This window comes from Rhizobium binae (assembly GCF_017357225.1).
In the GTDB taxonomy this organism is placed as follows: domain Bacteria; phylum Pseudomonadota; class Alphaproteobacteria; order Rhizobiales; family Rhizobiaceae; genus Rhizobium; species Rhizobium binae.
The window spans coordinates 2,923,911-2,978,930 of record NZ_CP071604.1; the positions used below are offsets into that span (position 1 = coordinate 2,923,911).

At 62.7% G+C, this 55,020-nt stretch carries 55 protein-coding genes and 3 pseudogenes (2 of these 58 running past the window's edge); 27 read left to right on the forward strand and 31 right to left on the reverse strand.

Annotated features, from left to right (window positions below; translation table 11 throughout):
• From J2J99_RS14435 to J2J99_RS14440, 3 genes and pseudogenes are all read left to right on the forward strand, one after another.
• On the forward strand, positions 1–1,086 hold the 3' portion of the coding sequence (locus J2J99_RS14435; RefSeq protein ID WP_168300050.1) for a branched-chain amino acid aminotransferase. It extends 15 nt beyond the left edge of the window; 1,086 of the gene's 1,101 nt are visible here — the last part of the coding sequence; its start codon lies off the left edge, out of view; the stop codon is at positions 1,084–1,086.
• A 71-nt stretch (positions 1,087–1,157) separates the two neighbouring features.
• A pseudogene (locus tag J2J99_RS34030) lies at positions 1,158–1,326 on the forward strand (type II toxin-antitoxin system RelE/ParE family toxin); the annotation flags it as partial.
• Positions 1,316–1,903 (forward strand): class I SAM-dependent methyltransferase, encoded by a 588-nt coding sequence (locus J2J99_RS14440; RefSeq protein ID WP_168300049.1) that lies wholly within the window; start codon positions 1,316–1,318, stop codon positions 1,901–1,903. The pseudogene J2J99_RS34030 and the gene J2J99_RS14440, both read left to right, overlap by 11 nt.
• Before the next feature lie 48 nt (positions 1,904–1,951).
• Here J2J99_RS14440 and ilvC read toward each other — a convergent pair whose 3' ends face one another.
• Together ilvC and J2J99_RS14450 are read right to left on the reverse strand one after the other, a co-directional pair.
• Positions 1,952–2,971: a ketol-acid reductoisomerase gene (gene ilvC / locus J2J99_RS14445; RefSeq protein ID WP_025416570.1), complete on the reverse strand. Its 1,020-nt coding sequence runs from the start codon at positions 2,969–2,971 to the stop codon at positions 1,952–1,954.
• A 50-nt stretch (positions 2,972–3,021) separates the two neighbouring features.
• Positions 3,022–3,687, reverse strand: coding sequence for a TetR/AcrR family transcriptional regulator (locus tag J2J99_RS14450; RefSeq protein ID WP_038689891.1), 666 nt, complete (start codon positions 3,685–3,687; stop codon positions 3,022–3,024).
• A 172-nt stretch (positions 3,688–3,859) separates the two neighbouring features.
• Between J2J99_RS14450 and J2J99_RS14455 the strand changes: the two genes are divergently transcribed.
• A complete protein-coding gene (locus J2J99_RS14455; RefSeq protein ID WP_168300048.1) occupies positions 3,860–4,318 on the forward strand; it encodes a hypothetical protein in 459 nt (152 codons plus the stop codon).
• A 14-nt stretch (positions 4,319–4,332) separates the two neighbouring features.
• Here J2J99_RS14455 and J2J99_RS14460 read toward each other — a convergent pair whose 3' ends face one another.
• The 6 genes from J2J99_RS14460 to J2J99_RS14485 form a co-directional block, all read right to left on the reverse strand.
• The gene (locus tag J2J99_RS14460; protein WP_168300325.1) at positions 4,333–5,964 is read right to left on the reverse strand and encodes an FGGY-family carbohydrate kinase; all 1,632 of its coding nucleotides are present in this window, start codon (positions 5,962–5,964) and stop codon (positions 4,333–4,335) included.
• Between the two features lie 144 nt (positions 5,965–6,108).
• Positions 6,109–6,822, reverse strand: a complete 714-nt coding sequence (locus J2J99_RS14465) for an HAD family hydrolase (RefSeq protein WP_168300047.1) — start codon at positions 6,820–6,822, stop codon at positions 6,109–6,111.
• Between the two features lie 3 nt (positions 6,823–6,825).
• Positions 6,826–7,554 carry a glycerophosphodiester phosphodiesterase family protein gene (locus J2J99_RS14470; RefSeq protein ID WP_168300046.1) on the reverse strand — a complete coding sequence of 243 codons (729 nt, stop codon included), beginning with the start codon at positions 7,552–7,554 and terminating at the stop codon, positions 6,826–6,828.
• Between the two features lie 28 nt (positions 7,555–7,582).
• Positions 7,583–8,503 (reverse strand): ABC transporter permease subunit, encoded by a 921-nt coding sequence (locus tag J2J99_RS14475; RefSeq protein ID WP_168300033.1) that lies wholly within the window; start codon positions 8,501–8,503, stop codon positions 7,583–7,585.
• 2 nt (positions 8,504–8,505) lie between these two features.
• Complete coding sequence (locus J2J99_RS14480) at positions 8,506–9,471, reverse strand: ABC transporter permease subunit (RefSeq protein ID WP_205919067.1); 966 nt, start codon at positions 9,469–9,471, stop codon at positions 8,506–8,508.
• 13 nt (positions 9,472–9,484) lie between these two features.
• The gene (locus tag J2J99_RS14485) at positions 9,485–10,843 is read right to left on the reverse strand and encodes an extracellular solute-binding protein (protein WP_168300022.1); all 1,359 of its coding nucleotides are present in this window, start codon (positions 10,841–10,843) and stop codon (positions 9,485–9,487) included.
• A 150-nt stretch (positions 10,844–10,993) separates the two neighbouring features.
• Between J2J99_RS14485 and J2J99_RS14490 the strand changes: the two genes are divergently transcribed.
• Positions 10,994–12,028: a sn-glycerol-3-phosphate import ATP-binding protein UgpC gene (locus J2J99_RS14490; protein ID WP_168300020.1), complete on the forward strand. Its 1,035-nt coding sequence runs from the start codon at positions 10,994–10,996 to the stop codon at positions 12,026–12,028.
• 83 nt (positions 12,029–12,111) lie between these two features.
• A complete protein-coding gene (locus J2J99_RS14495; RefSeq protein ID WP_168300006.1) occupies positions 12,112–13,116 on the forward strand; it encodes a sugar-binding transcriptional regulator in 1,005 nt (334 codons plus the stop codon).
• Here J2J99_RS14495 and J2J99_RS14500 read toward each other — a convergent pair.
• From J2J99_RS14500 to J2J99_RS14510, 3 genes are all read right to left on the reverse strand, one after another.
• Entirely contained in the window at positions 13,111–14,793 is a 1,683-nt protein-coding gene (locus tag J2J99_RS14500) for a hypothetical protein (protein ID WP_168300322.1), read from the reverse strand. The two genes, J2J99_RS14495 and J2J99_RS14500, sit on opposite strands and share 6 nt — an antisense overlap.
• A complete protein-coding gene (locus J2J99_RS14505) occupies positions 14,793–15,848 on the reverse strand; it encodes a glycosyltransferase family 2 protein (RefSeq protein WP_168299991.1) in 1,056 nt (351 codons plus the stop codon). The genes J2J99_RS14500 and J2J99_RS14505 overlap by 1 nt, the downstream gene beginning before the upstream one ends.
• Before the next feature lie 105 nt (positions 15,849–15,953).
• On the reverse strand, positions 15,954–16,862 hold the full coding sequence (locus J2J99_RS14510; protein WP_168299989.1) for an AraC family transcriptional regulator: 909 nt from the start codon (positions 16,860–16,862) through the stop codon (positions 15,954–15,956).
• Positions 16,863–17,064: 202 nt separating this feature from the next.
• Between J2J99_RS14510 and J2J99_RS14515 the strand changes: the two genes are divergently transcribed.
• On the forward strand, positions 17,065–18,111 hold the full coding sequence (locus J2J99_RS14515; protein WP_168299974.1) for an NAD(P)-dependent alcohol dehydrogenase: 1,047 nt from the start codon (positions 17,065–17,067) through the stop codon (positions 18,109–18,111).
• Between the two features lie 109 nt (positions 18,112–18,220).
• Here J2J99_RS14515 and J2J99_RS14520 read toward each other — a convergent pair whose 3' ends face one another.
• The 5 genes and pseudogenes from J2J99_RS14520 to J2J99_RS14540 form a co-directional block, all read right to left on the reverse strand.
• Positions 18,221–18,874: a LysE family translocator gene (locus J2J99_RS14520; RefSeq protein ID WP_168299957.1), complete on the reverse strand. Its 654-nt coding sequence runs from the start codon at positions 18,872–18,874 to the stop codon at positions 18,221–18,223.
• A 66-nt stretch (positions 18,875–18,940) separates the two neighbouring features.
• Positions 18,941–20,887: pseudogene (locus J2J99_RS14525) on the reverse strand (GTP-binding protein).
• A gap of 550 nt (positions 20,888–21,437) precedes the next feature.
• Positions 21,438–22,703, reverse strand: coding sequence for an NAD(P)/FAD-dependent oxidoreductase (locus tag J2J99_RS14530; protein WP_168301805.1), 1,266 nt, complete (start codon positions 22,701–22,703; stop codon positions 21,438–21,440).
• 176 nt (positions 22,704–22,879) lie between these two features.
• Positions 22,880–23,383, reverse strand: coding sequence for a BA14K family protein (locus J2J99_RS14535; protein WP_168301806.1), 504 nt, complete (start codon positions 23,381–23,383; stop codon positions 22,880–22,882).
• Positions 23,384–23,994: 611 nt separating this feature from the next.
• Positions 23,995–24,459 carry an Lrp/AsnC family transcriptional regulator gene (locus tag J2J99_RS14540; protein WP_168301807.1) on the reverse strand — a complete coding sequence of 155 codons (465 nt, stop codon included), beginning with the start codon at positions 24,457–24,459 and terminating at the stop codon, positions 23,995–23,997.
• 155 nt (positions 24,460–24,614) lie between these two features.
• Between J2J99_RS14540 and J2J99_RS14545 the strand changes: the two genes are divergently transcribed.
• From J2J99_RS14545 to J2J99_RS14560, 4 genes are all read left to right on the forward strand, one after another.
• Positions 24,615–25,334: an aspartate/glutamate racemase family protein gene (locus J2J99_RS14545; RefSeq protein ID WP_168301808.1), complete on the forward strand. Its 720-nt coding sequence runs from the start codon at positions 24,615–24,617 to the stop codon at positions 25,332–25,334.
• Positions 25,335–25,567: 233 nt separating this feature from the next.
• A complete protein-coding gene (locus J2J99_RS14550; protein WP_168301809.1) occupies positions 25,568–26,485 on the forward strand; it encodes a bifunctional helix-turn-helix transcriptional regulator/GNAT family N-acetyltransferase in 918 nt (305 codons plus the stop codon).
• Positions 26,486–26,546: 61 nt separating this feature from the next.
• Positions 26,547–27,164 carry a TetR/AcrR family transcriptional regulator gene (locus J2J99_RS14555; protein WP_168301810.1) on the forward strand — a complete coding sequence of 206 codons (618 nt, stop codon included), beginning with the start codon at positions 26,547–26,549 and terminating at the stop codon, positions 27,162–27,164.
• A gap of 137 nt (positions 27,165–27,301) precedes the next feature.
• Entirely contained in the window at positions 27,302–28,510 is a 1,209-nt protein-coding gene (locus tag J2J99_RS14560) for an MFS transporter (protein WP_168301811.1), read from the forward strand.
• 54 nt (positions 28,511–28,564) lie between these two features.
• Here J2J99_RS14560 and J2J99_RS14565 read toward each other — a convergent pair whose 3' ends face one another.
• Positions 28,565–28,732: a hypothetical protein gene (locus tag J2J99_RS14565; RefSeq protein ID WP_205919231.1), complete on the reverse strand. Its 168-nt coding sequence runs from the start codon at positions 28,730–28,732 to the stop codon at positions 28,565–28,567.
• On the opposite strand from J2J99_RS14565, the pseudogene J2J99_RS34035 reads away from it, so the two are divergent.
• Positions 28,658–28,848, forward strand: a pseudogene (locus tag J2J99_RS34035) (DUF6429 family protein). The gene J2J99_RS14565 and the pseudogene J2J99_RS34035 sit on opposite strands and share 75 nt — an antisense overlap.
• Before the next feature lie 13 nt (positions 28,849–28,861).
• Here the strand turns inward: J2J99_RS34035 and J2J99_RS14570 are convergent.
• Positions 28,862–29,278 carry a winged helix-turn-helix transcriptional regulator gene (locus J2J99_RS14570; RefSeq protein WP_168301812.1) on the reverse strand — a complete coding sequence of 139 codons (417 nt, stop codon included), beginning with the start codon at positions 29,276–29,278 and terminating at the stop codon, positions 28,862–28,864.
• Positions 29,279–29,401: 123 nt separating this feature from the next.
• Between J2J99_RS14570 and J2J99_RS14575 the strand changes: the two genes are divergently transcribed.
• Positions 29,402–30,310, forward strand: a complete 909-nt coding sequence (locus tag J2J99_RS14575) for an SDR family oxidoreductase (RefSeq protein ID WP_168301813.1) — start codon at positions 29,402–29,404, stop codon at positions 30,308–30,310.
• Between the two features lie 204 nt (positions 30,311–30,514).
• Here the strand turns inward: J2J99_RS14575 and J2J99_RS14580 are convergent, their stop codons facing one another.
• The gene (locus J2J99_RS14580; protein ID WP_168301814.1) at positions 30,515–31,267 is read right to left on the reverse strand and encodes a pyridoxine 5'-phosphate synthase; all 753 of its coding nucleotides are present in this window, start codon (positions 31,265–31,267) and stop codon (positions 30,515–30,517) included.
• Between the two features lie 449 nt (positions 31,268–31,716).
• On the opposite strand from J2J99_RS14580, the gene J2J99_RS14585 reads away from it, so the two are divergent.
• Positions 31,717–32,409, forward strand: coding sequence for a MerR family transcriptional regulator (locus tag J2J99_RS14585; protein ID WP_168301837.1), 693 nt, complete (start codon positions 31,717–31,719; stop codon positions 32,407–32,409).
• Positions 32,410–32,461: 52 nt separating this feature from the next.
• On the opposite strand, the gene J2J99_RS14590 is transcribed toward J2J99_RS14585, so the two are convergent.
• Together J2J99_RS14590 and J2J99_RS14595 are read right to left on the reverse strand one after the other, a co-directional pair.
• Positions 32,462–33,589, reverse strand: coding sequence for an ATP-dependent DNA helicase (locus tag J2J99_RS14590; RefSeq protein WP_168301815.1), 1,128 nt, complete (start codon positions 33,587–33,589; stop codon positions 32,462–32,464).
• A gap of 70 nt (positions 33,590–33,659) precedes the next feature.
• The gene (locus J2J99_RS14595) at positions 33,660–34,586 is read right to left on the reverse strand and encodes a LysR family transcriptional regulator (RefSeq protein WP_168301816.1); all 927 of its coding nucleotides are present in this window, start codon (positions 34,584–34,586) and stop codon (positions 33,660–33,662) included.
• Positions 34,587–34,717: 131 nt separating this feature from the next.
• Here J2J99_RS14595 and J2J99_RS14600 point away from each other — a divergent pair, with 131 nt between their 5' ends.
• The 4 genes from J2J99_RS14600 to J2J99_RS14615 all read left to right on the forward strand — a co-directional run bounded on the left by J2J99_RS14600 (position 34,718) and on the right by J2J99_RS14615 (position 38,068).
• On the forward strand, positions 34,718–35,197 hold the full coding sequence (locus J2J99_RS14600) for a carboxymuconolactone decarboxylase family protein (RefSeq protein WP_168301817.1): 480 nt from the start codon (positions 34,718–34,720) through the stop codon (positions 35,195–35,197).
• Between the two features lie 68 nt (positions 35,198–35,265).
• The gene (locus tag J2J99_RS14605; protein WP_168301818.1) at positions 35,266–36,021 is read left to right on the forward strand and encodes an SDR family oxidoreductase; all 756 of its coding nucleotides are present in this window, start codon (positions 35,266–35,268) and stop codon (positions 36,019–36,021) included.
• A gap of 54 nt (positions 36,022–36,075) precedes the next feature.
• Positions 36,076–36,492 (forward strand): cupin domain-containing protein, encoded by a 417-nt coding sequence (locus J2J99_RS14610; RefSeq protein ID WP_168301819.1) that lies wholly within the window; start codon positions 36,076–36,078, stop codon positions 36,490–36,492.
• A 94-nt stretch (positions 36,493–36,586) separates the two neighbouring features.
• Positions 36,587–38,068 carry a mechanosensitive ion channel family protein gene (locus J2J99_RS14615; protein ID WP_168301820.1) on the forward strand — a complete coding sequence of 494 codons (1,482 nt, stop codon included), beginning with the start codon at positions 36,587–36,589 and terminating at the stop codon, positions 38,066–38,068.
• Here the strand turns inward: J2J99_RS14615 and J2J99_RS14620 are convergent, their stop codons facing one another.
• Entirely contained in the window at positions 38,069–38,557 is a 489-nt protein-coding gene (locus tag J2J99_RS14620; RefSeq protein WP_168301821.1) for an RrF2 family transcriptional regulator, read from the reverse strand. It abuts the gene before it with no gap.
• Between the two features lie 214 nt (positions 38,558–38,771).
• Between J2J99_RS14620 and J2J99_RS14625 the strand changes: the two genes are divergently transcribed.
• From J2J99_RS14625 to J2J99_RS14635, 3 genes are read left to right on the forward strand one after another with little or no spacing between them, the layout of a single operon-like run.
• A complete protein-coding gene (locus J2J99_RS14625; RefSeq protein WP_168301822.1) occupies positions 38,772–39,152 on the forward strand; it encodes a COG4315 family predicted lipoprotein in 381 nt (126 codons plus the stop codon).
• A gap of 25 nt (positions 39,153–39,177) precedes the next feature.
• Positions 39,178–39,693: an RNA polymerase sigma factor gene (locus J2J99_RS14630; protein ID WP_168301823.1), complete on the forward strand. Its 516-nt coding sequence runs from the start codon at positions 39,178–39,180 to the stop codon at positions 39,691–39,693.
• On the forward strand, positions 39,690–40,472 hold the full coding sequence (locus J2J99_RS14635; RefSeq protein WP_168301824.1) for an anti-sigma factor family protein: 783 nt from the start codon (positions 39,690–39,692) through the stop codon (positions 40,470–40,472). Before J2J99_RS14630 ends, J2J99_RS14635 begins: the two co-directional genes overlap by 4 nt.
• A gap of 3 nt (positions 40,473–40,475) precedes the next feature.
• On the opposite strand, the gene J2J99_RS14640 is transcribed toward J2J99_RS14635, so the two are convergent.
• The 3 genes from J2J99_RS14640 to nthA are packed head-to-tail and all read right to left on the reverse strand — an operon-like array spanning position 40,476 to position 42,137.
• Positions 40,476–40,847, reverse strand: a complete 372-nt coding sequence (locus J2J99_RS14640) for a nitrile hydratase accessory protein (RefSeq protein ID WP_168301825.1) — start codon at positions 40,845–40,847, stop codon at positions 40,476–40,478.
• On the reverse strand, positions 40,834–41,493 hold the full coding sequence (gene nthB / locus J2J99_RS14645) for a nitrile hydratase subunit beta (protein ID WP_168301826.1): 660 nt from the start codon (positions 41,491–41,493) through the stop codon (positions 40,834–40,836). The genes J2J99_RS14640 and nthB overlap by 14 nt, the downstream gene beginning before the upstream one ends.
• A complete protein-coding gene (gene nthA / locus J2J99_RS14650; RefSeq protein ID WP_207600928.1) occupies positions 41,490–42,137 on the reverse strand; it encodes a nitrile hydratase subunit alpha in 648 nt (215 codons plus the stop codon). Before nthA ends, nthB begins: the two co-directional genes overlap by 4 nt.
• 189 nt (positions 42,138–42,326) lie before the next feature.
• Here nthA and J2J99_RS14655 point away from each other — a divergent pair, with 189 nt between their 5' ends.
• Positions 42,327–43,595, forward strand: a complete 1,269-nt coding sequence (locus J2J99_RS14655; protein WP_168301827.1) for an SDR family oxidoreductase — start codon at positions 42,327–42,329, stop codon at positions 43,593–43,595.
• A complete protein-coding gene (locus J2J99_RS14660; RefSeq protein WP_168301828.1) occupies positions 43,595–44,065 on the forward strand; it encodes a DUF2269 family protein in 471 nt (156 codons plus the stop codon). Before J2J99_RS14655 ends, J2J99_RS14660 begins: the two co-directional genes overlap by 1 nt.
• On the opposite strand, the gene J2J99_RS14665 is transcribed toward J2J99_RS14660, so the two are convergent.
• Entirely contained in the window at positions 44,057–44,650 is a 594-nt protein-coding gene (locus J2J99_RS14665) for a LysE family translocator (RefSeq protein WP_168301829.1), read from the reverse strand. The genes J2J99_RS14660 and J2J99_RS14665 overlap by 9 nt on opposite strands.
• Before the next feature lie 152 nt (positions 44,651–44,802).
• Here J2J99_RS14665 and J2J99_RS14670 point away from each other — a divergent pair, with 152 nt between their 5' ends.
• Positions 44,803–45,651, forward strand: coding sequence for an aldo/keto reductase (locus J2J99_RS14670; RefSeq protein ID WP_168301830.1), 849 nt, complete (start codon positions 44,803–44,805; stop codon positions 45,649–45,651).
• Positions 45,652–45,828: 177 nt separating this feature from the next.
• On the opposite strand, the gene ilvN is transcribed toward J2J99_RS14670, so the two are convergent.
• Together ilvN and J2J99_RS14680 are read right to left on the reverse strand one after the other, a co-directional pair.
• Positions 45,829–46,401, reverse strand: a complete 573-nt coding sequence (gene ilvN, locus J2J99_RS14675) for an acetolactate synthase small subunit (RefSeq protein ID WP_168301831.1) — start codon at positions 46,399–46,401, stop codon at positions 45,829–45,831.
• A 22-nt stretch (positions 46,402–46,423) separates the two neighbouring features.
• Entirely contained in the window at positions 46,424–48,214 is a 1,791-nt protein-coding gene (locus J2J99_RS14680; RefSeq protein ID WP_168301832.1) for an acetolactate synthase 3 large subunit, read from the reverse strand.
• Between the two features lie 322 nt (positions 48,215–48,536).
• Between J2J99_RS14680 and J2J99_RS14685 the strand changes: the two genes are divergently transcribed.
• Positions 48,537–50,576: an ATP-binding protein gene (locus J2J99_RS14685; protein WP_168301833.1), complete on the forward strand. Its 2,040-nt coding sequence runs from the start codon at positions 48,537–48,539 to the stop codon at positions 50,574–50,576.
• Here J2J99_RS14685 and J2J99_RS14690 read toward each other — a convergent pair.
• Positions 50,573–51,487 carry a dihydrodipicolinate synthase family protein gene (locus J2J99_RS14690; protein WP_168301834.1) on the reverse strand — a complete coding sequence of 305 codons (915 nt, stop codon included), beginning with the start codon at positions 51,485–51,487 and terminating at the stop codon, positions 50,573–50,575. The genes J2J99_RS14685 and J2J99_RS14690 overlap by 4 nt on opposite strands.
• Positions 51,488–51,507: 20 nt before the next feature.
• Positions 51,508–52,122 (reverse strand): LysE family translocator, encoded by a 615-nt coding sequence (locus tag J2J99_RS14695; protein ID WP_168301839.1) that lies wholly within the window; start codon positions 52,120–52,122, stop codon positions 51,508–51,510.
• Between the two features lie 95 nt (positions 52,123–52,217).
• Between J2J99_RS14695 and pdxR the strand changes: the two genes are divergently transcribed.
• The gene (gene pdxR, locus J2J99_RS14700) at positions 52,218–53,693 is read left to right on the forward strand and encodes a MocR-like pyridoxine biosynthesis transcription factor PdxR (RefSeq protein WP_205919235.1); all 1,476 of its coding nucleotides are present in this window, start codon (positions 52,218–52,220) and stop codon (positions 53,691–53,693) included.
• Positions 53,694–53,725: 32 nt separating this feature from the next.
• On the opposite strand, the gene miaA is transcribed toward pdxR, so the two are convergent.
• Positions 53,726–54,622, reverse strand: a complete 897-nt coding sequence (gene miaA, locus J2J99_RS14705) for a tRNA (adenosine(37)-N6)-dimethylallyltransferase MiaA (RefSeq protein WP_205919234.1) — start codon at positions 54,620–54,622, stop codon at positions 53,726–53,728.
• On the opposite strand from miaA, the gene serB reads away from it, so the two are divergent.
• A protein-coding gene (serB, locus tag J2J99_RS14710) for a phosphoserine phosphatase SerB (protein ID WP_168301836.1) crosses the window boundary here: on the forward strand, positions 54,621–55,020 show its 5' portion. 491 nt of this gene lie beyond the right edge of the window; 400 of the gene's 891 nt are visible here — the first part of the coding sequence; it begins with the start codon at positions 54,621–54,623; its stop codon lies off the right edge, out of view. The genes miaA and serB overlap by 2 nt on opposite strands.

Consider the following 55,020-nt stretch of genomic DNA (forward strand, 5'->3'; position numbering starts at 1 on the left):
GCCTCTCCTGAAATCAAAATCGAACTTCACAAGTCTCCCGTCCCGGACGCCGATCGTATCCAGGCACTGGAGACGCCCGGCTTCGGCAAGCTCTTCACGGATCATATGGTCCTGGCACGATGGACGGCCGACAAGGGCTGGCACGATGCGAAGGTTACACCCAGGCGACCCCTGGAGCTCGACCCTGCGAGTGCCGTGCTGCACTACGCCCAGGAAATCTTCGAAGGCATGAAAGCCTATAAGGCGGACGATGGTCGAATTCTGCTCTTTCGGCCTGAAGAGAACGCACGCCGCTTCGCGCAGTCGGCGACCCGTATGGCGATGCCTCCCGTGCCTGAGGAACTCTTCCTGAAGGCGGTCGAAGAACTGGTCCGCGTCGACAAGGCCTGGATACCCTCCGGCGACGCCAGCCTCTATCTTCGCCCCTTCATGTTCGCCAACGAGGCGTTTCTCGGCGTTCGTCCGGCTCAGGAATATGTCTTCTGCATCATCGCCTCTCCAGTCGGCGCGTACTTCAAGGGTGGCGCGAAGGCCGTCTCCCTTTGGGTCGAGACCGAGTACACCCGTGCAGCCGCCGGCGGCACCGGTGCCGCAAAATGCGGCGGAAACTACGCAGCCAGCCTCGTGGCGCAAGCCGAGGCGTCGAAGAAGGGTTGCGATCAGGTCGTCTTCCTGGATGCCGCAGAGCATCGCTGGGTCGAAGAACTCGGCGGCATGAATGTCTTTTTCGTGATGAACGATGGATCGGTGGTAACCCCGCCGCTTGGCGGCACGATCCTGCCGGGCATCACCCGGGCCTCCGTGATCGTGCTCGCCGAAGAGAGGGGCTTGCGCGTCGAGCAGCGCCCCTACTCGTTCGCGGAATGGCAAGATGACGCCGCCAGCGGCAGGCTTGTCGAAGCGTTCGCTTGCGGCACTGCCGCCGTCCTGGCGGGCATCGGCCTGGTCCGACACGCCGGCGGCGAATTTCTGGTCGGAGACGGACAGACTGGCAAGTTGACCAGCGAATTGCGCCAGCAGCTCGTCAGTCTGCAGAAGGGCGTAACGAACGATGAGCACGGCTGGACGCGCCTCGTCCCGGCCTGAACTCGGACGTTCCACGCGGACCGCGGCGCCAACACCGGCATGGTGCCGCCGCTCTCCGCCTCGCCCGAACGTGCGGCGAACTCGGCACCGGTCCAGCGCCGCCGCCTTCACGTGCGCCATGTCGCTTTGTACCGCGAAATACGCATCCTCATCATCGATATCCTCGGCGCCGACCGGCTTTCGAAAAGACACCTTCAATCCAACCGACGTTCGGGATCGGCCAATCCGCATGCACCGTGACAGCACCTCCGCCTTCTACGACGAAAATGCCGAGATTTATGCAAATCGGCCGCGCAGCCTGCCAAAGCAACAGCTCGATGCCTTCCTCGCGCGGCTCGCACCAGGTGCCGCAATCCTCGAACTCGGCTGCGGTGGCGGGCAGGACAGCGCCTACATGCTGTCGCAGGGCTTCGACGTGACGCCTACCGACGGCTCCGCCGAGCTTGCAAGACAGGCGGAAATGCTGATCGGCAGGCCGGTCAGGGTCATGCTGTTCCAGCAGCTCGACGCCGAAAGCGCCTACGACGGCGTCTGGGCGCATGCGAGCCTCCTCCATGTTCCGAGATCCGAGCTCGCCGACGTTTTCGCCCGCATCCGCGCTGCCCTCAGGACCAGCGGCCGCCTCCATGCAAGCTTCAAGGCAGGCGAAGCCGAAGGCCATGACGACCTCGGGCGCTACTACAATTACCCCTCCGCGGCCTGGCTGTCGGCGCTTTTGTCTGAAGGCGGCTGGCGCGACATCGCCATCGCCGAACACGACGGCGGCGGCTATGACGGCAAGCCGACGCGGTGGATTACGGTGAGCGCGCAAAGGTAAAGGCCGGAGCTCTCGCCCCGGCTCTCGATTCCGATAGTCCGAAATCGCTTAGTTCACGCTCTTGTCGACCAGCTTGTTCTTGCCGATCCAGGGCATCATGCCGCGCAGCTTGGCGCCGACTTCCTCGATCTGGTGGCTGTCGTTGTTGCGGCGGATGCCCTTGAAGCGGGCCGCACCGGAACGGTATTCCTGCATCCACTCGGAGGTGAACTTGCCGGTCTGGATGTCCTTGAGGACGCGCTTCATCTCGGCCTTGGTTTCTTCGGTGATGATGCGCGGGCCCGTGACGTATTCGCCCCACTCGGCCGTGTTGGAGATCGAGTAGTTCATGTTGGCGATGCCGCCTTCATAGATCAGGTCGACGATCAGCTTCACTTCGTGCAGGCATTCGAAATAGGCCATTTCCGGCGCGTAACCGGCTTCTGTGAGCGTTTCGAAACCGGCGCGGATGAGCTCGACGAGACCGCCGCAGAGAACGACCTGCTCGCCGAAGAGGTCGGTTTCGCACTCTTCGCGGAAGTTGGTTTCGATGATGCCAGAACGGCCGCCGCCGACGCCGCAGGCGTAGGAGAGAGCGAGTTCAAGCGCATTGCCGGAAGCGTTCTGGTGAACGGCAACGAGGCAGGGAACGCCGCCGCCCTTCTGGTATTCGCCGCGAACCGTGTGGCCCGGGCCCTTCGGCGCGATCATGACGACGTCGACCGACGCCTTCGGCTCGATCAGGCCGAAATGAACGTTGAGGCCGTGAGCGAAGGCGATGGCTGCGCCGTCACGAATGTTCGCAGCGATGTCGGCCTTGTAGATGTCGGCCTGCAACTCGTCCGGGGTCGCCATCATCATCAGGTCGGCCCAGCCGGCAGCTTCGGCAACCGTCATGACCTTGAAGCCGTCGGCTTCGGCCTTCTTGACGGTCGGCGAACCGGCCTTGAGAGCGATGACGAGGTTCTGGGCGCCGCTGTCCTTGAGGTTCAGCGCATGGGCGCGGCCCTGCGAGCCGTAGCCGATGACGGCGACCTTCTTGGCCTTGATGAGGTTGAGATCGGCATCACGATCGTAATAGACGCGCATTTGAAGTTCCTTCCCTTGTGCTTGTCCTGTTGACTGTCATTAAGGCGAGATCAGCCGAGAGCCGGCATCTCCGCCAGTACCTTTTCCGTGCCGTAGAGCCGAAGGAAGGCGGTCACCGCCTTCTCCGCCTGGCGCGCGGTATCCTTGAGGCCGGGCTCGCCGAGCAGCATGCGCACATGCAGATCGGAGACGACAAGGCCGTAAAGTGTATGATAGGCCTCGTCGGCATCGGCAAAGCGCAGGAGTCCTGCCCTCTTTCCGGCATCGATCAGCGCCATGGCGCGCCGGTCGATCTGGCGGCGGCCGCGCTCGAGCAACAACTTGCCGAGCTTCGAGCCGTCGCGATGAGACTGGCCGATAGCCAGTCGGTTCAGCGCCAGCGAGACGTCACCGGCCAGCACCTCGAGCAGGTCGCGCGCGAAGATGACGACATGGTCGTGCAGGCTCGCCGCCGTCAACCGCTCGCCGTTGCGCTCGAAGGTCCGCACCTTGCTCGCCTGATAGGCGATCATCGCCGAGAGCAGACCGTCGCGGTCGCCGAACCACTTGTAGAGGCTTTCCTTGGAGCAATTGGCGGCGCGCGCCACCCCCGAGGTCGTCAGCGCCTTCTCGCCGCCATCGACGAGCAACCGAAGCGCCTGCTCCAGAACGGCGTTCTGGCGCGGCGAAAATTCGCTCGGCTCTGCAGTATCGACAGACACGGTTACGGCTCCCATGTACGTACCGTACGGTACGGTTCGCGAGCTTTATGCGGCAAAGCGATCGGGCCGTCAAGCCGGGCCCGGCAGATTTTTATACGGGAAAGCCGGGCCCGGCACCAGAATTGGATAGGCGGACACTGATGGCGATTGCATAATGCTGTCGAACGTCATTTGCCGGGAGCCTTTCATGTCGCGTCTATCTGCTGCCCTTCTCCTGGCCGGAGCGATGCTCCTGGCAACGGCGTCCTTCGCCGACCGCGCCGTCGCGCAGTCGGATAGTGAGGTCTATGACCGCATCGAGCAATTGCACGGCGATGCCGCGGGCCTCGATCGGCCGCTGCGCCAGCTCGTTGTGGCGATGCGCTCCGGCGACGCCGAGACCATTGCCGGCCTTGCCGAATATCCGCTGACCGTGAAGGCGAACGGCGAGACCTATGATGTCGAGAACGCCGAGGATTTCATCGAGGATTTCGACGATCTGGTGACGCCGGAAACCCGCCGCGCCGTCGGGCGCCAGCAATATCAGGATCTCTTCGTCAGCAGCGAGGGCGTCATGCTCGCAAACGGCGCCGTCTGGATGGGCGCGGTCTGCGACGACAACGCCTGCGACGAGAGCCATTGGGCGATCATCGCCATCAACAATTAGTCTCTGCAGCCATGTCAGCCATCGCTGCGAAGCTTGCGCGCCAGCGTCTGCAGCTCCTTGAAGGCTTCGTAACGCTTGCGGTGGAGATCGGAAATCTCGCCCTCAGACGACTGAAAGCGTTTTTCCACCCTGGTGAGTTCGCCCATCGCCGCGCGCACATCGGCAAATTGGCGGCCGGCGACGGCCCCGAGAATGGCCGCGCCGAGCAGCACCGGCTCTTCAGCCTTCGTGGCGACCACCGGCTTGCCGCTCGCATCGGCAAGCACCTGGCGGACGAAATCGTGCTGGCCGGCGCCGCCGCTGATGACGATGTTTTCGACGCTGACGCCCGCCTCGGCCTGCGTTTCGATGATCTGCCTGAGGCCGTAGCCGATGCCGCAAAGCCCGGCGATGTAGAGCGAGACCAGGCTGTCGAGATCCCGCTCCATGCCGAGACCGGCGATAACAGCCCGGGCATGCGGATCGGCAAAGGGCGCTCGGTTGCCGAGGAACTCGGGAACGACATGCAGCCCGGCCGCCAGCTTGACGGCATTGGAGGCACGGCCCGCCTTGCCGGCGGCCATGTCGGCAAGCAGGACCGGCAGCGTTGTGCTCGCGCTCGTCGCAAGCTCCCTGGCCTCGCCGGCGGCCGGATGGAAGGAGAGGAGATGGTCGATCGCCGCGCCGGCGGCACTTTGACCACCCTCGTTCAGCCAGAGGCCCGGCACCATCGCCGAATAGTAAGGTCCCCAGACGCCGGAAACGAAAGACGGTTCCGCCGTCGACGTCATCGTGCAGGAGGACGTCCCGAAAACATAGGCAAGATTGGCCTGCGGATCCGCGCCGACGGTGCCGACGCCGCCGGCATGGGCATCGATCAGCCCAGCCGCGACGGCCGTTCCCGGCACCAAGCCGAGCTCTTCCGCCGCTGCAGCCGTCAGTCCCTGGCCAAGCGCCGAACCCGGCTCGACGATCGACGTGCCGATGCGGGCAAAACCTTCGTCTGCCAGCACGCCGAGGCCGATCTGATGGAAATAGCTGCTTTCCCAGCGCTTTTCATGGGCGAGATAGGTCCACTTGCAGGTGACGGTGCAGGTCGAACGCGAGAGGTCGCCGGTCGCCCGCCAGGTCAGGAAATCCGCAAGATCGAAGAATTGCCAGGCGGCGTCGAACACCTGGGGCCGGTTTTCCCTGAGCCAGAGAAGCTTGGGCGTTTCCATCTCGGGCGAAATGCGGCCGCCGACATAGCGCAGCACATCATGCCCGAACCCATTGATGCGCTCCGCCTGCGGGACGGCTCGGTGGTCCATCCACACGATGATGTCCCGGTCCGGATCTTCCGAAGGTCCGATGGGCAGCGGCTTGCCGCCTTCGCCGAGGACGACGAGCGAGCAGGTGGCGTCGAAGCCGAGCCCGACCACCGAAGCCGGATCGACACCGGCGGCGGCAACCGCCTCGCGCACGGCCGCGCAAACGGCACGCCAAATCTCGCCGCTCGATTGTTCGACAATAGAACCGGCTTCATGAAACAGGCTGATATTGCGCTTGGCGGAGGCAAGCATGCTGCCGGCCATATCAAACAGGCCGGCGCGGGCGCTGCCGGTGCCGACATCGACGCCGATGACATATCTGGCATCCGCTTCCGGGGTGTGGAATGTGTCGCTCATGGTCTCTCGCTTCAGATCGCCTGCGATCGGGTTGATCGGCAGCCGGATTTGGAACTCTGTGCCTGGAAAGATCGCCTCCAGGGAGGCTGACATTACGCAGTCGCGGCGCCATGGCAAGGAGGCCAACACGCTGGCCAGACGCCGTCACAGCCCTCCTCCGACATTCTCGAGAATGACGGTGAGTTCCCTTGCACCTGTCGCGACGGCGGCCGCTCCGGCGGCATCGAGCACCGCACGGCGGCCGGGCCTCGGATCGGCCGGATCGACGAAACCGATGGCCGTCATGCCTGCGGCAATTGCCGCCGCCACGCCATGGACGCTGTCGTCGATCATGACGCATTTGCCCGGGCGGGCCCGAAAACGCTCGGCGCAATGCAGCAGCAGGTCGGGCGCCGGTTTCGGACGCGAGACGGCTTCGGCGCTGAACACGCCCTCCTCGAAGGCGCTCCAGAGATCGAGCTTGCCCAGGCTGTTGCGCAATCGCTGCATCGTGCTGTTCGAGGCGACGCATTTCGGACGGTCGAGGCTGTTGACAACCTCGGCAATGCCAGCAATCGGCGTCAGCGAACGGGCGAACTCCTCGAACAGATGACGATGCCACTGCTCGAACAGCGCGGCGACATCAGCGATGCCGTATTCGCGCCGGCACATCTCAGCGATGACGCTTTCCGAATTGCCGGTGAATTTGACATGGGCCTCCGCCGCGCTGATCGCAATGCCGGCGCCTTGCAGCGTTTCCGCGAGCGTACGGCTGGCGATCGGCTCGCTGTCGATCAGCACGCCATCGCAATCGAAGATCACGAGGTCGATGCTGTCAATGGCTCGCGTGCCGGGAGGGTCGATGCGGCTATCGAGCATCCCTCACCTCCGCGCCTGCAAGGCGAGATCCGGCCGGTCCGTGGTGATCTGACGGATCGGTTTGGCAAGCCAGTATTCGAGATCACTCATATCGTTCGGAACCCAGGCGCCAAGCCGGTCGAGCGGCACAAGCCGGGTAATCTCGTCCCACTGCGCCTGAAGCAGCGACTTCTCGACGGCGATGATATCCGAGCATTGCTTCATCAGGTTGAGGCCGCTCGCAAGGCCGAGACCTTCGGCCGACTTGGCGTCGAAGGACGACAGGGTGCGAATTCCGGGAGCAGCCTTGCGAATATCGGCAAGCACGTCGGGATGAAAGCTCGTCAGGATCGCGCACTCAGCAAGACCAAGCCGCTCGACGGCGGCAAATGCCCTAGCGGTTAGCCCCTCGTAAGGCGTCCCATCGGCGTGGTTCTTCAGTTCGATATGAAGCTCGAGCGACGTATCCTTGAAGACGGCAAGCACCTCTTCCAGCGTCGGGATCGCCTCTCCGTCGCTGTCCTTGAGGCGGATTTCACGATGTTTTCCGGTTCCCAGATCGGCGACCGGCCCCTGTGCATCCGTGGTGCGTTCGAGCGTCGGGTCGTGAATGACGAGCATTTCGCCAGACTGCGTCAGGTGGATGTCGAATTCCACGCCGTCGACCGGCATCTGTGCAAGTTTTCGAAAGCCCGAAAGACTGTTTTCAGGCCAGAGATTGCGGCCACCGCGGTGGCCGATGATATGCACCATCGTCTGAATATCCTTGAGATGTTTCGCGTTACTTTCCGGAGTCCACCAGCCCCTTGGTGAACCAGCGTTGCATGAAGAGAATGACGGCCGCAGGCGGCAGCATGACGAGCAGCGCAGCGCTCATCGCAATGTTCCAGGCAGGCGTGGAATCGGAGACCGGAACGAGCTGCTTCAGCCCGAGGACCGCCGTCCCCATCTCCTTGTCGGTGGTGAAGAGCAGCGGCCACAAATACTGGTTCCAGCCATAGATAAACAGGATGATCGACAGCGCCGCGATATTGGCACTCGACAGCGGCAGCAGGATATCTTTGAAGAATTTCAGCGGGCCGGCGCCGTCGAGCTTGGCCGCCTCGCAAAGCTCGTCTGGAACTGTGAGGAAGAACTGCCGGAACAGGAAGGTTGCCGAGGCGGAGGCGATCAGCGGCAGGATCAGGCCGGCATAGCTGTTGACCATGTTCCACTTCAACGAGGCTTCGATGCTGTACCCCGTCAGCCGTTCGACCACATCGGAAAGACCGATCGTGCCGGCCAGCCAGCGGATCGGCCCGGCGGCATCGGCGACCGCCTCATAGGTCGGGATGATGCGGACCTCGACCGGAAGCATCAGCGACACGAAGATCAGCCAGAACGCCATCATGCGGAAGGGAAAACGGAAATAGGTGACGCCGAATGCGGCGATCAGCGAGATCGCCAGCTTGCCGACGACGATGCCGGCGGTGACGATGATCGAATTCAGGAACAGCTGGGAGAACTCGCCCTGCTGCCAGGCGGCAGCCAGGTTTTCGAAGAAATGCGAGCCCGGCAAGACCGGGAACGGCGCCTGCTGAACCTCCTGCAAGGTAAGCGAGCCGGCGACGAAGGCGAAATAGAGCGGCAGGCAGACGAAGACCGCGCCGATCAGCAATACGGCGTGGCAGAAGATCGAAAGACCGAGATGGCGTTCGGGCATGGCTACACCTGGTAATTGACCTTGCGCTCGAGCGCGCGAAATTGAACGATGGTGAACAGGATGGCGATCAGCATCAGCAACACGGATTGCGCGGCCGACGAGCCGAGGTCGAGCTGCACGAAACCGTCCTGATAGACCTTGTAGACCAGGCTGTTCGTCGCCCCGGCCGGACCGCCGCGGGTAACCGCGTCGATGATGCCGAAGGTTTCGAACAGGCCGTAGACGAAGTTCATCACCACGAGGAAGAAGATCGTTGGCGAGATCAAGGGAAGCGAAATGGTGAAGAAGCGCCGCACGGGCCTTGCGCCGTCGAGCTTTGCCGCCTCCAGCAGCGAGGCAGGCACGGCCAGCAATGCGGCGACGAGAAAGATGTAGTCGTAGCAGACATTCTTCCAGACAGAGGCGATCGTCACCAGAAGCTGCGCATCCAAAGGCCGCCGGTTCGGATCCCATTCGAAGCCGAACCCGTGCAGAAGCTGCGCGATCGGCCCCACCGCCGGATTGAACAGGAAGGCCCAGATCACGCCCGATATGACAGGCGCGATCGCATAGGGAAGCAGGATGATGCTCTTGTAGATCCCTCTGCCCCTGATCACGAAATCGGTCGCGAAGGCAAAGAGTCCCGCAAGCAGAAGCGTTGCGGCGTTCTGTGCAACGGTGAACCAGAGCGTGAAGAGCGCGCTGCTGCGATATTCCGGGCTGGCGAAGAGATTGTAGAAGTTTTCGAGCCCGACGAAAATCTCGGTGCCGCCGAAGGGATCGACCTGAACGAAGGCCAGCGACAGCGCCTTGTAGGAGGGGATGAAAAAGAAGAATAGCAGGATCAGCAGCTGCGGCGCGACCAGACCGAAGGCAAGCCACGGCCTCTCGAAATGGGCGGACTTCAACCCGGCCTCCGCAGGCCGCCCGATGGAGCGGCCCCTCGACAGAAGATCCGGGATGCGAAGGCGCCGGACAGCGCCTTCCATCTTTCCCATGGTTCTACTTTGCTGCATGAAGCTGCTCATACTGGCGAAGGATCTGGTTTCCGCGGGCCGCCGCTGCATCCAGCGCCTGCTGCGGGGTCTTCTGACCGGTCCAGACGCCCTGGATCTCTTCCACCAGAAGCGCCATCGATTGATTGTGATTGCCGAAGCGGAAACCGCGCGAATTGTCGGTCGGCATGCCGCGCGTGAGCTGGAGAATGGCGATTTCGCGGGTCGGGTGATCCTTGAAATAGCCCTCGGACTTGGCCTTTTCATAGGCGGCGTTCGTCACCGGCACATAGCCAGTCTGCTTGCTCCACCAGACCTGCGTCTTAGGCGAGGCGAGGAAGTTCAGAAAGGCGGCAGCACCGGCATATTCTTCCTCCGACTTGCCTTTCAGGACCCAGAGCGCGCCGCCGCCGATGGTGCTGTTCTTCGGCTCGATGCCTTCCTCATGCGGCAGGAAGGTTGCGCTCCAATTGAATTTCGCACCGCTTTCGACGGCAGCATGCGCCGCGGTGGAAGCCACATAGGTCGAGCAGGTGCCCGAGGTGAAGAGCTGGTCGGGCGAGAGGCCCTGCCCGGCGATCTGCAGGATGCCGGCGTCAAGCCATGTCTTGAGGCGCGTTACCTGGCCGACCACCAGCGGGCTCTTGTTGAAGATGAATTCGGTGTCCAGGCCGCCGAAGCCATTCGCCTTGGTGCCGTAAGGCTGGTCCTGGATCGCCGCGTAATTCTCGATCAGGCTCCAGTAAAAGTCGTTCGCAAGCGCCATCTGGCACTTCGAAACGCCCTTCTCCTTGATGGCGCGCAGCTGCTTGTCGAGCTCCTGCCAGGTCTCGCCCGGCTTGTCGAAACCGGCTGCCTTGAAGTGATCGGCATTGTACCAGAAGATCGGCGTCGAGCTGTTGAAGGGCATCGCCGCCGGCTTGCCGTCGACCAGATAGAAGCCCGCGACCGGCGCAACGAAATCGTTCCAGTCGATCTTGTAGCCTTCCTTCTCCATCAACTCCGGCACCGGAATGATGGCGCCGGAATTGTACATGGTCAGGAAACCCCGCTCGGCGGCCTGGATCAGGACCGGCTGCTGGTGGACGCGGTAGGCGGCCACCATCGCCGCCATCGTTTCTTCGTAATTACCTTTGCCGATGCCGACGACCTCGTATTTGTCTTGCGAGGCGTTGAAATCCGCAATCAGCTTGTTGGTGATCTCGGCAAGACGCCCGCCTGCCGCGTTCCACCATTCGACCTTGACGCGATCGGCTGCGCTGGCGTCACCCGCAGCTGCCAATCCGAACGTCACCAGTGCTGCACCCGCCGCGAACGAGCGGATCGTCCGCCGCAAACGGGCGCCTATCGAAGACTTTCTCATCATTTCGTTTTCCTCTCCATTGCCGTTGTTCGCCGACCGAGGCGTCTGCGCCGGTCAACCCCTCCCAGAGTGGCGATAAAACAAGGTTGGGGTCACTTGTTACAAATGTCAATAGCGTGTTACAAATGTATGACGACGGCGAAGGAGGATGCGATGGCAGCGATCGAACTGATCGATCTGAAGAAGAATTACGGAGCGGTTCCCGCGGTAAAGGGGATCAATCTCAGCGTCGCCGACGGCGAAATGATCGTGCTGATCGGGCCTTCGGGATGCGGGAAATCGACCTTGCTACGGATGATTGCCGGCCTTGAAGCCATAAGTTCCGGGCACTTGAGGATCGCTGGAAACGACGTCGGCCATGTAGATCCGGCCGATCGCAACATCGCCATGGTCTTCCAGAATTACGCGCTCTATCCCCACATGACGGTTCGCCAAAATCTCGAATACGGCCTTAAGAATCGCCGCGTGCCGCGCGGCGAGATCGACCGGCGGATCGCCAACGCCGCCGGCATTCTGGAGATCGGCGAATTCCTGGAGCGGCGCCCGCGCCAGCTTTCCGGCGGCCAGCGACAGCGCGTCGCCATGGGCCGCGCCATCGTTCGCGATCCCGCCGCCTTCCTGTTCGACGAGCCCTTGTCCAATCTCGATGCCAAGCTTCGCGTGCAGATGCGCGTCGAAATCCGCAGGCTGCAGCGGCAGCTGAAGACGACGAGCCTCTACGTCACGCACGACCAGCTCGAAGCCATGACGCTGGCCGACCGGCTGGTCGTCATGAACGGCGGCCGGATCGAGCAGATCGGCACGCCGATCGAGGTCTATCGCCGCCCCGAAACCGTCTTCGTTGCCGGCTTCATCGGTTCTCCGCCGATGAACCTGATTGAACTCGATGAGCTCGGCCCCTGTGACCTCCCGCTGCCGAGGGATACGGATCTCATCGGCATCAGGCCGGGTGCGGTCGATCTCGGCGTCGGATCGGCGCACGATCTCCGGTTCGACGCGCACGTCGAATTGATCGAGACCGTCGGCGACGAGAACAACGTGCATCTGCGCATCGACGGCAGCGATAGGCGCATCGTGGTGAGCGTCCCCACCGATCGGCACCTGCAGGAGGGCGAGCGCATTTCCTGTCATGTGCAACGGGATGATCTGCATCCCTTCAACCGGGCGACGGGGCGGCGAACCGATTGACCCGGTTGACTTCCGGTCCCCGCGATTGACAAGCGCCGGGGATTTGAGATCCATGGCGTCGAAGCGGAGGCGCAGTTTATCACATGTCACAGAACAGAAGTGCTTCTCTTGCGCCCGTAGCGCTGCCCGACGAGCAGATGCAGGTGCGCGTCGTCTGGCTCTATTACATGGAGGGACGGACGCAGGGCGAGATTGCCGAAGCGCTGTCGACCAACCGGCTTCGCGTCAACAAGATCATCGCCGAGGCGCGCCGCTCCGGCCTCGTGACGATCACGCTCAATTCCCGGCTGACGTCCTGCGTCGCCCTGGAGCAGCAGCTGGCGGCGGAGTTCTCGCTCAATCGCGCAATCATTGTTCCGACGCCGGAGGATGCGGAACTCATCCCCGTCCTGCTCGGCCAGGCGGCAGCCGATTATCTCGTGCAATTGCTGAACGGCGGCAACATCCGCGGCGTCGGTGTCGGCTGGGGAGCGACGCTTCGCGAAATGGTGCGTCACATGCCGTCGCTGAGAAGGCCTGATCTCTGCGTCAATTCGGTCATGGGCGGGCTGACGCATGGCATCGAGATCAATACGTTCGACATTGCGAGCGATCTCGCCCGCCAGCTCACTGCCGAATGCGCCTATCTGGCAGCGCCGATCTATGCCGGCAGCCCGGAGTCGCGCACCGCGATCATCAACCAGGACGTTTTTGAAACGGCGTTTCGCCAAATCGAGGCCAATGACGTCATCGTGCTCAGCATCGGCGACATGACCGAACGCTCGCTGCTGATGCGCTACGGCCTGCCGAGCAACATCAATATCGAGGAGCTGGTCGCAGCCGGCGCCTGCGGCGATGTTCTCGGCCAATTCGTCGACAAGACAGGGCGGCCGATCGAACATGCGATCAACAGATGCGCGATCGCCCCCGAACTCGAAGCCCTTCGCGCCATTCCGAACGTCATCTTCGCCTCTGGCGGCCTGAACAAGGCGCAGGCTATCGCAGCCGTGCTGCTGTCCGGTCTGGGCAATGTGCTGATCTGCGATGAGGACACGGCCCGCCAGGCGCGACAGCTAGCGCTCGATCTCCGGGCAAGCAGCGGTTCATAGGGCCGCCGCGCAACCGGCGGGAGCGGAGGGAGGTTCTGCCGGCGCCGCCTTGTCGATCGCGTAGAGCTTCGCGAAGCCGGCATTCTCGATCAGCGTCAGGCCGGCCGGCATCAAGTCGCCGACATAACGGTCGGGAATATCACCATTGGCGACGAGGATGAAATCGAAACGCCTGCGCCAGTCAGAGAGATAAGGCGCATAGGCTTTGTAAACCTGCATCATCTCAGGGCAGGAAAGCACGCCGATCGACACGAGATTGCCCTCGGGAACCGCGATCTCCGACCAGGGCGGCAGAACGGTGAGCGGCTGCTTGCCTTTGGCCGTGAACAGTGTCGGCACGAAAGCATGCGAGAAGGGCACGGCGAGAGTCGGCAGGTGCCGGAAGGTGTCCAGCCCCCAGGCAAAATGCCGGTTGGAGTGGGCAAAATCGCCGACGATCTCAGGCTCGTGTCCCAGGGGCAGGACGGCCGCGCCGGCCGATACCTTTTTGAGCACGGCCTCGACGGCAGCGACGTCTTTTTGCGCCAGCCACCAGTTCCAGCCGATCCAGCCGGTCCGGCCGAAAACTGCGAGATTGACGACAAGCGCCAGCAACAGCGCCTGACGGCGCTTCAGATTGGCGAAGGGGCTCACCATCGCCATGGCGACGAGCGCCGCCATAATAGGAAAGCGCCAGCTGATCCAGCCGGTGCCGAGCATGTGGAGCGGGGCGACGCAGGAGAGAAGCAGGAGCCCGCAGGCGGCAACGGCAAGGCCCGCATGCATGCGGATGTCGCCGGCGCGTATAGCGCGCGTGCAGATGAGGATCAGCGGCAGAACCAGCAGGACATCCACGACCGGGACATAGGTGGTGATGGCGGAAAGCAGGTTCATGATGACCGGGATGACGCCATCGTTCCAGACCAGGCCAAGGCCATCGCCGCCGGCATTCGGCAAAGCGGCGGTGCGCAGATAGAGCGCGAGCGGCGGCAGAGCGCAGGCGCCGATCGCCAGCGCCAAACGGCCGGCGAGCCTGGTCAGCCACGCCTTCGATCGCAGGACGTCGAAGCGCCAGGAAAATTCGAGGCCGCAGACAACAGCCATATAGAAGCCGAGCGCGAAAATGTGCATCACCGTCAAGAGCAGCGCGGCGGCAAGCCGCCAGCCAAACAGCAGGGCGGGGTTGCGGCGCTGCAGCCGGAGGTCGGCGCAGGCGAAGAACAGGGCCATGCCGAGGCCGATCTGGAAGTTGATGAAGCCGCCGATCATCGTGGCGCACCAGCCAAGCGACAGCATGGCGATCTGCCAATAGTGCCGGCCGCCGAACAGCGCCCGATGCAGACTGATCGCTCCAAGCGGCGGCAGCACGATCGCCAGGAAAAGCAAGGCCCGCGCCAGCCTGTCTGCGCCGACAAACGGCCCTAGCCAGGTCGCCAGAAGATCGATCCCGACATTGGTGAAGGTGCGCTTCCAATCGAGCGCGTAGATCTCGGGAAACGGCTGCTCGCGAATGCCGCCTGAAAGGAGCCAGATGCGGGCATAATGATTGGCGTAATCGAGCGCTGGCGGAAAGCGGAACAGTGCAATGAGGGCCGCGACCAAAACAACGAAAGCAATGATCGCAACCGTGGAATCCTGCCTGGCGGTCACATCCTCAGGCCCGCCCGCCGCATGAACAGGTGCAGCAATCCGGTCCATCATTTGGTCCGGCTGTTCATTTTCGTACGCGGTTGGCTCGAGGCAAAGGCCGCATCCAGCGCGGAGCGCTTATCGTCGGCGCTCATTTCCGAGAAAGCGGTCGGCAGTTCGGCCTGTTCGCCACCGCGCAGGATCGTTTCGATCATGAACATCGGCCGCTTCTTGCTCTCCTGCACGAGGCGGCCGAGATATTCGCCGATGATGCCGATGCAGATCAGCTGAATGGCGCTGAAGGTGCTGACGGCGGCCATGATCGACGACCAACCGGTGACCGTCTCGCCCTGCAGCCAGCGCACGAAGGTAAAGACGAGCAAGGCCATCGCGACACCGGCGCTGATCATGCCGAGCCAGGTGGCGATACGCAGCGGCGTGGTTGAAAAGCTGGTGATCGCATCGAGCGCGAAGTTGATCATCTTGCGCAGCGGATATTTCGTCGTGCCGGCAAAGCGGGCGTCACGCTCATAGGGGAGAGCGACCTGCCTGCCGCCGATCCAGCTGACCATGCCGCGGATGAACCGATCGCGCTCCGGCATCGCCAGCAGGATATCGACGACCCGCCGGCGCATCAGCCGGAAATCGCCGGTATCGCGCGGAATAGTCACCGAAGCGACCCTGGAGAGAGCGCTATAGAAAAGCGACGCGGAAGCGAGCTTGAACCAGGTTTCGCCCTCGCGGCGCGTACGCTGGCCGTAGACGACATCGGCGCCGCGCTCCATGATCGGCATCATCATCAACAGCAGCTCGGGCGGGTCCTGAAGATCGGCGTCGATCAAAAGCACGCGCTCGCCCCGCGACGCCGAAAGACCGGCCGTCGACGCCAGTTGGTGGCCATGATTGCGCAGGAGACGGACGCCGAGCACCTGCGGCACTTTTGCCGCCAGATCCGAAATGATCTCCCAGGTGCCGTCCGACGAGCCGTCATCGACGAGAATGAGCTCGAAGGCGTCGCCGGCGACGCTCTGCGCAGCGGCGGCGGCGCGGCGGCAGAATTCGCGCAACCCCTCTTCCTCGTTATGACAAGGCGCGACGATGGAAAGTAACGGTGCTTGCGTCATGCGGAGGGCGGTGCCTGCTTGTTTGATGGCGCCAGCCTAGCCGGGAAAGGTCAAACATCCTTTAATGGCTGGCCGGCAGCCGCGCCGACGCCGGCGCCCTCAGCACTATTCCGCCGCGATGATCTCGCGCACGGCGTCGACATCGCGGGCCGGCGACGCGCCGTAGAGGCGGCTATATTCGCGGCTGAATTGCGACGGGCTCTGATAACCGACGCGGTGGCCGGCAGTGCCCGCGTCCAGCCGCTCGACGAGCATCAGCCGGCGCGCCTCGTGCAGGCGAAGCTGCTTCTGGTACTGGACGGGCGTCATCGCCGTCACCGACTTGAAATGGTGATGGAAGGACGACACGCTCATATTGACGCGCTCGGCAAGGTCTTCGATGCGTAGCGGCCGTGCGAAATTCTCCTTCAGCCAGGCAACAGCGCGCGCGATCCGGTTGCTGTGGCTGTCTGCCGTCGCGATGTTGATCAGCCGCGCGCCGTGCGGCCCGGTCAGCACCCGATAAAGGATTTCCTGCTCGATCAGCGGCGCCATGGCGGGAATATCGCCTGGACGATCGAGCAAGCGCAGCAAGCGGACGGCGGCATCCATGAGCTCCGGCGGCGCGACGTTCACCACCATCCCGCGCTGCCCATCGGTATGGGCGGCCGGGCGCGGAACGTCGATGCGGCTGAGCAACTCCAGCAGTTTCTCGCAATCGATTGCCAGCCCCAAACAGAGATGCGGAACCTCCGGGCTCGCCTCCGTGACCCGCCAGGCGACCGGCAGGTCGAGCGAGGTCAGGAGATAATCGCCGGTCCCGTAGCTGATCTGCTCCGTCCCAAGCTGCAGGCTCTTGGCGCCCTGCAGCACGAAGGCGAAACAGGGCCGATAACTGCTGTGCAAGGGATCGCTCGGCTTGGACCGGCGGCTGACATGAAGATTGCCGATGGCAGTCGAGAACTCGCCGTCGCCGGGCGCAAAGCGCATCGCGATGTCGACGATTTCCTGATAGGGGCTGAAGGGTAAAGTCATGCGGCAACTCTTTCTGTCAACTGTCTGAGCCGGCGATACCGTCTCTATCTAGAGTGCCTCGGTCGTTTCGCAAACAGATGGGGGCCTCACTTTTGCAGGATCGTGCAAAAAGCTGAGAGGATCGCTCTAACCCTCTTCCGCCGTTCCGGGCAATAGTCCGCCATCCCGCTCAACCCCTCCCCAAACGAAAAGGAAGGTTCCCATGCCTATTGCAAGAGGCTACGCCGCCACCGACGCTTCCAAGCCGCTGACGCCTTTCACCTTCGAGCGCCGCGACCCCAGGCCAGATGATGTCGTCATCGACATCAAGTTTGCCGGTATCTGCCATTCAGACATCCACACCGTCCGCAACGAGTGGAAGAACGCCGTCTATCCGATCGTTCCCGGCCATGAGATCGCCGGCATCGTTTCCGCCGTCGGCTCCGCTGTCACCAAGTTCAAGGTCGGCGACCGCGTCGGCGTCGGCTGCTTCGTCGATTCCTGCATCGGCTGCGCCGAGCGCGACCTCGATCGCGAACAGTACATGCCTGGTCTCAGCGGCACCTATAATGACTTCGAAGCCGACGGCAAGACACGCACCCAAGGTGGCTATTCCGACTCGATCGTCGTCAAGGAGGGCTACGTCATGTCCATCCCTGACAACCTTCCACTCGACGCCTCCGCGCCGCTGCTCTGCGCCGGCATCACGCTCTATTCGCCGCTGCGTCACTGGAATGCCGGTCCCGGCAAGAAGGTCGCGATCGTCGGCATGGGCGGCCTCGGCCACATGGGCGTCAAGCTGGGCTCGGCTATGGGCGCGGATATCACTGTTCTCTCCCAGAGCCTTTCCAAGAAGGAAGACGGGCTAAAGCTCGGCGCCAAGGAATATTACGCCACCAACGACCCGGAAACCTTCACCAAGCTCGCCGCCACGTTCGATCTCATCATCTGCACCGTCAGCGCCGAGATCGACTGGAACGCCTATCTCGGCCTCTTGAAGGTGGACGGTTCCTTCGTTGTCGTCGGCGCGCCTGAGAATCCGATCCCGGTGCATGCCTTCTCGATCATTCCGGGCCGCAAGAGCATCTCCGGCTCGATGATCGGCTCGATCAAGGAAACCCAGGAAATGCTCGATTTCTGCGGCGAGCACAACATCGTCTCCGAGATCGAGAAGATCAACATCGACCAGGTCAACGAAGCCTATGAGCGCGTCCTGAAAAGCGACGTCCGCTACCGCTTCGTCATCGACATCGCCTCGCTGGCGGCCTGAAGAAACAAGAGGCGGCTCGAAAGAGCTGCGCCGATGTGACATGCCGGCAGCCGCCGAAATCGTAGAAAGCTACACTTCGGCGGCTGTTTTGCCTTTCGGAAGATGACTGCTACCGGGCCGCTCGGGCATCTCCGGAAAATGCGAGCCGGAGACCGAGGAGGATCATAACGATCCCGGCGAACCTCTCCTGCCATGCGATCAGCATCGGACGGCGAGAGAGCCAGCCCCCGAGCGTGCCCGCGCCGACTGCGACGGAGCTGAGGATGACGAAGTTCGAAAGCTTCGTCACCGTCCCGAGAACAAGAAGCTGCACGGCCACCGGCCAGGAGCTCTCAGGGTTCACGAATTGCGGAAGGAAGGCAAAGAGAAAGACGAGCGCCTTCGGATTGGTGAGATTGTTGATCGTGCCCTCGCGAAGCGCTGCCGCAGTCGAGATTGACTGCGCCGCCGCCCCCGCGCCGCCGCCATGCCGGTCTGCCCGGCAAATCAGCTTGGCGCCCAGCCAGACCAGATAGGCGGCACCCGCCCAGCGCAGAATGTCGAAAGCGAGCGGCGAGGTTTGAAGCAACGAGGCAACGCCTAGGATCAGCAGCGAGATTTGGATCGCCCCGGCAAGGAGCGTGATGCCGATTGCATTTAGTAGAGCAGTACGCCGCCCCTGCCCGACACCTCGCCCGATGACGAGCATCATGTCGGGCCCGGGCGACAACTGAATGGCCAGAACGGCGACATAAAAGGCGAGAAACGTATCGATATCAGGCATGGAAGCCTCCGATCTCTGGAATGATAATAGCCGGGGAAGACCCATGTTCCCCGACCGAGCGCGACTTTAGATACTCCCGCGCAGGCGCAGCAGATATTCGACACCGTTGAACGGATCAGGCCCCGAGCGTCGGCCCAAGCGCGGCGGACCGGCCGCCTGGGCGTAATGATCGAAAGCGGTCTCCATGGTTCCCGCCCCGCTCGTGAGCCCCGGCAATTGCTGCTGGATGCTCCGCACCATCTGAGACGCCATGGTGCCTTCCAGCCGGGCGACGCCATCGGCGATCACCGAATCTGTGATCGCCGCGGCCGATTTCGCAAGCAAGGTCAGCACGCCGCCCAAACTTTCCGCCGGCGCTTCGAGATGAAAGCGGTCGACCGGTTCGCAGAGGACGGTCTGCGCCTCCGATAGCGCCGTCGCCAGTACCCACGGCGTCAGATGCCGGAAATCGGCGGCAGTGCTTGCCGGCGAACTGTGCCGTGCCGCCGTCATCGCCACGTGGCAATCGATAACCTGCCAGCCGAAAATCCCTTGCTTCAGCGTCTCGAACACGGTTTCCTCGACCGCCCGATAGAAGGCCGCGGGCATCTGGCCGACATCCACCTCGAGCGCAAAGCTATTGCCCGCCCCGGGAGGACGCGGTTGGACTCGCAGGCCGACGGTGGCGAGAAACGGATTGGGCTCCTTGAAGAGGATCTGCAGGCCGCTGCCGATCCCCACCGGCTTTTCGACCAGGAGGACAGTGCTTTCCTCGAAGCTGGCCTCGAGGCCGAAATCCGTCAGCAGCGTTGATTGGATGACCTCCTTCTGCACCTCGCCATAGAGCGAAACGAAGACCTCGTCCGTCTCCTCGTTGCGGCGCAGATTGATCAACGGGTCCTGCTCGGCCATCTGGTTCAGCGCCAGCCACAGCGCCGCCTTGTCGGAAAGGCGGGGGGCAAGCACGCGGGTTTCGAGCGTCGGCGGTGCAAAGTGAGGCTGCCTGCCTATAAGCCGATCGCCGGCCACCGCATCACCGATCCGCCCGCCGGTCAAGCCGCTGACGCGCGCGATCTGCCCGGCGCGGAGGCTCTCGGCGCCATGAACCCGTCCCTCCTCGAACAGGTGGATCGCGGTCACTCGTTCCGGGCCTTTCGGCAGATCCAGATATTGTCGAAGCCGGACCGTGCCCGAGGCGAGGCAGAGATAGCAGAGCTTTTCCCCGCCCCAGCCGCGCTCGATCTTGAAGATCTTGCCGGCGACCGGACCTTCCGGGTCTGGGTGCCGCGCGGGCAAGACCGTCGCAATGGCCGAAGCCAGGGCCGATACACCGACGCCGGTCATCGCGGCGCCCGCGAAGACGGGATGGAGGAGGCCGCGTGCCACCTGATAGGCCAGAGAGCGCCCGAGCCTTTCCTCGGTCAACTGATCGGGACGGAGCACATAGTCATCGAGCAGCGCCTCGTCATTTTCCCCGAGCGCCTCGCAAAGCGCGGAAAAGAGCGGCTCATCTCTCGGAGCGAGTGCCTCAACCCGGGCAAGCTTGCTGCCGGCAGCGACGACCGAAGACATCGCGACCGGGCGGACCGACAGCTGCGCTGCAAGCGCCTCCAGCACCTCCTAATATCTAGCACCGAGACGATCGACCTTGTTGACGAAGAAAACGAAGGGAACACCGAGCCGCCGCAGAGCCCGCACCAGCACGCGCGTCTCCGCCTGCACGCCTTCGACCGCCGAGACGACGACGACAGCTGCATCCAGCAATCCCAGCACCCGCTCGACCTCGGCGATGAAATCCGGGTGGCCGGGGGTATCGATCAGATTGACGATCCTGTCGCCGATCCTAAACGACACGACTGCGGCCCGGATCGTGATGCCCCGCTGCCGCTCGAGCTCGAGACTGTCCGTTTGTGTATCGCCGGTGTCGACGCTGCCGAGCTTGTCGATGACGCCGGCGTTGAAAAGCAGTCTTTCCGTAAGGCTAGTCTTGCCTGCATCCACATGGGCGAGGATGCCCAGATTCAAAGTGCGCATGAACCACCAACTTCTCAGAAATTCGGATGTGATTTTCGTGAGAAGTGACTCGGCGCATTGGAACCTCTGTCCGTTGTTACGGCTGGATGCGCAGCCCCGGTGGTGGGAAGACGCGGGCGGGATGCTAAGGGTGGGGGCGGAGATGTGTCAAGGTTCTACGTAGCCTCATCCATCGCCGGTAGGAATTCGGTGCAGGCGTTCCCCACCCTCATCCCTAGGATCCAGCGCGCCCAAGTCCTTGGACGCAAGAGATCCTTCCCGATGCCGCATCTCAGTCATTCACAGCGCGGACGCGTCGTGAATGGATTCCTGTGACAGGCACAGGAATGACTGAGGAGAGGGTATGCGTGTGCTCCCTCTGCCCCGCCGGACATCTCCCCCACAGGTCGGGAGATTGGCTGGGAACCCGCTCGTTTTATCATCGATTGTCTTGAGAGATTCCCTCCGTGAGCCGATCTCCACCCTTGTGGGGGAGATGTCCGGCAGGACAGAGGGGTACCACACGGCACGCGCTTTCTTAACTATTCTGCGGCCGACCGGAAGTAGGAGCCTACCCCTCCTCCCGCATCGTCTCCTTCTGCGTGATCAGCCGCGCGCTGTGCTGGCCGCTCAGGTAAATCCACAACCAGCTCCAGGCGACGGAGAAGCGCGAGCGGGTGCCGATCAGGAAGTAGATGTGGGCGATGCCCCAGATCCACCAAGCGATCCAGCCTTTCAGCTTGATCCGGCCGAAATCGATGATCGCGGCACTCTGGCCGATCGTCGCCAGGCTCCCCTGGTGCCAATATTTGAAGGGCGCAGGCGCCGGCTTGCCGGACAGGCGGGCGCGGATGACCTTGGCGACGTAGCCGCCCTGCTGCTTGGCTGCGGGAGCAATACCCGGCACCGGCTTGCCGCCCTCGCGCATGACCGAAGCGGTGTCGCCGATGACGAAGACGTCGGGCAAGCCCGGGGCGCTTAAATCCTTTTCGACGACAGCGCGTCCTGCCCGGTCGGCCGGCACGTCGAGCCACTGCGCTGCCGGCGAAGCGGTGACGCCGGCCGCCCAGACGATGGTGCGGCTGGCGACGAAGGTCTCGCCGATCCGGACGCCATCGGCACTGCACTCGGTGACCGGCTTGCCGAGATGCACCTCGACGCCGAGTTTCTCCAGCGCCCTTTGCGCATAGGCCGAAAGCTCCTCCGCGAAGGCCGGTAGCACCCGCGGACCGGCCTCAACAAGCACGACGCGGGTCTTGCGCGTGTCGATATTGCGGAATTCCCTGGGCAGGGTTATGTGCGCAAGCTCTGCGATGATGCCGGCGAGCTCGACACCGGTCGGCCCGGCGCCGACTATGGTGAAGGTCAGCAGCGCGTCGCGCACGGCTGGATCGGCCTCCATCTCCGCCTTCTCGAAGGCGAGCAGCACACGCCGGCGGATCGTCGTCGCATCCTCCAGCGTTTTCAGGCCGGGCGCCACCGGCTCCCATTCGTCATGGCCAAAATAGGCATGCGTCGCCCCGGTCGCCAGCACGAGTGTGTCGTAACCCAGAGTCATGCCGTTGCGGAGGGATACCGTCTTGGTGCTACTGTCGACGCCGGTAACCTCGCCGAGCAGCACCGTTACGTCGGGCCGGTCGGCATAGAGGCGGCGGATCGGCCAGGCGATCTCGGAAGTGGAGAGGATGGTCGTCGCCACCTGATAGAGCAGCGGCTGGAAGAGATGGTGGTTGCGCCGGTCGACGAGCGTGATCCTCACGCCTGCATCCTTCAACCCGTTGACGAGTTGCAAGCCGCCGAAACCGCCGCCGACGACGACGACGTGATGATCGCTCATTCCCTGCCCCTTCTGCGCCATTTCGCTGAAAACCAATGTGGGCTTTGGCGCAAAGGTTGCAACTGCCGTTTTGGAATGCCTCCCCTGCACCGGTCGCAGCCGAAAAGGTCGCCCAACGGCTTGCAAGACATGGGGCGGCCTGGAACCAGTTCATAACGCAGATGCGTCAGTGCCAATCAATAGGGACCGACGCACTGACGGCGTGGCCCATGATAGGGCTGGAAGGTGTTGTCGTACGCCCTGTACGAACGATAACGGGCATAGCACCAGCTCTCGTGGCCGCCGCCCCCTCCATAATAGGCGGACGACGCATAGGCCCGATACGGCCTGCCATAGTAGCCGCCGTAATAACCGTAAGGCCGGCGGTAGTAGCCGTAGGGCGAGCCATAATAGCCGTAAGGCGAGCCGTAATAGGGCTGCGCCAGTGCGCCACCGATGATGGTGCCGACGGCTAGACCGCCCAGGGCCCAGCCCCAGCCTGATCCATTGTGATGATGGCCGTGATACCCGCCTCCGTGATAACCACCACCCCAATGACCGCCATGGCCACGCCATTGCACTTGTTCTATCTGCTGCTGTGCTTCGATCCTGGGTGGGTTGATAGCCGGAAACGCCTGAGCCGGCGTGACACCGGGGGCACCCATGATCAAGCCTAACGTGACGATTGCCAGCTTTCTCATGACTGTTCTCCTCTTCCTCCAAGAGGAGGAATATCCTCCCCTCCTCCTGAACCAAAGGTGAACATAATATATGGAAAAACGTTCCGTATCGAGATAAATTAATCGCTATCGATGGCGCCGAGGATTATCGGCTCCTGCATTCCGACCTTGCTTTTTCCAGGAGACTGTAAACTTATCGCGCATTGTCGATCCCTAGAAGCTGGGGTTCGTTGGCGAGACCGGATGTCCAGCCGCTCATCCTCCTGTTGGATGGCACGCCGAACTTGATCGTGCCCCTGCCACGGCCGCCGTCTTCAAGACTGATCGACGGTAAAAGTTCGAGCTGATTTGTGGACAAATGTCTAAAGAGCCCACTTCTGCGAATGATCCGCTTCTGTCGGTCAACACGTATTCCGTCCGAGCCCGCACCGCCGCATCAACGAGAAAGCGTCCCGCCACGATGTAGAGGCCCATGAGCACGAATGGACTGCCCCATAAGTTCGCGAAAACCGGTGTTTCCGTGCTGATGGAAGTGATTTCCCAGAAGGTCGCAAAGCCGCCCCAGAGAAGCGAAAACGGAGCAAGGACGAATATCGCTATCGCTCATGCTACCACGCCTCTTCAAGTGATATTCACCGGGCGTAACCCACGGGTATCGCCATTCCATGTTTCAATTCTTCCATGGAGATCGACGCCGAGACGTCGAAGAGTTCCAGCTTGCGCACGATCTGCTTATAGATCACGTCGTAATGCTCGACGCGCGGCAGGACAATCTTCAGGATGTAATCGTGATTGCCGGTCAACCGGTGGGCCTCGACGATCTCGGGAATGGCGCTGATGATCCGGCGGAAGCTCTCCGTCCATTCATCGGAATGATGCGCGGTCTTCACCAGCGCGAAGACCGTCGTCGGAACGCCCATCCTTTCGCGGTCGAGCACGACGATGCGCCGGGCGATATGGCCGCTTTCCTCCAGCCGCTGGATGCGCCGCGAGCAGGCCGACACCGAAAGCGCTACGCGCTCGGCAAGGTCAGTCACGGAGATGCCCGCATCCTTCTGCAGCATATCGAGAATACGTCTGTCGCGATCATCCAGCATGTGTGAGAAGTGAACCTTCCGCCTTAATTTTGCGCCGCCACTCAAAATCGCGCAAAATAATAGCACACATTATACACGCAGGACAAACAACGCAAACACCTCGCGCCAGCATTGCGGCATCATTTTCGAAACTCGAAGCAAGGGAGCATGAAGAGATGGAAACGATCGGTCTGATCGGCGGCATGAGTTTCGAAAGTTCGGCGGTCTACTATCGCCTTGTCAACGAGATGGTGCGCGCCCGCAAAGGCGGCCTTGCCTCGGCCGAACTCATCCTGCATTCGGTCAATTTCGAGGAGATCGTCGCTCTTCAGAAGCTCGGAGACTGGGCGGGAGCCGCCCGCCGCCTCGGCGATGTGGCGGAGCGCCTGCAGGCGGCCGGCGCCGGCTGCATCCTGATCTGCACCAACACCATGCACCTGATTGCCGACGAAGTCGCGGCCAGAGTCTCCGTGCCACTGATCCATATCATCGACGAGACGGCGAAATCACTGCAGGCCGCCGGCCGCAAGCGGCCTCTGCTTCTCGCCACCCGCTACACGATGGAGCACGGCTTCTACGCCGAGCGGATGACGAGCCTCGGTCTCGACATCGTGGTGCCGGAAGCTGCCGACCGCACCACCGTGCACGAGATCATCTTCAACGAACTCTGCGCCGGCAGGGTGCATGACCGTTCGCGTGAAAAGCTGATCGATATCATCGACCGCGCCGTAGAAAACGGCGCTGACAGCATCATCCTCGGCTGCACCGAGATCTGCCTGATCCTCGATCCAGACCGCCTGCCGCTGCCGGGCTTCGACACCACCACGATCCATGCCCGAGCGGCCGTCGAATTCGCACTTGGCGAGCAGGACGTGGAGGCAGAAGAGGCTGCCTGATGACAGCTGTATTTAGTTGACTCAGTCCACTAAATACATGACAAATGTCTTCATGCGGAGATCTTTTGTCAGTTCGTTGGCATGCCGGCCACCCTCCTTCCGTCATCCTCGGGCTCGTCCCGAGCAACTGCCCCCGTTCGATAGGGCAGCAGATCCTCGGCACAAGGCGGAGGATGACGAGCGAGGAGCGGGCCTTGTCAACAATCTGGCGAGGTCTCTTCCTGGAGATCGTCATGTCCGATACCGCCCTCATCGAAACCGCCCGCGATTTCAACCGCTTCTACACGAATTTCCTCGGCCTGCTGAACAAGGCCTATCTCGACTCGCCCTATACGCTGACGGATGCCCGCATCCTCTTCGAGATCGGCTCGCATGACGGCATCAGCGCTACCGCACTCGTCCGTGACCTGCATCTCGATCCGGCCTACCTCAGCCGCATCCTCAAGCGCTTCCGCGCCGAAGGGCTGATCGAAACCAGTCCCGATCCGGCGGATCTGCGCAGCCAGATCATCACTGTCACCAATCGGGGACGCGGAGAATTCGAGGAACTCGGCCGGCGTGCCAACGCGCAGATCGCCGCCCGTTTCGACGCTCTCGCCACCGGCGAACCGCAGGCGGTCGTCTCGGCCATGGACACGATCCGCGCGCTGCTCGACCCGGCGGCGAAGCCCTCGCCCGCCGTCATCCGCCCCCACCGCGCCGGCGACATCGGCTGGATCGTTCAAAGCCAAGGCCGCTTCTATGCGGAGGAATATGGCTGGGACCTGCGCTTCGAGGCGCTGGTCGCCGAAGTCGCCGGCAAATTCCTCGCCAATTTCGATCCCGCCACGGAATATTGCTGGATTGCCGAACGCGGCGGCGTCAATGTCGGCTCGGTCCTCGTCACCAATGGCGGCGATGGCATCGCCAAGTTGCGGCTGCTCTATGTCGACAAATCAGCCCGCGGCCTCGGCCTCGGCAAACTGCTGGTCGACGAATGCATCCGCTTCTGCCGGCAGAACGGCTACCGCGAGCTTTCGCTCTGGACCAACGACATGCTGGAGACCGCCCGCGCCATCTATATCAAGGCCGGCTTCCGCCTTGTCTCCGAGGAGAGACATCACATGTTCGGGCCGGAGGCCAACGGCCAGACTTGGGTGCTTGATCTCTGAATTTTCAGCGTCGCAAATAATTCGCTTGATTTGGAAATGATCATTTCCTAATTAGACGAACATGAACGCAACGACCCTTCACGAGAAGACCCGAAGCCGCGGCCGCCCGCGGGAATTCGACGCGGAGGCTGCACTCGATGCAGCCCTGCGCGTATTTTCCGAGCGCGGCTACCATGCCGCCTCGATCAGCGAGCTTACCGAAGCCATGGGGCTTGCCGCCGGCAGCGTCTATAAGGCGTTTGGCGATAAGCGGGGCATCTTCCTCGCCGCCTTCGACCGCTATCGCGCCGTGCGCCGCGGCCTGCTCGACACCGAACTCGCAAGCGTCGAGACCGGCCGCGACAAGCTAAATACGCTGATCACCTTCTTTGCGGGCTCGTCCCATGGCGAAATCGGCAGGCAAGGGTGTCTCGTCGTCGGCAGCGCCGGCGACCTCGCTCTCTTCGACGAGGAGGCGGCCGAACGCGTCGCCACCGCCTTCATGACCGACGAGGCGCTTTTGGCCGATCTGATCCGTCTCGGCCAGTCCGACGGCTCGATTTCTCGGGATCTCGATGCTTCCGCCACATCGCTGGCGCTTCTTTGCCTCACCAAGGGTATGCGCGTCATCGGCAAGACGGGCCGCAGCGGCGAAGAGATGGCCGCCGCCGCCGAAGCCGCGATGAAACTGGTGACGTGACATTTCCCAGGAATGCCCGGCATTCCCAGGAAGCGCTCGGCACTCCGGGAGTTAGGCCTCTGCGCCGCGGGCGGAAACGGGTGGCCGGCGGCAAGACCGATTTGCGACTAATCCTTTCAATCATACCGGAGTTTCTGATGAGCATTTCAGCCACTACGCCGAATAATGCCATTCCACGAGCGCTATCCCCCTGGCTCACCTTTCTTTTCGCCGCCGCCTGCGGGCTGGTGGCGGCCAATCTCTATTATGGCCAGCCGCTCGCCGGCCCGATCAGCGCCGATCTCGGCTTCACGCCGGCTGCAACAGGGTTGATCGTGACGCTGACGCAGATCGGCTACGGCCTCGGCCTGCTGCTGATCGTGCCGCTCGGCGACCTCACAGAAAACCGCCGGCTGGTGCTGCTGCTGATTGCCGTCTCGGCGGTCGCCCTGATCGGCGCCGCGCTGTCTTCGACGCCCGCCATGTTCCTCACCGCATCGCTGTCGATCGGCCTTGCCTCGGTCGCCGTCCAGGTGCTCGTGCCCTTCGCCGCCAACATGGCGCCGGATGCGACGCGCGGCCAAGTCGTCGGCAACGTCATGAGCGGCCTGCTCTGCGGCATCATGCTCGCCCGCCCCTTCGCGAGCTTTCTCGCCGAGGCGTCCTCCTGGCACATGGTCTATTTCGTCACCGCGGCACTGATGATCGTGCTCGCCATCGTCCTGCGCGCCAACCTGCCGGTCCGCGTGCCAAAGACGAAACTAGGCTATGGCGAACTGCTTGCCTCCATGGCGCATCTGGCGCTGAACTCGCGTGTGCTGCAGCGCCGCGCCCTCTATCAGGCCGGCATGTTCGGCGCCTTCAGCCTGTTCTGGACGACGACGCCGCTGCTGCTCGCAAGCCCGGCCTTCGGCCTGACGCAGAACGGCATTGCCCTCTTTGCGCTAGCGGGTGCCGCCGGCGCCATCGCCTCGCCCATTGCCGGCCGGCTTGCCGACCGCGGCATGACGAAAAGCGCCTCGGCGATCGCCATGCTGCTCGGTATGGCGTCCTTCCTGATCAGCCATTTCGCCGCCGACGGTTCGCTCTCCGCCCTGATCTTGCTGACGGTCGCGGCAATCATGCTCGATTTCGGGGTCACGACCAATCTCGTCTGCGGCCAGCGCGCCATCTACGGGCTGAACCCCGAACATCGCAGCCGGCTGAACGGCCTCTTCATGGCCACATTCTTTACCGGCGGCGCAATCGGCTCGGCACTCGGCGGCTGGGCCTACGCCACCGGCGGCTGGTCGATGACCGCCTGGATCGGCTTCGCCTTCCCGGCATTCGCCTTCCTGCTGTTCCTGACGGAAGGGCGCGGCAGGTAAGTCGACTTGAGCAATAGCCCTGAAAGTCGGAGTCGATTTCGCGGTTTTGCCTAGTTAATGTGACAAGCTTGCTGGATTTTTTCGTTTTAACGGGATGTTTTCGGCAGGGATATCGATGAAGAAAAGATCGACGATATCGTTCTCGCATTGCTCTGGCTGACGCTGCATGACGAGCGCCGGTCGTGGAAAGGCGTCGACTGGGATGTACTCGACCGTCTGCATCAGAAGGGCCTGATTGCCAATCCGCAGGCAAGGGCAAGTCCCTCGTTCTCAGCGACAAAGGATTGCAGCGATCGGAGGAATTGGTTCGCGCGCTGTTTACGCGCGCGAGGTGGTAAGGCTCTCACCACGCTAGCTATCGGCGGCATCGAAACGCGAGCGGGCCGCGCGCACTGCATCGTGGTTCGCCTCGGCCCAGTTCAACAGCTGCGACAGCGGCTGGTAGAGCGAGCGGCCGAGTTCCGTCATCGAATATTCGACGCTCGGCGGTTTGGTCGGGAAGACCTCGCGGTCGATATAACCGTCCCTCTGCAGATCACGCAGCGTCTGCGTCAGCATGCGCTGCGAGATATCGGGAAGCATCCGCCTGAGTTCGCCGAAGCGGCGCGGCTCTGCGGCCAGAACTTCGAGCAGCAGCGTCGACCATTTGCCGCCGATCTGCTGCATCATATCCCGGATCGGGCAATTGGAAAAATCGAGGGCGGCGAGGTCGATCTCACGCCGCCCGCCCGGCATCCTGTTTTTCAGACTGAGGACTGCGCCGCTCATCTGCTGGTTCCCTTTTGGTAACTTACAGCCGAAAAGCTGCCTCCTTTACAGGGTGAAGTCAATTCCTATTCTAGCGTTAGTCTCTTTTTGAGACCACCTCACACAACGCAGAAGGAACGATCCATGAGCGAAACCATCCTGGTCACCGGCGCTGCCGGCCAGCTCGGCCAGCGTGTCATCCATCATCTCATCGAGACCTACAAGATCGCCCCCGGCACGATCGTCGCGGCAACGCGCAGCCCGGAAAAACTCGCCATGCTTGCGAGCAAGGGCGTTCTCACCCGCAAGGCCGATTTCGATGACCCGGCCGGCCTGGAGCAGGCCTTCGCCGGCATCGACCGGCTGCTGATCATCAGCACCGATGCCCTCGATACTCCCGGCAAGCGTCTCGCCCAGCATAAGGTCGCCGTCTCTGCCGCCGCCAAGGCGGGCGTCAAGCACATCGCCTATACCTCGATGCCGGCGCCCGACAATTCGCTCGTCACCTTCGCGCCCGATCATCTCGGCACGGAAAACGCCATCAAGGCAAGCGGCATCGCCTACACGATCATCCGCGACGCCTGGTATCACGACAATTATCTGCATGGCATGCCGCACAGCCTGCAGGGCGGCAAATGGTACAGCGCCACCGGCGCCGGCAAGGTCGCGACCATTTCCCGCGACGACTGCGCGCTGGCGATCGCCGCAGCCCTTGCCTCCGGCACCTCCGAAAGCACCACCTACACGCTGACCGGCGCGGTGTCTCTGAACAACCGCGAGATCGCGGCAACCGTCTCCGAAGCATCAGGAAAGCCGCTGGAAGTCGTCGACGTCACCGACGAACAGCTGGGCCAGGGCATGCGCGGCGCCGGCCTCCCCGGCTTTGTCGCCGACATGCTGGTCTCCGCCGACGCCAATATCCGCGCCGGCAATTTCGACATCGTCACCGGCGATTTCACCAAGCTGACCGGCAAACAGCCGCAATCGCTGAAGGATTTCTTTGTGACGCACAAGGCAGCGCTGACGGCGGCTGGCAGCGCCGGAGGCCATTGAGCTTTCCGCTCAGATTTCGGACGCTTCTCATCACGGGTGGTGTGTCACTCACGGCGCTGACGCGCCGTGAGTGGATCCCAGTGACAAGCACAGAAATCCAGCGCGCCCAAGTCCTTGGGCTCAGGAGACGCAAAATGCGTTATATCCTTACGGCGAGAACGCCGGGCCTGGCTCCCCGTCAAAGCGCAGAGGCAAACGGCTTCCTCAAACCGCCTGCCCGCAAGCCCGGCAGAACCGGCGCACCGTCTCGGCCATGCCATATTCCAGCGCATCGGCAGTCAGCCCATGGCCGATCGAGACTTCGGCAAGCGCTGGAATGCGCTTAACCAATGCCGGCAGGTTCGCGACCGTCAGATCGTGCCCGGCATTGACGGCAAGTCCGATGGCGAGCGCGGCATCCGCCGTCTTGCCGAGCGCTTCGAGGATCGGCGCTGCTCGTTCCGGCGCGTCGTAGCAGCCGCCATAGGGGCCGGTATAGAGTTCGATCCGGTCGGCGCCCGTCGCTTTCGCCAGCTTTACCGCTTCCGCATCCCCGTCGCCGTCGGCAAACAGCGAGACCCGGCATCCCATCTTCTTCAGCCGCGCGACGACATCGGTCAGGAACGCCTGGTGCTTGCGAAAATCCCAACCATGATCGGAGGTTGCCTGCGCAGGATCGTCAGGCACCAGCGTCACCTGCTCGGGCGCGGAGCCGGCGCAGAGTTCGAGGAATTCTTCCGTGGGATAGCCTTCGATGTTGAACTCGGCTCCGGCAAATTCGTCATCGATCAGGTTGCGGATGACCGGCAGGTCGGAAAAGCGGATATGGCGCTGGTCGGGGCGCGGATGCACCGTCAGGCCGCTGGCGCCGGCAGCAAGGGCGATTCGCCCGAGCGCTTCGACGCTCGGCCAGGGTAGGTCGCGCCGGTTGCGCAGCATGGCGATGGCGTTGAGGTTCACGGAGAGCTTGGCGGGCATGGCTGGCATCCATCGGTCACGGAAACGAGAGGCCCTGCTTTTAAGCCAAGAGCCCTGCAATGGCCAACGAGATTCGCAGATGGATGCGATGCCGATCGTTGATGCAATCCAAGCACTTCAACCAGACTTCGACGGCAAGCATACCGCAACAGGAATTCCCGTCGGAGACGTCCGCTCAATGCGGCGGCGCAGCACATGTTATGCCGCACAGCACAGAAGGCATGCCGGCAAATTATGCGCTTTCGTTGCTATCCCATTTAAAAGAGATTATTTTTAGTACTTATAAAAAAGATCGTTCACGCATAACGTGGACATTATGTCGCGTAAACGTAGGCCGCGTACTGCTTCTTTCTCATCGAAAAGACCGCCTAGAGGAAACCCCACTCGCCGCGCCCGGGAAGCAACTGGCAAATCCGCATGAGGTGCAACAAGATGCCCTAGGAGGGTTCATGCCAGACGGTTCCAAACGCCTGTTTGCTGCCGCCGGTTTCGCTTCGGAGGCCCGGTCGAAATACCGGTTCCTGCCTTCGGCTGCGCTGCCGCCGGATCTACCGGAAGGTCCGGTGCCCATTGCCGATATGGCCAACGCATTCGGCGTTACACACAGGACGCTGCATTTCTACGAAGAGAAGGGATTGATTTCGGCCAATCGCATCGGCCTGATGCGGGTCTACGGCCAGGACGACGTCATGCGCATGGCTGTCATCACCGTCTGCCGCGAGACGGGCATGCCGATCGCCGTGATCCAGGAATTGATGGACGAGCTTCGCAAGGCCGATTCGCAGGAAAGTGCCGAGGCAATGTTCCGCGAGGCCTTGCAGGTGCGCCGGCGCGAACTGACGGCGGAGATGTCGACGCTGCACCGCCAGCTCCAGCAGGTCGGCGACCTTCTCGATTACGACGGCAGCATCGAGACGCAGCCGCTCAACGACAATGAGGATAACTCCAGTCTGACCCCGCAAGAAAAGCGTTGCCTGGAGCTGATGGCGGAAGGCTATTCCACCCAGCGCATCGCCCGGGCGCTCGACCTGAAACACGACGAGACGAGGGATATAGAAGCCGCAATCATCCTGAAATTCCGCGCCAACAACCGCTTTCAAGCGATCGCCAAGGCTGTCCTGCTCGGCATTGTGCAAGCCTGATCCGCCTCGATCCCGACGGCCGCCACCGTCTCCTTCCCCGCCGAAACCGGGATCAGCGTACGATCGTCAGCGTCTCCGCCGCGCGCGTGATCGCGGTATAAAGCCAGCGTTCGCGCGTATCGCGAAAGGCCCAGCTCTCATCGAAGAGCACGACGTCGTTCCATTGCGAGCCCTGCGCCTTGTGGACGGTCAGCGCATAGCCATAATCGAACTCGTCGTAGCGCTTGCGGGTATTCCAGGGAATCTCGCCTTCGACATCCTCGAAAGCCTGTTTCAGAAGCTTGATCTTGGCCGCCCCCCGGTCCATGTCGTCGTCCTCGGGGCGGACGAGCAGATTGATCCCGGGCTTCGTCGTTTCCTTCGACGAGGTCATCACCTGCCATAGCGAGCCGTTCAGCAAACCCTTGGCGGGGTCGTTCCTCAGGCAGACGAGCTTGTCGCCGGTCTGCGGATAATCGGCGTTAAAACCTTTCAGCTCGCGCAGGCGCTGATTGTAGCGCCGCCGCGTCCTGTTGGTGCCAACGAGCACCTGGTCGGCATCGAGCACCAGCTGCTGCGTTACCTCGTTCTTCGGGATCACCTTGGCGGTGCCGTAGTCGCCATACATGATCTCATTGCCCTCGCGCACCTGCATGGCGAGCTTGATGATCGGATTGTCGCGCGCCTGCCGGTGGATATCAGTCAGCAGGTAATCCGGCTCCTGATTGGTGAAATAGCCGCCGCCCGAAACCGGCGGCAGCTGGCCGGGATCGCCGAGCACCAGGATCGGCGTGCCGAAGCTCATCAGGTCCTTGCCGAGCGCCTCGTCCACCATCGAGCATTCGTCGACGATGATCAGCGCCGCTTTGGCGACCGGGCTCTGTCGGTTAATCGAAAACATCGGCGCGATCGATGTCTTGCCGGTCTCCTCGTCCTCCACTGCCTCCTCGCCGCGCGGGCGATAGATCAGCGAATGGATGGTTCTGGCATTGGAGGCGCCGCGCGAGCGGAGCACCTGCGCGGCTTTGCCGGTGAAGGCGGCAAACAGCACGTCACCGTCGACATTCTCGGCGAAATGCCGGGCAAGCGTCGTCTTTCCCGTCCCGGCATAGCCGAACAGGCGAAAGAGCGGCGAGCGCCCTTCATTCAGCCATTTCGAAACAGCCTTGAGGGCTTCGTCTTGTTGCGGCGCAAATTGCATGATCGCGAGACTTGGCAGGATTCGCCGGCGTTAGGCAAGGCAGAAAACGGCAAATCGTCCGGCCGGACGATCATGCCTGCCACGGCCGGTCCGTGCCGCTCGCACACATCGACGGGTCCTGCGTCATGGCCTCGATGAGAAAGTCCAAAACCGTCTTGACGCGCAACGGCATGTTGCGCCGCGAGGGATAGACGACGGTGATCGGCAGCCGACTCGGCTGGTAGTTCTCCATGACGGGGATCAGCCGGCCGGCGGCGATATCGGGCACGGCGATGATGTGGGAAAGCACTGCGAGGCCCGCGCCGGCAAGGGCCGCCCGGTGAATGGCGACGGAATTGCAGGCCGTCAGCCGCGGCGAAATCCGGACCGATATGTCTTCCGAGCCATTCGAGAAGGACCAGCTATTGGCCTCACCTGCCCTGTTGTAGCACAGGCACTCATGGTCTTTGATATCCCAGGGCGTGCGCGGAGCGGCCTTGCGCGCGAGATAGGCGGGAGATGCAACAAGGAAGGCGGTCGTCCAGCCGATCCGCCGGCAGACGAGGCTGCTGTCGGCGACCGGGCCGAGGCGCACTGCGATATCCAGTCGTTCCTCGATCATATCCGAGCCCTCCTCCCTGAAGAGCAGCTCGACCGAGAGTTTCGGATGGGCGGCGAGAAGGTCGCCGAGCCGCTCGCTGAGATAGAGGCCGAGCGGCGCCGGAACGCTGAGCCTGACCTTCCCTGAAGCCATGGAGCCTTCGGAACCGGCGGCATCGCCGAGTTCCTCCACCGCTTCGAGGATCCGAAGCGCCATCGGCAGCATGCGCTCGCCTTCCGCCGTCAGCGACAGGCCGCTCGTCGTGCGATGCAGAAGCCGGGTATTGAAATGGCCTTCAAGCGCCGCGACCTGCCGTGAGACCGCCGGCTGCGTCACGTCGAGATCGTGCGCCGCCGCCGAGAAGGACCCCGTTTCCACGACGCGCTGGAATGTCCGCAATGCCGAAACGATATCCATCCCTGCCCCCTGATACTTTTGCGCATAGGCTTTATGCGGTGAGACTAAGCGAGAATGGCTTTACAGTCCAGCAATTACGGATATTTTGTATCCATAAGGATACATGATATCCTTAATTGAAGGAGAGAGACATGACCCAGCGATTGAACTACGCCCAACAGTCCCCCGAGCTTTTCAAGAAATTCATGGAATTCAGCATGGCACTGAAGAGCAGCGTGATCGACGAGAAGCTGCAGGCCCTCGTCGAGATCCGCGCCTCGCAGATCAACGGATGCGGCTTTTGCCTTGATATGCATGTGAAGCAGGCAAAGATCTACGGCGAGAGCGAACTCAGGCTCCATCACGTCGCCATCTGGCGGGAATCGAACGTCTTCATCCCCCGCGAGCGCGCCGCCCTTGCCTGGACCGAGGCGCTGACCAAGCTCCCGGAAGGCGGCGTTCCCGACGAAATCTACGAGCGGGTACGCGGCCAGCTTTCGGAGAAGGAGATATCCGACCTGACCTTCGTCGTCATGGCCATCAATGCCTGGAACCGCATCAACGTCGGCTTCAAGACCGTGCCCGGCACGGCCGACAAGGCCTACGGCCTCGACAAGGCTGGCCTGAACTAACCGTCGCAACTCGTTGAGAAGATTCAACTTTGACGCTGTCGGCATCCCGGCGGCGAAAGGAGTCCGTTATGAAAATCGTTGTCATCGGCGGAACCGGCCTTATCGGTTCGAAGACTGTCGAACGCCTGCGCACGCGCGGGCATCAGGTGATCGCCGCCTCGCCGAACTCCGGCGTCAACACGATCACGGGAGAAGGATTGACCGAAGCGCTCGCCGGCGCCGAAGTGGTCGTCGACCTCGCCAATTCGCCTTCCTTCGAGGACAAGGCGGTGCTCGAATTCTTCGAGACGTCGGGACGCAACCTTCTCGCCGCCGAAAAGACCGCCGGCGTCAAGCACCATATCGCGCTTTCCGTCGTCGGCACGGAACGCCTGCAGGACAGCGGTTATTTCCGAGGCAAGCTCGCCCAGGAAAAGCTGATCAAGGCATCGGGCATTCCCTACACGATCGTGCATTCCACCCAGTTCATGGAATTCCTGAACGGCATCGCCCAATCTGGCACGGTCGGCCAGACGGTGCGACTGTCGCCGGCTTATGTGCAACCAATTGCTTCCGACGACGTCGCCGACGCAATGGCGGATGTGGCGCTTTCGCCGGCTGTCAACGGGACGATCGAGATATCAGGGCCGGAACGGGCGCGGCTCAGCGACCTCGTCGGCCGATATCTGAAGGCCATGAATGACCCGAGAACCGTCGAGTCCGACCCGGAAGCGAAATATTTCGGCGTCAGGCTGAACGACCACTCGCTCGTCTCCGACGACAACCCGCGCCTCGGTTCGATCACCTTCGAGCAGTGGTTCGCAAAATCCGCCCAGCCCAGGTGACCTGGCCATCGACGCGTCCGCTCGGGCGCGTCGTTCCCAACCATGGAGATTCTGATGATCAGACAATCAATCCTTGCCGCCGCCCTCGCCTTTCTGGCAGCCACCGGCGCTTCGGCCCGCGACAGCAGCAAGTCCGCCAAGGTGACGCTCGTCTATGAACACGAACTGCCGAACGTGCCAGGCAAGAGCATCAAGGGCGTACTGGTAGAATACGGCCCCGGCGGTTTCTCCGAAGGCCATACCCATCCCGACTCGGCTTTCATCTACGCCACCGTACTTGAGGGGTCGATCCGCAGCCAAGTCAATGACGGCCCGGTCAAGACCTATCAGGCCGGGGAGAGCTTCTCGGAAATGCCGGGCGACCGCCACGGCGTCAGCGCCAATGGCAGCGAGACCAAGCCAGCCCGCCTGCTCGCCGTCTTCGTCGTCGACACCGATCAGAAAGAACTGACCTACCCCCCCAAAAATTAGGCGAACGCCTAGCCTGTCCGCGCGGGGCTCATGCTTGCGCGGACAGCCGACATGCTCAACCGTGTGCCGCTCGCCCTCCCGGAGACAAATAGAGATGGTCTACGATGCACTCTTCGGCAAGCCGCTGATATCTCTGATAACGGTCGGCATCGCCGGCATCGTCGTCTGGTATTTTCTCTCCAGCCAACGGCCGACGACGCGGCTGGTGGTGCAGATCCTGTTCTTTGCCGTGATGACGCTGATCCTCACGGCAAGCGGCATCGATCCTCACCGCTTTCAGGGATACGACTCCCCGGATCCGCAGGCCCTGCTGGTGAACCTGGCGAAATCGCTCTGGTGGGTCCATCTGGCTTGGGCGGTCATCGGCTTCATCCGGCTCTACCTCGTGCTGGAGGGCAATCCGCGCGAGGCACGCCTGCTGCAGGATCTCGTCGTCGGCGTCGTCTATATCGGCATGGCGCTCTCGATCCTGGCCTTCGTCTTTGGCGTGCCGATCGGAACCCTCGTCGCCACCTCCGGTGTCGTCGCCATCATCCTCGGCCTTGCGCTGCAGAATACGCTCGCCGACGTCTTCTCCGGCATCGCGCTGACCCTCGGCCGACCCTATGTCATCGGCGACTGGATCCTTTTGAGCGATGGCACGGAAGGCCGCGTCATCGAAAACACCTGGCGCGCCACGCATATCCTGACCGGCGGCAACAATGTCGTCGTCTTGCCGAACAGCTTCATGGCCAAGCTCGCCCTGACGAATGTCAGCCGGCCGGACGAGACCCATCTCCTGATCCTTGCTATCCGAATCGCGCCGACGCGAATGCCGTCCGCGATCCGCCACGTCATGGTATCGGCGCTCGCGAGCTGCAATTCGATCGTGCGTGACCCGCCGCCGGTCATCGCATTCAAGGGGCTCGATGCCACCGCGCTCGAAGTCGAGCTGCAGTTTCGGGTGACGAGTCCGAGCCAGCGGGCGGCCGCGCGAAACGAGGTGCTCGATCTCGTCTACCGCCACAGCAAATCGGCGGGACTGCTTCTGGCCGTTCCGGCATCCGCGACGATCCTGACCGCCGATCTGCCGACGGAAGAATCCGCGCAGCCGCCGAGCGTGACGCCGCTTGCGCTGATCGACGCGATTCCGATCTTTGCGGCCCTGACGGTCGATGAGAAGCAGAAGCTCGCCGAGACCACCGCCGTCAGGGAGTTCCGGAAGGGCGATGTGATCGTGCGCGAGGGCGAAATGCTGCCCTCACTGATGATGCTGCGCGCCGGCGTGATCGCCGCGCGGCATCGAGGCGAGGAGCGCGGGCGGCTGGCGCCCGGCGATTTTTTCGGCGAGACCGGCCTGCTCGCCGGTATGCGGGAGGTCTGCACCCTGGAGGCGCTGACACCGGTGACGGTCTATGAAATCGATCAGGAAGCCTTCGCGCCGCTGCTGGCCGAACGCCCGCTGCTGGCCGAAGAAATCGCCGAAGACCTCGCCGGCCGAGCCGAACGTTTTCGCGACCGCGCGGCCTTGCCGCCCGAACAGGTTCGCAATGCGCATGCGGTCCTGGAAACCATCAGAACCATCTTCAGAGCATAATCATCCGGCCCGTTTGAGAACCCATTGGAACGTGCTCTGCCAGATGTCGGGCGGCACCTCTTGCGACAAGCTATCGACGAGATCGGAAAGCCGAACGCGTCTCAACGTATCGCGCCAAGCCTCGTCGGCTTCCCACATGATGCGGGCGACCGCGCAGGGCTTGCTGTCGCAATAACCTTCCGGCCGACAGGGATTATTCGCCCGGATATTCGTGCAGGTGAAGCTCCGTGCCTTGCCCTCGACCGCCTCGACGATGTCGAGGAAATTGATCGCCGAGGGCGCCCTCGCAAGCCTGTAGCCGCCGCTCGGACCAAGCGTGGTCTCGACAAGGGAAGCCTGAGATAGGCTCTGCAGTGCCTTGGAGAGATATTCCTTCGGCAGGCCATGAAGCTCGGCGAGCGCCTTGGTGGAGAGATACCTGCCCTCGGGCAGGCCCGCGAGAATGGCGCAGCAGTGCAGCGCCCACTCGACCTGGCTTTTCAGGATCATTCAACAACTCATCATGGCTGGCTCGGCGAGCGGAATTAAGGATATATGATATCCGCAAATGATCATGATGTAAATGACCTGTAAAAGCAGAGTGTTGTGTGGCGAATGAGCCCCCGCCCGCCATAAACCTTCTCCACATGGGAATAAAACCGCCTCGCTTCGTGTCTCATCTCAGGCAGCGCAAAATTGCGTGCCCAACCCGAGGAGAAACATCATGAAGTCCGTGAAATTCCTGTCCGTCGTGGCGGCTGGCGCCCTTGCCGCAACCGCAGCTTTCGCCGCCGCTCCCGTCAAGACAGTCGATTCCGCCAAGGGCAAGGTTCTTGCCGGCGAAAACGGCATGACCCTCTATACCTTCAAAAAGGACGCCAAGGGGGTTTCCAACTGCAACGGCGATTGCGCCAAGAACTGGCCGCCGCTGAAGGCGTCTGGCGATGCCAAGGCCGATGGTGCATATTCGATCATCGATCGCAAGGATGGCACGAAGCAATGGGCCAAGGACGGCATGCCGCTTTACTTCTGGGTCAAGGACAAGAAGATGGGCGACATTACCGGCGATGGCGTCGGCGGCAACTGGGAGCTTGCCAAGCCTTGATGGCCAAAACCTGACAAAGAGAGCCGTGAAGACACCCGCACCCGAAAGCTTCGAGGGCCAGGTCCTGGCCCTCCTCCCCTCGCTCAGGCGCTATTCGCGCAGCCTGACGCGCTCGGATGTCGATGGCGAGGATCTGCTCCAGGATTGTGTCGAGAAGGTGCTGGCGCACCGCGGCCAGTGGCGCGGCCTCAACCTGCGCGGCTGGGTCCTGACCATCATGACCAATCTCTACCGCAACGGCCGGCGCGGCAGGGCGCGCGACACCATGGTCGAACTCGACGCGGCACAGGATGTGGCCTCGCCCGAACCGCCGGCCGATCCGCTGGAACGCGCCCGGCTCGACGATGCGCTGAACAGCCTTTCGGAGGAGCACCGCGCCGTGCTGATGCTCATCGTCATCGAGGGATATAGCTACAGCGAGGTCGCCGCCGCGCTCGATATCCCGATCGGCACCGTCATGTCCCGCCTGTCGCGCGCCCGCCAGCGCATCGCCGAACGGCTGAAAGCCGATAACGTCATTACGCTTCGGAGACCAAAATGAACGAGACCAACCCGATCGTCACCGAAGCCGATCTCCACGCCTATGCCGACGGCCAGCTGGCGGAAACCGCACGCGCCCGCGTCGAGGCCTTCCTGGCCGACAACCCCGACGAAGCGGCGATGGTCGCCGAATGGCAGACGCAGAACAGCGGCATCCGCACGCTGTTTGCAGGCTACGACAAGGCGAAGGACACCGATGCCCTGCTTGTCGCGCCGCCGCTCGCCATCCCGTCGGCGCCGAACCGCTGGGCAGTCGCCGCCGCAGCGCTCGTCGTCTTCGCGCTCGGTGCCGTCAGCGGTCATTATGGCCCGGCTCTCCTGGCAAAGCCGGACCTGCAGCTTGCGGGCTCCGAGACCTTGCCGAAACAGGCCGAGACCGCCTTCACCGTCTATGCCGCCGAGGTGCGCCATCCCGTCGAAGTCTTCGCCGACGAGGAGGCTCATCTCGCCACTTGGCTCGGAAAGCGGCTGGCCATCGAGAATTTGAAGATCCCCGACCTGCAGTCGCTCGGCTTCAGGTTGGTCGGCGGTCGCCTGCTGCCGGTCGACGGCAGGCCGGGCGCCATGTTCATGTACGAGAACCAGGCCGGCGAACGCCTGACGGTCATTGTCGGCCGCAACAGGGAAAACCCTACGACGAGCTTCCGCTTCGCCTCATCGGGCAATCTCGAGACGTTCTACTGGGTCGACGGCGAACTAGGTTACGCCGTCACCGGCCAAATCTCGCGCGAGACGCTGCGGGGCGTCGCCGAGGAATGCTACCGGCAGTTTCCATCGTGAAGATCAGCGCAGCGGATCGTTGGCGAGCTCGATCGGCTGCCCATGCGGCGTGGCTTCGGCCGCCCGCTGCCAGCTCTGCTGCAAGTCGAGAATGGCGGATGTATCCGCTATGCCGTGACTGACAAGCAGCTCGCAAAGCGCCGTCATCCAGCAATCGAAATAATCGCTGCCGTCTTCGGCGCGGCCGGGCTTATGGAGTTCCTGAGACAGGACCTCGGCCCATTCGCTCCAGGCAAACAGCCCCTTCTCATGCAGATGCACGGTCATGGCAAAAGCTTCGGCCGCCCAAGGCTCGGGAAAGACCGGCGCGCCTTCCGGCGACTTCGGCAGACCGGGCGATTGGCCGAGATCCGAGGGCTTTTCACACGCGCTCAAGATAGCTCTCCCACGCATCGATGGAGACGGTCAGCGACGGATCGGCGCCTTCGCCCCAGATCTCGCCGCCATCGAAGACGACGGTGTAGAGCCATTGCGGGTTCTCGCCTTTGCCATGGGCATTGTCGTCGGGAAAGACGAAGGAGCCTTGGACCACTTCGACGACACCCCTCTTGGCGCGCGCATAACGCGGCAGCCGCGTATGGGTGGCCGGATTGAAGTTCCTCGTCCTCACCGTCTCGCCGACGGCAAAGCGCGGCGCGGTATCGACGGGACGATCGCAAGGCCCGCCCCATGCCAGCACGGCGGACACCATCTCCGCCTTCAGCACCCGCTTCGGCGCGGTACCTTCCTGCAGCGTGTGGCCGGACATCAATTCCTCGCGCGTCGCAAAGCCGTGCCGCACAAGCAGCGTCTCGACGCCACGGATCCAGATCTCGTAATAGCTCGCCGCGAGGTAATCGGCCGGCGGGATATTCTCGCGCGCATGCCGGCTTTCATCGATCGTCCAGGCGCCGAAAGCGCCGCAGGACAGCGTAATGCCGAGCGCCCGCTTTTCCCATTCGGCATGGAAGCAGGGTTCGTCCTTCTCCGGCGCGACGGGCCCGAAGCCCATCTGCCCACCAAGATCGTGCGGTCCGTTCATGCGAGCGCCTCCGGGCTGCCGGCCACCGCGGTGCCGATCATCGCGTCGCGGCTGACGAGACCGGCAAGTGCTGCCTCGTCCATTCCGTCCGTGCCCTCGGGCCGCTCGGGGATGACGAGATAACGCAGCTCCGCCGTCGAATCCCAGACGCGGATCTTCTTGCGCGCCGGCAGCGTCAGCCCGAATTCGGCAAGCACGCCGCGCGGATCGATGACCGCACGCGACCGATAGGCCGGCGCCTTGTACCAGACGGGCGGCAGGCCGAGCACCGACCAGGGATAACAGGAGCAGAGCGTGCAGACGATGAGGTTATGGGTCTCGGCCGTGTTGAAGACGGCGCGCATATGCTCGCCCTGCCGGCCGGTATAACCGAGGCTGGCAATCGCCGCCGTCGCGTCGCGCCTCAGCCAGTCGGCGAAATCAGGATCGCTCCAGGCTTTGGCAACGACATGCGCGCCGTTCCTCGGCCCCACCTTCGTCTCATAAGTCTCGACAATCGCATCGATCGCCGCAGGATCGATCAGCCCCTTCTCCGTCAGCAGCGTTTCCAGCGCTCTCACGCGCGCCTGCATCTCGGAATAGTGGTTGTCGTGGTGATGGTGGTCGTGGTGATGATTGTGATGATGGTCGTGATCGTCGTGCACGGCAATCTCCTCCAAAACGGCGGTCCAGGGATGGCAAGGTCGGCGGCTTGCTCCCCTCTTCTCCCCGATCGTAAGAAGGGGAACGAGGCAACGTTCTGCCCTCCTTCAAAGCATCCACTTTCCTTCTACCATACACCACCCTCGCCAAGCCCTCCTATACCGCTCAAACTTTTCCGCTAATCTCCCGCCATGAACATCCTAATTCTCGGCGCAACCGGCTTCATAGGCTCCGTCGTCGCGGCCCGGCTCGTTGCGGACGGCCATGCGGTGACCGGGCTCGGTCGTAATCCCACCCGAGCCCGCCTGAAGCAGCCGGCAATCGATTGGCGGCGCGCCGATCTGTCGCGCATGACGAAGCCCGAGGATTGGGAGGACCTGCTCAAAGACCAGCAAGCTGTCGTCAATTGCGCCGGTGCGCTGCAGGACGGGCCAGCAGATGATCTCGCCGCGACCCAGGCGGATGCGATGCTGGCGCTCTACGCCGCGGCGAAACACTCCCGTCATCTGATCGTGCAGATATCGGCAAGAGCGGCGGGGGCGGCGAGCGCACTGCCCTTTCTCGCCACCAAGCGGCGGGCCGACGAGGCGCTGGCGGCAAGCGGCCTCCCCCATCTTATCCTGTGCCCTGCCCTCGTTCTCGGCCGCAATGCCCATGGGGGCTCATCGCTGTTGAGAGCGCTTGCCGCCCTTCCCCTGCTGCCCCTCGTCCATGCCGAGAGCCCGGTCGAAACGCTGTCGGTGGATGATCTGGCGGAAGCCGTGTCGCGGGCGTTTGCAGGCGAACTGCGCGGGGATATCGTTCTTGCCGCCGACGAAGCCTTGACGCTCGCCGACCTCGTGCGACTTCACCGGCAGTGGCTCGCGCTGCCGCCGGCCCGCGTCTTTTCCCTTGCCCCGTGGCTTGCAAAGCCTGTGACATGGCTTGCCAATGCCGCGGGCCTGCTCGGCTGGCGTTCGCCGCTGCGCTCGACGGCGATGACCGTTATGTCGGAGGGTATACGAAGCGCGAGAAGAGAAAGCGGCCTCATCGCGACATCCGCTGCGGTAACTCTCGCGGCCAATCCCTCCGGCGTGCAGGATCTCTGGTTTGCCCGGCTCTATCTCCTCAAACCACTCTTCATCGCTGGCCTCTCTGTTTTCTGGCTGCTCTCCGGCCTGATCCCACTGCTTTCCGTGGAAAAGGCCTCCGCGCACTTCCTGCTCTTCATGCCTGAAGCCGCAGCAACGGCGCTGACGCTTGCGACCTGTCTCGTCGACGTCGCGCTCGGCGCCGCCGTGCTTGTTCGCCCGCTCGCCAGACGCGCCCTTCTCGGCATGCTTGCCGTCTCCTTGGCCTACCTTGCCGGCGGCACACTTCTCGAACCTGCGCTCTGGCTCGATCCGCTCGGTGCCCTCGTCAAGGTGCTGCCGTCGATCTTGCTGACGCTGGCGACCCTCGCCACCCTGGACGAACGCTGATGCTGGAAGGATGGCTGCTTCTTGCCCATGTCATCGGCGCGACCGTGCTCTTCGGCACCGGCGCCGGCATCGCCTTCTTCATGGTGATGGCGCATCGCACGCGCGATCCGGTCCTGATCGCCCATGTCGCCGGAACTGTCGTCATCGCCGATACGGTCTTCACCGCAACGGCGGCCATTCTCCAGCCGGTAACCGGTTATTTGCTGGCGCGAACGATCGGCTGGGACCTGACGGAAGGCTGGATTGCGCTGTCGCTGCTGCTTTACGTATTCACCGGCGTCTTCTGGCTGCCGGTCGTCTGGATTCAGATCCGGCTGCGCGATCTCGCCCGCGCCGCTGCGGTGTCGGGCACGGTCCTGCCGCCGTCCTATTTCGGCCTTTACCGCATCTGGTTCGCTTTCGGCTTTCCGGCCTTCGCAGCCGTCCTCGGCATTCTCTGGCTGATGCTGACGAAGCCGGCGCTATTTTAGCATCGGCCAGAGGCTTACCACCAAAAGCACCGCCATGGTGATGTTGAACCATTTCAACCGCACCGGATCGGAAAGCCAATCCCTCAGCGCCGAGCCGAAGCCTGCCCAGGTCGAAACGCTCGGCACGTTGACGACCGCGAAAGCCAGGCCGACAATCATCACGCTGATGAGATACAGTTCGGGATTGGTATAGGTTGCCATCGCGGTGACCGCCATCACCCAGGCTTTCGGGTTGACCCACTGGAAGGCGGCCGCTGAAAGGAAGGACATCGGCGCAGCACTGCTCCCGCCTTCGCTCAGCGAACGCGAGGAGGCGATCTTCCATGCGATCCAGACGAGATAGGTGCCGCCGGCGAACTTCAGCACCGTATAGACCATGGGCATTGCGTGCAGCAGCGCGCCAAGCCCCAGGCCCACGCCGATCAGCAGCAAGAAGAAACCGGCGCCGATGCCGAACATATGCGGGATCGTCCTGCGGAAACCGAAATTCACCCCCGACGCGAAGAGCATCATATTGTTCGGCCCCGGCGTGATCGACGTCGTGAAGGCGAAGAGAACGAGGGCGAAAAAAGTATCCAGCGGCATGCAACCTCCCGAAACCGGCTCTTTTCCGCGGCCTCTGTCATTTAGGTCAGCATAACTGCCCTAAACTCTTGATGCCATTACATCATTGTCATGGTGACAGGATTACTTGAAAGATAGGAAACGGGCGCAATCTCCTAAAAATGAAAAAAATCATGCAAGATGATCCGATCCCCACTGTCAAATTTCCGAACGGCACGGAAGTGCCGGCGCTTGGCCAGGGAACCTGGGCCATGGGCGAGGATGCCGGCCATGCGAAGGCCGAAATGGAAAGCCTGAGAGCCGGCATCGATCTCGGCATGACGCTGATCGACACGGCCGAAATGTATGGCGATGGCGGCGCCGAGGAGATCGTCGGTCAGGCGATCAAGGGGCGGCGCGACGAGGTCTTCGTTGTCAGCAAGGTCTATCCCTGGAATGCCAGCTTGAAAGGCACGATCGAGGCCTGCGAGCACAGTCTCGAACGGCTTGGCACCGACCGCATCGATCTCTACCTTCTGCATTGGCGCGGCAGTCATCCGCTGGCCGAGACCGTTGGCGCCTTCGAAATGCTGAAAGCGTCAGGAAAGATCGGCGCCTGGGGCGTCTCCAACTTCGACACCGACGATATGGAGGAACTCATCGGAGTGCCGGGCGGCGCCAACGTCGCCGCCAACCAGGTGCTCTACAATCTTTCCCGCCGCGGCATCGAGTTCGATCTCCTGCCCTGGTGCCAGAGCCGCGGCATTCCCGTGATGGCCTATTCGCCGATCGAGCAGGGACATATCCTGCATCATCCCGAACTCATTCACATCGCCAAGGCCTATCAGGCAACCCCCGCGCAGCTGGCGCTCGCCTTCCTGCTCGAACGCGACGGCGTCATCGTCATCCCGAAGACGTCGAATGCCGAACGCGTGGCGGAGAACCGGGACTGCGTTTCGCTTGAGGTCACCGAAGAGGACTGGCAGGCGCTGGACGCCGCCTTCCCGCCGCCGGCAAAGAAAAAGCCGTTGGAGATGCTGTGATCGGCGCGGTCCGCCTCATCGACCTTCCGACATCTTCTCACGGCAGGCGAGGCGAAGGGACTGGGTCGCGGCCTCTCGTTTCCCCTTCTCCTCGGAGAAGAGATTTGCCGCGCCGTCTCCGTCCCTTGCCAGCTCTTGCCTGGCACGCAACACCGAGGAAGGGATGAAGCTTGAGCCTCACATCCCCTGCGCGCCGCGGTTCATCGCCGCAATACCGGTACGGCAGACCTCGATCAGGCCGAGCGGCTTCATGATCGCCACGAACTGGTCGATCTTCGACGACTTGCCGGTGATCTCCAGAATGAAGTGATCAATCGTCGCATCCACCACCTTGGCGTGGAAGGCGTCGGCAAGCCGCAGCGTCTCGGCGCGCGTCTCGCCCTCGCCGATGACCTTGACCAGCGCCACTTCACGCTCGATCGGTCGTTCCTGGCCGAGCTCGCGGGCGCGCACCGTCAGGTCGACGACGCGATGCACCGGCACGATGCGATCGAGCTGCGCCTTGATCTGCTCCAGCACGTGCGGCGTGCCGCGCGTGACGATGGTGATGCGCGAAAGATGCGCCTGATGCTCCGTCTCCGAAACCGTCAGGCTTTCGATATTGTAGCCGCGGCCGGAGAACAGGCCGATGACGCGGGCAAGGACACCCGGCTCGTTATCGACGAGCACCGAGAGCGTATGGCTTTCGACCGCCGTCGTTTCCGGCGAGATGAAGTAGGCAGAGCCGGTGGGCTGAAGATGTGCGTTCATGGTCTGGGTTCCTACCTTATGATTAGACGAGCTGGCGGCCCTTGGCGTCGATCGCGTTGGCGACCGCTTCATCCGTGGCTTCGTCCGGCAGCAGCATTTCATTATGGGCTTTGCCCGAGGGGATCATCGGGAAGCAGTTGGCGAGATTGGCGACCCGGCAATCGAAGATGACCGGCTTCTTGACCTCGATCATCTCGACGATTGCGTCGTCGAGCTCATCCGGCTTGTCGCAGCGCAAGCCGACCGCGCCATAGGCTTCCGCCAGCTTGACGAAGTCAGGCATCGCCTCCGTATAGGAGTGCGACAGGCGGTTGCCGTGCAGCAGCTGCTGCCATTGGCGCACCATGCCCATGTACTGGTTGTTCATGATGAATATCTTGATCGGCGCATCATACTGGATCGCCGTCGACATTTCCTGGATGCACATCTGGATCGAGGCATCGCCGGCAATGTCGATGACGAGGCTGCCGGGATGGGCAATCTGGACGCCGAGTGCCGCCGGCAGGCCGTAGCCCATCGTGCCGAGGCCGCCCGAGGTCATCCAGCGGTTCGGCTGTTCGAAGCCGAAGAACTGCGCCGCCCACATCTGATGCTGACCGACTTCGGTTGTGATGTAGGTGTCGCGGTCCTTGGTATGCGCATAGAGCCGCTCCAGCGCATATTGCGGCATGATCACGTCGTTGCTCCTCGTGTAAGCGAAGGAGTTGCGCGCCCGCCAGCGGGTGATATCGCTCCACCAATCCTCGAGACGGTTTTTCTCCGGCTTCTTCGGCAGCGCCCGCCACAGCCGGACCATGTCTTCCAAGACATGGCCGACGTCGCCGCGAATGCCGATATCGACACGGACATTCTTGTTGATCGAGGACGGATCGATATCGATGTGGATTTTCTTCGAGTTCGGCGAGAACGCGTTGAGACGGCCGGTGATGCGGTCGTCGAAGCGGGCGCCGATGCAGACCATGACATCGCAGTCATGCATCGCCATGTTGGCCTCGTAGGAACCGTGCATGCCGAGCATCTTCAGCCAATTCTTGCCCGAAGCGGGATAGGCGCCGAGGCCCATCAGCGTCGACGTGATCGGGAAGTCGGTGAGCTCGACCAGCTCACGCAGCAGCTTGGAGGCCTCGGGGCCGGAATTGACGACGCCGCCGCCGGAATAGATGATCGGCCGGCGCGCATTCGCCATCAGCTCGATCGCCGCATGGATCTGATTGAGGTCGCCCTGGATCTTCGGCTGGTAGCTCTTCTGGATCGGGTAATCAGCGGGCGGCGTATAGGTGCCGGTCGCAAACTGCACGTCCTTCGGAATATCGACGACGACAGGACCCGGGCGGCCGGACTGGGCGATGCGGAAGGCCTCATGAATGACGGCGGCGAGCTCGTTGACGTCCTTGACCAGCCAGTTGTGCTTCGTGCAGGGCCGGGTAATGCCGACCGTATCGCATTCCTGGAAGGCGTCGGAGCCGATCAGCGAGGTCGGAACCTGGCCGGTCAGGCAGACGAGCGGGATCGAATCCATCAGCGCGTCCTGCAGCGGTGTAACCGCATTGGTGGCGCCGGGACCCGAGGTGACGAGCATGACGCCGACCTTGCCGGTGGAGCGAGCATAACCTTCGGCGGCATGGCCGGCCCCCTGCTCGTGGCGTACGAGAATGTGCTTGACCTCGTCCTGCTGGAAGATCTCGTCATAGATCGGCAGAACCGCGCCGCCGGGATAGCCGAAGATATGTTCGACGCCGTTGTCCTTCAGCGCCTTGAGAACGATCTCCGCTCCCGTCATCCGATTGCCTGCCGCCTGGTTGTCCGTGCTCATCTGTCTGTTCCGTTTGATGCTGGGATTTGCGTTTGTGGCCGGAAGCCCGAAATTCGGGCACAAAAAAAGGCCCCGGAGGAGCCTGTCATCTAGCGCATGGGTGGCTGTCGCCGGATGGTTACACCATCCTGCCCATGCGCTTTCCCACCACGATAAGAGCCGTTGCGATTTTCATGGCCGGAAGTGATAGACAGAAAATTTTGCAGCGTCAACGCATGCCGCAATAAAAAACTGCCCGACGCCCTCGCCCTGAAAACCGATAGGATGAAGGATTTGTTAAAGGATCGACATTATCCTTTAACACTACCGCAGGGAGTAGCCTTTGCTCAACAACGACTTGCGCATGTCAGGCACGGCAGGCCAGCACGATCGACGCGACGGCGATGCGCCGGGGAATCGCTTTCTCGGCCGGGTCGTTGCATGCAGCGGATCCCGGGCCACGATTGCCGCCGTCGCTGTAGAGGGCGGCACCGATCTGACCGAACTCTGGTCCGTCGGCCGGCTGATTTCGATCAGCGTCGGCCGCAACCGCGTCGTTGCCCTTGTCTACTCCATGAATACCGGCACCCACGCCTGGAGCGAAGGTGAGGATAATAATTTCAGGATTGAGACGGAGTTGCTCGGCGAAGTTCGCGTCGACGAGGACGGGCGCGAGGAATTCTCGACCGGCATCTCGCGTTATCCCTATCTCGGCGCCATCGCTCACCGCATCCGCGCCGCGGATCTGATGCGCATCTACGATGCCGGAACGGGTACGACCGCCGTCATCGGCAAGCTGACTCAGGACGAAACCATCGATGCGGCGATCCACATCCCATCGATGCTCTCCAAGCATTTCGCCGTCGTCGGCTCCACCGGCGTCGGCAAATCGACGGCCGTCTCTTTGCTGCTGCACAAGGCGATCGCGTCCAACCCGAAACTGCGTGTGCTGATCCTCGATCCGCACAATGAATTCGCCGCCGCCTTTCCAAAGCACGCCGTCACCATCGATACCGATACGCTCGACCTGCCCTTCTGGCTGATGCGGCTTGAGGAATTTGCCGAAGTCGTCTTCCGCGGCCGCCCGCCGGTGCCGGAAGAGCTCGATATGCTGCGTGACATCATGCCGGAGGCAAAGCGCGCCTTCCGCGGCAGCGACAACTCGCTGGTGCGGCGCACGACGGAAAAAAGCTCGATCACCGCCGATACGCCGGTTCCCTATCGTATGGCTGATCTCCTGGCCCTGATCGACGAGCGCATCGGCCGCCTCGAGGGGCGTACGGAAAAACCCTTCCTGCGTTCGCTGAAGATGCGCTTGATCGCAGCGATCAACGATCCGCGCTATCACTTCATGTTCTCCAACAACACGATCAGCGACACGATCACCGAGACCATCGCACAGATCTTCCGCATCCCCGGCGACAACCGACCGATCTGCACCTTCCAGCTCGCCGGCATCCCCTCCGAAGTGGTCAATTCGGTCGCCTCCGTGCTCTGCCGCATGGCCTTCGAGGTGGCGCTGTGGAGCGACGGCGCCATCCACATGCTCGTCGTCTGCGAGGAAGCGCACCGGTATATCCCCTCCGATCCCAGCCTCGGCTTCATGCCGACGCGCCAGGCAATCGCCCGCATCGCCAAGGAAGGCCGCAAATACGGCGTCTCGCTTGGGATCATCACCCAGCGGCCGGGCGAGCTCGACCAGACGATCCTGTCGCAGTGCTCGACGCTGTTCGCCATGCGCCTGGCCAACGACCGCGACCAGGAAATTATCCGCTCGGCCATCCCGAATTCGTCGATCTCGACGACGAGCTTCATCTCCTCGATCGGCAATGGCGAGGCAATCGCCTTCGGCGAGGCGATCAGCGTGCCAATGCGCATGCGCTTTTCCCGCGTCGACGAAAATCTGCTGCCGAAGGCGGCAAGCGCCAACAGCAAGCACAGCGAGGAAGATCCGGATACGGTCGATCTGCGCAAGATCGTCACCCGCATGCGGGCGGTGACGGTCGCACCCGACATTTCCAATTTCCAGCAGAGCTTCGGCGGGCCGATGGCAGGTTCCGATGAGGCGAATGACACCGAGGAGCTTCTCGAGGCCAAGCCTTACGCACAGCCTCCACCGCCCTCGCCACCGCCGGCTTCAACACCGCTCGAATCCTACCGGCGCGAACTGCTGCCGCAGACGCCGCGGCTGGACCCCGCCGCAACTCCATCTGTCGATCCGCGGCTCGATGCGCTGCGCCGCGAGATGCGCCGCGAGGAACCGATTTTTCCGCGGCCTGCGCCGCAGCCGGACCAACCGGCCATCACCCGCCGTGAACCCGGCGCGTCGCTGCGCGAAAGCATTCTGAAAAAGCCGCTGAGCAGCCTTTACAACAAGGACTAAGCCTTCCGCCCGCTCTCCAGAGCGATCAGCGGCTCGACGACATCGAGCACACGCTGGCGGTCCGCTGACTTCAGCGGCAAAAGCGGTCGCGGAAGCTCCGCCCGAGCGAGTGCGAGATGCTCGAGCAGCAGATAGACCACGCGGATGCTTCCGAATGCCTTGAAGGTTTGCCATAGCGGTTCGAAGAGCTTATCGAGCCGGCGTGCCTCATCGACGTCTCCGGCCGTGGCGGCCCTGGTCAGACTGAGAGCCGTGCGCGGCAACAAACCGCCGATGACACTGTACCAGGCGTCCGCGCCGCAAAGCAGCGCATCGGCCGCGCCCCAATCGCCGCTGTAGCCGATCGCCAGATCGGTCTTTTCCCGCAAGGCCGCAAGCTCCCCTGGCAAATCGCCGTCAACGGGCAGCGGCATCTTAACCGCCCTGATCGTTTCGATATCGCAGAGGCGCTGCAGAAGCTCCCGGCCGAAGGTGAAATGGGTCGTGCCGGGATTGTTGTAGATGCAGACCGGCAGCTTCGTTGCCTTCGCGACCGCCAGGAAATGCTGATAGGCTTCTTCCTGCGTCAGCGGCGTATAGGAGACCGGCGCCAGCAGAAGAGCATCCGCACCGGCCGCCTCGGCATCCCTGGCAAGATCCACGGCGTGGTCCGTTCTGAGAGCCCCGGCCCCGACGATGAGAGGAATACGGCCGGCGACGCATTGAGCCGCGGCCTTTACGGCGCGCAACCGCTCCTCGCGCGTGAGGTAAGCATAGATCCCGGTGCTGCCGAGAAGCCCGATAGAGGCGACGCCCGCCTCGCACAAGCGTTCAAGAAGGCGGCCGAGGGCGTCGGTATCGACGCGGCCGTCGATGCTCGCAGGCGTTGGCGGAAAGGCCGAAAGGCCGTGAAAGGGCGAAGCCGAGGACATGGCACGATCCTGAAAAAGAATCAGGTTGAGAAGAGCAGACGCGATCCGGCGCCCGCGAAGAACACCGCGAGGCTTGCCTCGATCCAGCGGCGCGCCCTGGCATAGCCGCGCACCATCGGCGCTGTCGAAAACAGCAGGGCATAACCGGCGAATATCGTTATCCCAAGCAGCACGCAGCCACCGAACGCCGTCACCGCCATCTCGGGCGAAGCGCCCGGTTTGAGGCCGAGCGACATTATCGCGACCCAGGCCAGAACCGCTTTGGGGTTTCCGAGATGCATCAGTATCCCACGGCGGTAGAGCCCGCCGAAGTTGGTCGACGGCCGGGTTAGTTCGCGTGCCGGCGCATCCGCGGCAGCGGCCGAGCGAGCCGCTCTCCAGGCGAGCCAGAGAAGGTAAACTCCGCCCGCGATCTTGAGGAATAACAGGGCATGAGCATAGCGTACGAGGAGTGTCGAAATGCCGGTGACGGCAATCAGTCCCCAACATGTCGACATCGTTATCACGCCGGCGGCAAGCGCCAGGGCCGGTCGGCGCCCTTGGCTCATCGCGACGTTCATGATCGCCATGTTGCTCGGTCCCGGGCTTCCGGCTGCGATGATATAGGCGATATAGACGACGAGAAGATCCTGCATGTCCGCTTTCCAGAAGTCGCTGATGCCTTCCTTCTCTTCCAAAATTGGTTCATCATGAAGCGCCATTTTAAAGAATCGTCATGGACCATTTTGCGATGTCGAAGCGGCGGGCCACCATCGAAATTCCGTCTCTCCACGGGATCGACAGAACGGCCCATGTCGGCCGCCGGCTTGCGCAGGCCCTGCGGAACGCCATTGCCCGCGGCGAACTGAGGCCGGGCGAGCGCCTCCCTTCGACGCGTAGCCTTGCCGCCTCTTTGAAGATCGCCCGCGGCACCGTCGTCGAAGCCTTCGACCAGTTGACCGCCGAAGGCTATCTCGAAGCGAGAGTGGGAGCTGGAACACGTGTTGCCGGCGCCCTGACGGACATGGCGCCGGCACTGCCGCCGCCGCCCGTGCCGGTGGCCGCAGAGACGATCGACCTGCCTGCCCCGGCTGCACGGCTGATATCGATCGCCCGTGCGCTGACCCCGCACCCGCCCATTCCCTTCGCCATCGCCGTGCCCTCGTCCGGCGTCGCCCCCGACGACAATTGGCGCCGTCTCGGAAATCGAATGCGCGCGTCAAGACAGGCCGCACCCTCGGGCTACCACGATCCGATGGGTGTGCTCGAACTGCGCATCGCCATCGCCGACCACGTCCGCCGCTCACGGGCCGTTCATTGCGAGCCCGAGCAGGTCATCGTTACGTCAGGCACGCAGCAGGGCCTCTATATGGCTGGCCGGGTTCTTCTGTCGCATGACGACCCGGTATGGGCCGAGGATCCGGCTTATCCCGGCCTGACGGCGGTGCTCGACGATCTTGGCGTGCGGACGCATCGAATCCCAGTCGACGCACAGGGAATGAATGTGGAACGCGGCCTCGAACTATGTCCGGGAGCGCGCGCCGCATTCGTCACCCCTTCGCACCAGTATCCGGTCGGCATGCCACTCAGCATGGCGCGGCGCAACACTCTGATCGCCTGGGCCGACCAGAACCAAGCCTGGATCGTGGAGGACGACTACGACAGCGAACTGCGTTATGCCGGACACCCTTTTCCCTCCATGCAGGGACTGCGTCCGTCGCGCGTCATCTATCTCGGCACCTTCAGCAAAGTGCTCTTTCCGTCGTTGCGGCTCGGTTACGTCATCGCCCCAGCGCCACTCGCAGAAGCCTTCGCCGGCGCACGCGCCATTCTTGACCGGCATTCGCCGATATCAGAACAGCATGTTCTCGCCGCCTATATGAGGGAAGGTCATTTCGAGGCGCATATCAGGCGCATTCGCGGCCTCTATGCCGAACGCCGCGCTGTTCTGCTGGCCGCGCTCGAGGGGGTTCTGCCGGAAGGGTGCCATGTTCAGCCAACCGATCAGGGCATGCACATCCTTCTATGGCTGCCCGAGGAAGCCGACGACGTGCGCCTGGCAGCGAGCGCCCTTTCGGCCGGCCTCGCAGTGCGGGCGATCTCACCTATGTATGGCACGCTGCCGGCACGTCCCGGCCTGATGCTGGGTTTCGGCGGTTTTCCAGCGGCGCAGTTGCAGGCGGCGGTGGGCGAACTCGCTAAACTGCTGCAGGTGCGAGGCGCGTGACCGCACCCGAAGGGTAGGCCCGGGCTTACGCATTATAGGGCCAGCCGCTCCCAGCTCTCGTCCATCTGATTGCGGAACCAGGTCATTTGCCGCTTGGCATATTGCCGTGTCGCCGCAGCCCCCTTCTCCAGCACTTCCTCGCGCGTCATCTCGCCCGTCAGCATCGCCACGATCTGCGACACCCCGATGGCCTTCATGACAGGCGCCTCCAGCGGCAGGCCGAGGGCAAGCAGCGCCCTCACCTCGTCTTCGGCACCCTGCTGCAGCATTTTTTCAAATCGACCATTGATGCGGGCGTGCAGCACCGCCCGGTCCGGCAGAACGACGATCTTTCGGGCATTGTCAGCGTCGATCACCACAGGCCCGGACCGCCCCTGAAAATCGGCGATCGACCGTCCCGTCGCTTTGATCACCTCGAGCGCCCGGACGATGCGCTGCCCGTCCTGGCGGTTGAGACCTCCCGACATGGCAGGATCGATTGCAGCAAGTTCGGCATAGAGCCCCGCCGGCCCCTCCGCAACCAGCCGCGTCCTAAGTTCATCCCGCAGTTCTTCCGGGATCTCCGGCATGTCGGAGAGGCCGCCGGTCAGTGCCTTGAAATAGAGCCCCGTGCCGCCGACGAAGACCGGGAGCTGCCCGGCGGCTTTCAGTGCCGGCAACAGCGCCGAGACATCGCGCAGCCAGGCGCCGGTGGAATAGGCTGCCCCTGCCGGCACGTGGCCGTAAAGATGATGCGGCACGCCTTGCATCTCCTCTTCCGACGGGCGCGCGGTCAGCACCCGCAAGGTGTCGTAGACCTGCATGCTGTCGGCATTGACGACCGCGCCGCCATGGCGCTTGGCCAATTCGACGGCGAGCGCGGACTTGCCGCTGGCGGTCGGCCCGGTTATCAGGATCGCGTTCTCTACGCTCAGAAGGTTTTCCATCATGGCCCTCGTTGCCACGCTTGTTGCCAATCCGTCAAATCCCGTTCTGACCCCTGGTATCGCCGAACAGGCGGCCGAGGCCGTGGAAGCTTCCGGTCTCTACTGGCTGGCCGACGGCATCGCCTGCGACATTGCGCTGCGTGACGGTACGGATGCGCAGGCGGCCGAAGCCAATATCCTCGCCGTCATCGCCGGCGCGCCGATCGACCTTGTCATCCAGGAGCAGGAGACCCGCCGCAAGAAGCTGCTGATCGCCGACATGGATTCGACGATGATCGGCCAGGAATGCATCGACGAACTCGCTGCCGAAGTCGGCCTGAAGGAGAAGGTCGCCGCGATCACGGCCCGCGCCATGAACGGCGAGATCGCCTTCGAGCCTGCTTTGCGTGAACGTGTCGCTC

What these genes read in the sequence shown, in the direction of transcription:
- J2J99_RS14440 (WP_168300049.1), top strand. Translation starts at nt 1,316, where the DNA reads ATGCACCGTGACAGCACCTCCGCCTTCTACGACGAAAATGCCGAGATT.
- ilvC (WP_025416570.1), bottom strand. Translation starts at nt 2,971, where the DNA reads ATGCGCGTCTATTACGATCGTGATGCCGATCTCAACCTCATCAAGGCC.
- J2J99_RS14450 (WP_038689891.1), bottom strand. Translation starts at nt 3,687, where the DNA reads ATGGGAGCCGTAACCGTGTCTGTCGATACTGCAGAGCCGAGCGAATTT.
- J2J99_RS14455 (WP_168300048.1), top strand. Translation starts at nt 3,860, where the DNA reads ATGTCGCGTCTATCTGCTGCCCTTCTCCTGGCCGGAGCGATGCTCCTG.
- J2J99_RS14460 (WP_168300325.1), bottom strand. Translation starts at nt 5,964, where the DNA reads ATGAGCGACACATTCCACACCCCGGAAGCGGATGCCAGATATGTCATC.
- J2J99_RS14465 (WP_168300047.1), bottom strand. Translation starts at nt 6,822, where the DNA reads ATGCTCGATAGCCGCATCGACCCTCCCGGCACGCGAGCCATTGACAGC.
- J2J99_RS14470 (WP_168300046.1), bottom strand. Translation starts at nt 7,554, where the DNA reads ATGGTGCATATCATCGGCCACCGCGGTGGCCGCAATCTCTGGCCTGAA.
- J2J99_RS14475 (WP_168300033.1), bottom strand. Translation starts at nt 8,503, where the DNA reads ATGCCCGAACGCCATCTCGGTCTTTCGATCTTCTGCCACGCCGTATTG.
- J2J99_RS14480 (WP_205919067.1), bottom strand. Translation starts at nt 9,471, where the DNA reads ATGGAAGGCGCTGTCCGGCGCCTTCGCATCCCGGATCTTCTGTCGAGG.
- J2J99_RS14485 (WP_168300022.1), bottom strand. Translation starts at nt 10,843, where the DNA reads ATGATGAGAAAGTCTTCGATAGGCGCCCGTTTGCGGCGGACGATCCGC.
- J2J99_RS14490 (WP_168300020.1), top strand. Translation starts at nt 10,994, where the DNA reads ATGGCAGCGATCGAACTGATCGATCTGAAGAAGAATTACGGAGCGGTT.
- J2J99_RS14495 (WP_168300006.1), top strand. Translation starts at nt 12,112, where the DNA reads ATGTCACAGAACAGAAGTGCTTCTCTTGCGCCCGTAGCGCTGCCCGAC.
- J2J99_RS14500 (WP_168300322.1), bottom strand. Translation starts at nt 14,793, where the DNA reads ATGGACCGGATTGCTGCACCTGTTCATGCGGCGGGCGGGCCTGAGGAT.
- J2J99_RS14505 (WP_168299991.1), bottom strand. Translation starts at nt 15,848, where the DNA reads ATGACGCAAGCACCGTTACTTTCCATCGTCGCGCCTTGTCATAACGAG.
- J2J99_RS14510 (WP_168299989.1), bottom strand. Translation starts at nt 16,862, where the DNA reads ATGACTTTACCCTTCAGCCCCTATCAGGAAATCGTCGACATCGCGATG.
- J2J99_RS14515 (WP_168299974.1), top strand. Translation starts at nt 17,065, where the DNA reads ATGCCTATTGCAAGAGGCTACGCCGCCACCGACGCTTCCAAGCCGCTG.
- J2J99_RS14520 (WP_168299957.1), bottom strand. Translation starts at nt 18,874, where the DNA reads ATGCCTGATATCGATACGTTTCTCGCCTTTTATGTCGCCGTTCTGGCC.
- J2J99_RS14530 (WP_168301805.1), bottom strand. Translation starts at nt 22,703, where the DNA reads ATGAGCGATCATCACGTCGTCGTCGTCGGCGGCGGTTTCGGCGGCTTG.
- J2J99_RS14535 (WP_168301806.1), bottom strand. Translation starts at nt 23,383, where the DNA reads ATGAGAAAGCTGGCAATCGTCACGTTAGGCTTGATCATGGGTGCCCCC.
- J2J99_RS14540 (WP_168301807.1), bottom strand. Translation starts at nt 24,459, where the DNA reads ATGCTGGATGATCGCGACAGACGTATTCTCGATATGCTGCAGAAGGAT.
- J2J99_RS14545 (WP_168301808.1), top strand. Translation starts at nt 24,615, where the DNA reads ATGGAAACGATCGGTCTGATCGGCGGCATGAGTTTCGAAAGTTCGGCG.
- J2J99_RS14550 (WP_168301809.1), top strand. Translation starts at nt 25,568, where the DNA reads ATGTCCGATACCGCCCTCATCGAAACCGCCCGCGATTTCAACCGCTTC.
- J2J99_RS14555 (WP_168301810.1), top strand. Translation starts at nt 26,547, where the DNA reads ATGAACGCAACGACCCTTCACGAGAAGACCCGAAGCCGCGGCCGCCCG.
- J2J99_RS14560 (WP_168301811.1), top strand. Translation starts at nt 27,302, where the DNA reads ATGAGCATTTCAGCCACTACGCCGAATAATGCCATTCCACGAGCGCTA.
- J2J99_RS14565 (WP_205919231.1), bottom strand. Translation starts at nt 28,732, where the DNA reads ATGCAGACGGTCGAGTACATCCCAGTCGACGCCTTTCCACGACCGGCG.
- J2J99_RS14570 (WP_168301812.1), bottom strand. Translation starts at nt 29,278, where the DNA reads ATGAGCGGCGCAGTCCTCAGTCTGAAAAACAGGATGCCGGGCGGGCGG.
- J2J99_RS14575 (WP_168301813.1), top strand. Translation starts at nt 29,402, where the DNA reads ATGAGCGAAACCATCCTGGTCACCGGCGCTGCCGGCCAGCTCGGCCAG.
- J2J99_RS14580 (WP_168301814.1), bottom strand. Translation starts at nt 31,267, where the DNA reads ATGCCCGCCAAGCTCTCCGTGAACCTCAACGCCATCGCCATGCTGCGC.
- J2J99_RS14585 (WP_168301837.1), top strand. Translation starts at nt 31,717, where the DNA reads ATGCCAGACGGTTCCAAACGCCTGTTTGCTGCCGCCGGTTTCGCTTCG.
- J2J99_RS14590 (WP_168301815.1), bottom strand. Translation starts at nt 33,589, where the DNA reads ATGCAATTTGCGCCGCAACAAGACGAAGCCCTCAAGGCTGTTTCGAAA.
- J2J99_RS14595 (WP_168301816.1), bottom strand. Translation starts at nt 34,586, where the DNA reads ATGGATATCGTTTCGGCATTGCGGACATTCCAGCGCGTCGTGGAAACG.
- J2J99_RS14600 (WP_168301817.1), top strand. Translation starts at nt 34,718, where the DNA reads ATGACCCAGCGATTGAACTACGCCCAACAGTCCCCCGAGCTTTTCAAG.
- J2J99_RS14605 (WP_168301818.1), top strand. Translation starts at nt 35,266, where the DNA reads ATGAAAATCGTTGTCATCGGCGGAACCGGCCTTATCGGTTCGAAGACT.
- J2J99_RS14610 (WP_168301819.1), top strand. Translation starts at nt 36,076, where the DNA reads ATGATCAGACAATCAATCCTTGCCGCCGCCCTCGCCTTTCTGGCAGCC.
- J2J99_RS14615 (WP_168301820.1), top strand. Translation starts at nt 36,587, where the DNA reads ATGGTCTACGATGCACTCTTCGGCAAGCCGCTGATATCTCTGATAACG.
- J2J99_RS14620 (WP_168301821.1), bottom strand. Translation starts at nt 38,557, where the DNA reads ATGATCCTGAAAAGCCAGGTCGAGTGGGCGCTGCACTGCTGCGCCATT.
- J2J99_RS14625 (WP_168301822.1), top strand. Translation starts at nt 38,772, where the DNA reads ATGAAGTCCGTGAAATTCCTGTCCGTCGTGGCGGCTGGCGCCCTTGCC.
- J2J99_RS14635 (WP_168301824.1), top strand. Translation starts at nt 39,690, where the DNA reads ATGAACGAGACCAACCCGATCGTCACCGAAGCCGATCTCCACGCCTAT.
- nthB (WP_168301826.1), bottom strand. Translation starts at nt 41,493, where the DNA reads ATGAACGGACCGCACGATCTTGGTGGGCAGATGGGCTTCGGGCCCGTC.
- J2J99_RS14655 (WP_168301827.1), top strand. Translation starts at nt 42,327, where the DNA reads ATGAACATCCTAATTCTCGGCGCAACCGGCTTCATAGGCTCCGTCGTC.
- J2J99_RS14660 (WP_168301828.1), top strand. Translation starts at nt 43,595, where the DNA reads ATGCTGGAAGGATGGCTGCTTCTTGCCCATGTCATCGGCGCGACCGTG.
- J2J99_RS14665 (WP_168301829.1), bottom strand. Translation starts at nt 44,650, where the DNA reads ATGCCGCTGGATACTTTTTTCGCCCTCGTTCTCTTCGCCTTCACGACG.
- J2J99_RS14670 (WP_168301830.1), top strand. Translation starts at nt 44,803, where the DNA reads ATGCAAGATGATCCGATCCCCACTGTCAAATTTCCGAACGGCACGGAA.
- ilvN (WP_168301831.1), bottom strand. Translation starts at nt 46,401, where the DNA reads ATGAACGCACATCTTCAGCCCACCGGCTCTGCCTACTTCATCTCGCCG.
- J2J99_RS14680 (WP_168301832.1), bottom strand. Translation starts at nt 48,214, where the DNA reads ATGAGCACGGACAACCAGGCGGCAGGCAATCGGATGACGGGAGCGGAG.
- J2J99_RS14690 (WP_168301834.1), bottom strand. Translation starts at nt 51,487, where the DNA reads ATGTCCTCGGCTTCGCCCTTTCACGGCCTTTCGGCCTTTCCGCCAACG.
- J2J99_RS14695 (WP_168301839.1), bottom strand. Translation starts at nt 52,122, where the DNA reads ATGCAGGATCTTCTCGTCGTCTATATCGCCTATATCATCGCAGCCGGA.
- pdxR (WP_205919235.1), top strand. Translation starts at nt 52,218, where the DNA reads ATGTCGAAGCGGCGGGCCACCATCGAAATTCCGTCTCTCCACGGGATC.
- miaA (WP_205919234.1), bottom strand. Translation starts at nt 54,622, where the DNA reads ATGATGGAAAACCTTCTGAGCGTAGAGAACGCGATCCTGATAACCGGG.